The following is a 57,671-nucleotide window of genomic DNA, read 5'->3' on the forward strand; positions in this document are numbered from 1 at the left end:
ATGAACACCGATTCCGGAAAAATCGGCAAAGTGTTCACCATGGGCCGGAATGCGTGTTCACGTTGGATCGGATTGGGTGTTCACGATGCGCCGGAATAGCTGTTCGACTTCGGCCGGAATATGCACCCAATTATATAGGTGCGCGAATATCAATCTTGATTTCACCTGAGGATACAACCTCTACTCTCTCAAACGTTGCCTGAGGAGGAGGCTTGTCACAGTACCGGCCGTATACCAACTTATGGGTGATCTGATACAGAGAGTCCGCCAGTTTTACTACGATGTGTTCGGCATCTTGAAAGGGTTTTCGGTTGCTCAGCATACACTCTTTTGCTTGATCAAAACCCGGATATAAACCCTGCAGTTGTTCGGCTTTCCGCAGTCTCCATTTTGGTAAAGGGTTTGTTAAACCTTCTAAACAGCCCAAAGCATCAATCGCAAACCACAATCCTATTTCCGCAGCAAATGCGGCTTGTGAATCATCGCCTTTTGCCAATGCTCCGGCAGCATCCTGCCATAGATTGCGAGTATTTTTTAAATGAGTTATGGCGCCGCCTTGATTCAAATCTTCAGGTTCTACAAGTGGCCAGTCCACAATAGAAAAGGGTGGGTTGTTTAGCGGTATGGCATTTGCCAGTCGGTGTAAGATATTTAGCACATAAGTATTGCCTTCATGGCCTGTCCAGTCTTCGGGAATTTCTTCATTTATATCCACTGATGTGGATAGATTTTCTATATAATCAACACCGAAATACTGGATATCTATGGACCGCCTCAGGTACTGACTGTATTTATGGACGTCAGTTTTGTGAGAATCCGTAAGAACGTAAATATCTATATTTGAGCCGTTGTTAGCGCAACCCTCTGCAAAAGAACCCGTCAGTAATACCCTGTCGGTAAGGGCGTTAAAAGGTGTGCACTCCATCGCACCAACAATTAACTCAGGTGGAACAGGCACTTCTAATTTATCAACAATCAGCGGTGCCTTTTTTCTCCAGTTCGCCTTCCAATTGGAAGTTGAATTTAAATCAAGTTCTTGGGGTATTTTATTGTTCTCTATTTCCTTTCTTATTAGTCTTGTCACATCTCGCTTGATAGACTTCATATTTACTGCGCTATCTGCGATGCCCTTTAGCAAACTATTGTTATACCCCCCTGGCGCCAGGGATATTACCTCCAGAGCTTCGGCCGGCTTGTTTTCAAGAGCCAAGGCTGCCGCTTTCAACTGAACGGCCGTACTATCGTTCTCTCGATAGGTCAATGCGAGGCTTGAAGCTTTGACGGCCTCCCTATAGTTACCCATAAGGATATGCAACCTGGCGAGCTTACATAACGAAAGCCAGTTAGGGTCCAGGGCAACCAAGGTATTGAGGATCGACAGTGGCTCCTCACTATCCCGCGAACGTTTCAAAAGCTCAGATTTATAATGCAGAGCAGCTAATTCATCCTTACCTTCAAATTTCCTTAGACTTCTTTGTATATCTGCTATATCTGTTTTGAGCTTTCCAGACAAATATTCAGCATAGTTGTTGTCTGCCATAATATCTGTATTCATCGTAATCCGCCTCTTCGGTGGCTGGCTTTAACAGAATTTCTTGGAATAAATATGCGACCCTATTCTACTGGTAATGGGAACAAGCGTTGTATAGTGTTGCCTTAACACAGTCATCAATCTATATTGACGAATAGAGATCAATTTTTACATCACCTGACACTACGACTTCTGTGCGTTCAGAAGTCGTGTGAGAAGCCGAGCTTTGACTGTATCGGCCATAAACCAACTTATGTGTAATCTGATACAAAGACTCTGCGAGTAGTAATAATAAGTCTTCAGTATTTTCAAAAAAACTTCGATTGCTTAATAAACGCTCTTTTGCTTGATTGAATGTTGGATATAGCGAGTCTAGTTGGTTGACTTTTTTCAGCCGCCATTTCAGCGAAGGGTTCGTCAATCCTTCCAAACAAGCTAAAGCATCAATCGCACTCCACAGCCCCATTTCCGCGGAGAAGGCGGCCTGGGATTTCTCGCCTTTAGCAAAGGCCCCGGCAGCATCTTGCCATAAACCTCGCACATTCTTTAGATGAGTAATAGCACCACTTTTGTATAGATCTTTAGGTGTTACTAGTGGCCAATCAACCGCAGGAAACGGTGGGTCATTCAGCGGTATGGAATTCGCCAATCGGTGCAAGTACTCCAGCATAACAGTGTAATCCGTATTACCCGGCCACTTTTCGGGAATCTTTTCGTTTACGCCCACTACTACCAGTAGATTCTTCAAATAACCGGTATTAAAATACTTTACGTTAATCGAGCGTTTTAGATGTTTGTTGTATTCATGAATATCTACTTTAAAAAAATCAGTGAGAATATAAATATCGATATCCGAGCCGTCATTAGCGTTCCCTTCAGCAAAAGAGCCGACAAGTAGTAACCTATCGGTAATAGCATTGAAGGGGATGGACTCAAGAGTGCCGATGATGTCTGATATGGGTAGTTCGACGCCTTTGGCTAAATGCCTCTCAAGCACATCATTCCATTCGTTTGAGATTTTTAATGGCTCTTCAAGATCGTACTCCAAAGTAATACTATTTACGTGCTCTTTTATCAATCTACTACAATCGTAGAGTGGTAAATATTCCAGATGCAAAGCATAGTTCTCCATGCTGCGCAACCAAGATTCGTTGGCTCCTCTGGGAACCGACGATAAAAGCTCGAAAGCGTCGTCTTTTCTTTTCTGTAACAGTAAGATAGCCACCTTCACCTGTATGGCCCTGAAATCATTTTCCCGGTAACGTAATGCCAGATCTATTGCTCTCATGGCTTCTTTGTAGTTGTCTACCTGCAAATGAAACTGGGCTAGTTTACATAGTGACAGAAAGTCCGGTTTAAGGGCTACAATAGTGTTAAGTAATGACAACGTATCTTTATTGTCCCATAGGCCAGCGACCGAATCGTATTTAAAATGCAAGCATGATAAATCATCGATATTGTCGCAAGACCCTAATTCATCTACACGGTTTTCCAGGCTTGTTATATTTTCTCTGATTTCGCATATAGTGCTGTATGTGTATTTGTTATTTTTTGGGGTGCAGGTTGCGTTCACGACTATAATCCTTTGTTAAGAGTATCCAGTTCTACCAGCAGCTTATGAAGCTTTTCTACCGCTAGCATGTATATGGATTCGCCGTCGGATTCGGTTGATTTCACTGCATTGCCTACGGCTCCTTCACTATTTAAGTCTTCAATTTTCCAACCGATAGACGTGGGACCTAAATAACGTAAAACCTGATTGGCTTTATCAAATTTTTCCGCTTTAGAGTGGAAATTTTTTATCTGATTTTTTTCAACTAACTTTCCATGGCTTTTTAACATTAATGATGTCTCAATTTGACCACCATGAACACCGTAGCACCGTTCTTTTCTTTCATAACATTCGCATTCTAACGGTATCAAACTGTCCCAATCGCATAATACTGCTGTAATATTCAGCTCAATAGAAAGATCCCGGACTAAACTGGACAGTATATTGTAGTTGCCGCCATGGCCATTTAGAACCAGTAGTTTGTCGAATCCTGAATTTTTTACTGACCTTGCTATATCTCTAAAAACTGAACACAGGGTGGATGAGCCTAGCGATATAGTCCCAGGGTAATTAGCGTGTTCAATACTTTTTCCATATTTTATGGTAGGTAAAACAAGGACATTAAAGTCAATTAAATCGGTTGTTCTTCTGATTATTTCATCGACAATAAAGTGATCGACACCAGTTGGTAAATGAGGGCCATGCTGCTCAGTAGCACCGACAGGAAGTATGACCACCGGTTTCTTTGAGGACAATTCGCTAATTTTAATTGTCGTTAACTCTTCCCAGAAATAGATCATATTCTCTCCGAAAACAGTACTATCTGCTATCTGCCAGAAGGTTCTTATTGATATTCGTTTCTCAAATCTGAATTTTCAGTACAATACTGGACAAATTCAAAGTAATGGCCGTCGGGATCCAAAAAGTATAAACGTTTCCTAGTTTGAATATCGTCAGCATAGTTAGCTGTGTATCCTAGCGACTCCAGTGCATCTTTAATATGTTTTACATCGTTGACTTCAAATCCAAAATGCATATAGAAATCTTTAACATGCGGGTTTTTATAGTAAGGAACCTTCTTATTTGGTGACTGGAATGCAACATAAAACTCATTGTCTCCAAAATGTACCCATTCAAATTCACCATTTGCACCGACCGATGTCGCGCGATGGCGAACTTTGGATTTTGGCCAAACAACCTTTGCCCATTCCAAAGACTTATCAATATCACTGACAGTGATATTTATATGTTCAAGTCTCATAGTTTACTCTCCTCTCCTGGTTAACCAAATTTATGCAAAATAATGCCAATATAGACATCATTAAGCTAATTAGCATCCAAAAAACCACGCCGCCATCAAACCCATAACTATTGATAATAAGACCACTCACATAAATACCAAGACCCGAGACGCATCCTGTGCCTATCGATAAGGCATTATTAAAACCCCTGCTACGTTTAGTGGAAAATCTGTTTAGTAGTGCTGTTTTGGCCGGTTCTATCAACGCCTCGGCAACTGTGAAGACCAGAATGAAACTGATGAGGTAAATTGCGCTTTTTTGATAAAACAAAAACGGAAAGCACGCAAAAAGCAGCAGTACTCCTATACCTAAAACTGTGGATTGATCGTATACTCGATTTAGCTTAATGTAGAGAAATTGTAAAAAGAAAACGAGCAGGCCGTTAATTGATAGCAGTATTGGATACACAGAAAAGTCAAAAATCTTTGCATCGGGCGTATTGAGCGGGATTGTCACATACAAATTATTGTATATCAGAGAGTAACATAACCCTATTCCTATTATTGTTACTACCCCTTTTGGCAACGCCATATGAATTCTTTCGTTTTGGTCAACAGTTGTTGCAGTGGATTTTCCGGAGGGAAAAGTACTTCGGTCGCTAAAGCCTTTCACTATTAGAAAACAAAGAAGAAGGGTCAAGATAGTCACTATGGAAACAACATAAAATAGGTCGCTACCTATAAACACATGCAGCATAGGGGTAAAAAACATGGCCAAGTTGCTTACCGCGTATATAATACTATTGAAAAAGTTAGATTCATGCTGCTCATAGCTTTTGAAAATAAAGTAGACTATTGAGAGATAAATCGCATTTTTTGCTGAAAAAACCAAAAAAATAGTGAGCAAAATAAAATGATAATTTAGGTCAAGAACAACAGTGACGGGGAAAAAAACAAATACTAGGCTAGAGACTAAAAGTATTTTGTAGATGTCATATTTGTCAATGAGTATTCCCAATACGACGGTGCTAGCAGTCCCCAGAAAGTAAATAAGTCCAAAATGACGAGTAATTTCTACGTCGGATACATTGTATATTTCAGAAAGATACCTTGGTGCAAATGGTACTATCATTACATAAATAAAAGTACATACGAAACATATTAGAGTAAAGCTCCACTCTATTTTCGAAAATTTACTTTTACTATATGTGGCCATAAATATTGCTCACCCTACAAGGATTCAGCCAGCCGAAAACCCATAACGTAAATATCGGAACCGTAGTCGCCATGGCGTCGCCTCGTTCGTGACAGGTCTCTAAAGCGTGTAAAGCTACCCCCTCGAGCTATTTGATAGGTTCCAACCTTTTCGACTAAATCATCATTTATAAATTTACCGTCCGGGTAGGGCTTATACAGGTCACTCACATATTCCTCCACGTTGCCTGCTAAGTCCATATGGCCATACGGGCCAACTCCTTTTGGGAAAATTCCGACGGTAGTAGATTGCATTATTCCCGCTTCAATCGTATTGGCATGATCTTTTTGATAGCCATTCCCCCACGGATACTCATATCGCGCCAATCCCGCGGCTGCATGCTCCCATTCGGCTTCGGTAGGCAACCTGAAGTTCCGCCGCGTCTTTTTATTCAACCAGCTAATGTAATTGTTAATTCCGCTAACTGAAACAGAATGTACAGGATGATTAGATTTTTCATTAGGAAAACGCCCGAAGAGCCAGCTACTCGGAATGAAATTAGCCCCCGTTTCTGACAGGAATGTACGATATTCCTGGTTGGTTACACAATACTTTGCCAACCGATAGGTAGGCAGAGTCACTTGATAAGTCGGGCTTTCTTTCTCAATCCAGTCCCTATTTACACCTATGTGTCGAAATTCTCGATAGACTTTATCGACATCTTTTTCCGGTAAGCCCAAGACACATGTTCCCCCATCCACCGTAAGCATTTTGGGATTAAGCACGCTGATTCTCGGGTCTCCTCTTAAAGCCAAAATCGTCCCTGCTACAAATCGCTCCTTAAATACAACTGAAAGGCTTTCCGCAACACTTATCAGACTTTCCGTATCACACGTGATGTAATGTCTATACTCTTCACTTAGATCATCTAACTCAGAGTCACAATAGTCTTCCGTCAACCCCATCGCTTCGCGATGGGAAAGCGTATTAATTGTGCCCTCTATCTTTTCCGTAGGGACAATACCTGTAAGGGAATATTCAGATTTATTTAACATGTTTGGCCACAATCAGTTTTGGTGGACATGGTACAACTCCCCATTGTAGGACGAAGCAATGAAGGCAGCGCCGCCACTATTTATGATGCTTGAAATGCCGGCCGTAGCTTCCCTATGCCAGTAAACCCATTGATCTTCGTCCACTGAATACAAGCCTACATAACCAAAATAGGTGCCAATAGCAATTAGATTTCCCTCTGGGTTGATAGCGATACACTTAATTGAGTGTTTACTGGGAGTATCAATAATCCTTTCCAGCTTTAATTTGTCCCACCTCCTTATAGTTAAGTCACGACTTACGGAGTAGAATCTTCCGTAAACATCGGCACAGCACCCGTTGATAATTTTATCGTGAGCCTGGCGTTTAAAGCCCAGTATCTTGTCCTGTTCACAATCGTATAGTGCGATGGAGTTGTCCGCACATACACTGAACAGTAACCGGCCATGAGAGGCAATACCTTTGATCGCATTGGAGTGTAGTTGCGCGGACCTTATGAATGTTGCGTGGCTATCGTTACAGTTAAAAAATAGGCACTCGCCTGTATACGTCCCTACAGCAAACAACTTTTCTGACTGGTTATCGATGAAGAGGCCGCAATTAAGCGGGGAGTGATGTTGATAATATACCTCTTCGGATATCGCATTGAACACTTCACCGCTTTGGCCACCGGCTAATAAAAGGTCGCCGCTTCGCCTAATAAAATTACAAAGGCTGCCCAATTCCGATATTTTACCGTGTTCGGACAAGACTTTACCGGAATCGCCAACCGTAAACATTTCACCGTTAAACGTTTCCACACTATTTATTCCCTCTGTATCACCAATATGTTCAATGCTCCAATGCCGGGTTTTTAAGTTAAAAGAGGCATATGTATTGCCAAAGGTGACAAAAACTAGAGTAGAGTCATTTAGAAAGGCACATGATCGAGGCCAGACAATAGACGGTAAGGTGGAGTCTATAATGCAGTCCAATCCGCTATCTAAATCGTATTTCCAGATTTTTACTTGTCTGTCATAGCTCAAGCTGACGAGGTAGCCATTGTATCGATCGTAAACCAGGCGTTTGATACCGGCATTGTGGGCTTTTACTTTCGAAACGTCCTCATCTACCAACAGTAAAATTTCACCGAGATCATTACCAGCGAAAATGGTTCCCTCTTTGCTTATTGCGATTGTATCCGTTTCAACATCATCCAGGTCGAAATTTTTAACTATTTCACCCGTGTTGCAGTCCCATATCTTTATAGTGCCGTCGTCTGAAGAGGATATTAGCCTATGGTTTCCGCTGAGCCAGCCAACGGATATTACATCCTTCTTATGCCCCTTGAGTTGGTGTATCAATTGACCGTTGAAATCAAATAACGCCAAACTAGTATCGCGAGAACATGAGGCGATTAGTGGTTCGGATTCATGAAAACATACACCTTCAACATCATCAGAATGATAATTAAATATCCGAAGCAATTTTAAATCAGGAACAGACCAAAGCCGAATGCTGTAATCACTGCTTGAACTTAACGCGTACCTGCCGCACGGACTAATGGAGCATTGATTAACCAAGTGGTCGTGGACTCCTTGTGCAACAGCTACTTTCTTTTCGTCGTCCCATAAAATCAATTTGTTGTCGTATCCCGCAGTCAAAACGTATTTATCATGGGCCGCAATGCCGCTTTGGGGTGAGCTATGTGTAATCATAATGTCCTCTAAAAACTATAAGCAATTTTATGACCTTGTCTTTCCACTTTTGACCTGAGGTAAGACTCGTTATGGGCATTAATATAAGCGCCGGTAGAAAGCCGTTGTACAACTTTTATGCCGTTTACCTCAATTTGCTCGACTTTGTCCGGGTTGTTAGTTATCAGTTTGATCGCGTCAATATCAATCGCACGCAGCATCTGAATCACTACTTTATACTCTCTCAAGTCGTCTTTAAAACCTAACAAGTTATTAGACTCAAAAGTGTCGTAACCGCACTCTTGCAGTTTATAGGTATCAAGCTTGTTATAGAGTCCTATTCCTCTCCCTTCCTGCCTTAAATAAAGCAGTAGCCCACCTTTTTCTGACAGGATTTTCATAGACTCTTTAAGCTGGGGGCCGCAATCGCACTTTTTTGATTGAAAAACATCGCCGGTTAAGCACTCGGAGTGGACTCGCACCAAAGGTGACTTTTCACGATCACCCTCAAATGAAATTAGCAAATGCTCTTTTTGATCAATCAGGCCGTCAAATGTATAGAAGGTTGCTTCACTGTCAATTTCAGCTAGATAAATACCCACAGAATTTCTTATTGTTGCTTTCGGTATTAAACTCATAATTCACTCCTTTACAATATTGACAGTATTCCCAATATTGGTATGACTAATAACCGCAAGTTTACCTGGTGGATGCTCGCGGAATTTAACCAGTGCAAATAGGGCACTTTCCTGGATGATGTCCACTTGATGCGATCTAACCATAGATAATTCATCCACCAAATGGATTTGATAATAGCCCTTTAGTTTATGAACCAAGGATTTAGGTAGCTCATACATCGGTTCTTTAAAGCCATATTGCAAAGTAACCTCAGCCACTTCACCAACGAAAAATCGACTATTGTCAAGAATCACAATGCCCTGTAGGGCAACCACATCATTGTTTTTTACCGGAAAAATCTTAACTCGATCTGTCTCTATCCGCGTTGTTCTGCCTTGGACTACGGCGGTCAATTCCGAAGGTAGAAAATTAATTTCATCTCTTACAATATCGAATACAATCTGCTTTTCTGTGGTACTTATTACTTCAATGAGTGGATCATCACTCTTAACCTTTGTTCCTACAGACACAAATCTTCTAGAGACGATACCGTCAAACTCCACGGCATATGTACTCAAAGACAACTTCCACCGGTATGCCTGGATTTCATCACTATTTTTTATGACCTCTTGTTTAAGCTGCAAAAGCGAGATTATGGAGCTGTCTAAATCCTCCTGACTTGAGGCATTACTGCTGACCAGCTTTTCCAGCCTTTCGACTTTTTTTTTAAAATCTCCTCCTTTCTAGTCAGCACGTCTTTATTCAGCAATAAGTGAGATAATTTATTCCTGATGTAAGAAACATCTGTTTCGATAAGTCTGTCATGCTTCTTAAAATTTCTTCCTACCTCAAAAACGCGGTTGACAACTGATTCACTGCTGGCTTTTATGACTGTTCGATATCTTGGCTGGATCAGGCCGGAGTATCGAATAGACTTTGAGTCCACTATATATCTATGCAACTGATGATCTTCAACGGGTTCAACATCAGCTGATGATATCTCTATTGAAGCTGCCAAAACCGGCAAGCTGAAATACATAATTAGTTTTCGCATAATTTAAAGTCTTTTTGTAGATAAAAGCCACGACAGATGGCAAAAAGAGAAGTGAGAATATCGAACCGAAAAATATTCCACCGATAAGTACCACTGCCAAGCCTCGGTATAGAATTGCCGTCTCATCAAAGTTAATGACCATAGGAATTAACGCAGCAATAGTTGATATAGTTGTTAGCAATATAGGACGAATGCGTTGTTTAACAGATTCATTCATACATCTTTCCACTGTCCAGCTTGTGTGAGTTTTTAAATTTTCCACAAATCCATATGCCAAAATTACGTAGCCGTTCGATACGATGCCGATCATTAGCACGCCGCCAAGGCATGTGATTATATCTACCGATACAGGTAAAAATAAATTTACGAAATTAATGGCAAGCACGGCGCCGAAGAAAGCCGGTATATACCCGATAACCATGATGATGCCGGCTATCATGGAGCGGCATATAACAGTGACCAACAGGATATTAATCAGCAGTATAGTAATATAGGATGCAGCCCAGTTGGACAGTAGCAAATCTACCTTTTTGCTCTCTTCGGACAGTTCGTAGGATACGCTACCGTCAAGTGTTTTTGACTTTTCACTTATGGTTTCTTTAAGGTAATCAATGACCTCGCTTGATGAGTCGTTGGCACCTAAGTACAAAGTCAAACGGAAAGCTTTGGCGCCATTTTTATACATGATGTTTCTCGGTATGCTGACTTTTTCTACCTTTAAGAAATCTCTGATAAAGTAAGTCCGATCATCTATGCTTTTTACAGGTGCTCGCAATATGTCGTCTATCGATAAACACCTCTGCGGTCTGATATAGACATTCCTATGTTTCTGTTGAACGAAAAACTGGTCAACAAAAACACCCTGGCAATTCCCCTTTAGTAGATCTAGCACCTGGCTTTCAGCTACTTTTCTCTTGTCCAATTCGTAAGAGTGAAAAGATACATTGAATATTTCATACACACTGTCTATGTCCGGATATACCCTAAGGTAGAGATTAGGGTATTTCTCTGATACTTTTTTCTGAAGATAATGAACAAAGGGCTTTAAGGACTTGAAATCCTCTCCAATAAGATTTACAGCAACTGACTTCTCTCCTCCATACCTGGCGAGGATATTGGTTTTTATTGCTTTTGAGCGCAGTTCTCTTATGTCTTGTTTAGCAGTATCAGCAAGGTCATCAATGTACGACTCGACTTGATCTGTTTCAGCGCTGCGAAATATAGCGTAACCACCACCGGTCCAGGTTCTTAGAAATACCTGATTGTCAGATGGTAGCGCTGAGTTTCTTTTAAAACTCGATAGATTTTTACTCACTCCTTTCGCATAGTAACTTTCGACTTCCTCGGGTGGAACATTTTGCGGAAATTTTAAATAGACTGTGGCCGTGTTGTTTCCCAGGTAGGGCAAATACTCTATGGCGGGAAACAACAGGGCCACTCCCACGATAATCAGCGGTAAGCTGATTAACCCAAAAAGCGGGCGGCTCATAAAGTAGGACTTGACGAAAACAGCGACTTCAGTTGCTTTTTTCGCAAAACTTCCATGTACAAGGGAATGACGAGTATCTTTCTTAATCAGGGGAAGTAAGAGAATAGGTAGTAGTGAACTGGAGATGATTGCTATGATAAAGGACATTCCTAAATCAGTAAAAACTTTTGACTCCGTTTTACTGGATATCAGAAAGGGGAGAAGTACCAACACCGAAGTGGCTGCAGCCAGGATAATACATAAAATTAGCCCTCGGTTAACCTTGTGTTTTCTCTTTGATAACAAGTGTTCGTTAACGATTATAGCTGGATCGAGTATCACGCCTGTAGCTATAGCCATACCTGTAACGGAGATTATATTGAGCGGAATACCTAAAACTGAATACACTATGAGTATAAGAAAGAACGTAAATGGGATGAAGATGATAGTGTTCAGAGCGTGTATTTTACTTTTATAAAAAAGCAACATAAAGATGACGGTGATTACAAAGCCAATTATCATGCTCTTTATGAGTTGAAATCTTGTTTGATCAATGATTTCGATAGGGCTTAAAAAGTTTCCCAGCTCATAGTCTGTGTTAATCAGAATTCCTTCATTAAATTCCTTTTCCAGTGAATTGAGATGCTGGTAGACGCCATAGATATCCGCATTATCTTCGATAAAAAAGACAATAGGAACAATGTCGCGGCCGTTATAGTAAGCCATGCTGGTCTTATCTGGCAAAACGCTTGCAACTTTGGCAAAGTCGGACATGTTGATAAGTCCTCCACTACCAAAAAACTGTAATGCCATTAAATTTCTTATAGTTCCATCATTTTGCAATCGAAGTGAATAGCGTTTTTCATTGACGACGGTTTCACCCAGAGCTCTGGGACCATAGGCCCTGAGTCTATGTAGGACGGAATCCAGCTCTATACCATAAGCCAGCATTTTGTCGAAATCGATTTGTATCGTTATTATCTTATTTAGACTCTCGCGATTGAGTACATATGCATTTTTGATCCCATTGATTTGCCTTACTTTTGGCACAATATGTTTTTCCACATAATCGTAGGCCTCTGATGCAGAGGTGAGATCTCTTTTTCCCCGGAAGAATACCCAGCCTGTGGATTCTGCTTCATTACCTTCGCTGATGTAAGGAGATTTCACACCATCGGGAAAGTCTGAGATACCACTTAACAGTGCATTCACTTCCTGGCGAGCTTGATTAGCTGTCTCCTGACTAGCGAATTTTAGTTCTGTATATCCGTATCCTGGACTGGCAAATGAAGTGATTTCCTGTATTCCTTTTAGCAGGGTAAGTTTCTCAGATATACGAAACAGTACTTCATCTGCCATTTCTTGACTTGATGAGTTTGGCCAGTAACTTTCTACGGTAATCGTTGCAGTTTTGATATTTGGAATAAGCTGTATGGGTAACGAAAACAGCATGTAAAAGCTCGCCATTAAAGCGCCAAAGGCAAGTAGATAGGTAATAGCTCTTATAGTATATCGTGACTTCATTGGCGATTTAGAGACTACACTTGACCATAAGGGTATAAATCAAAGTCTGTAAGGCCGCATAGCCTTACGTGCGACAGAGATTCCGCGTAAATGAGTAAATGATCCAATGCATACTGAATCGATTCTCTTAATTTCATTTCTTCATCACTATCTGGTTTTTCTCCATTTAGCATGGTATCTGCGTTACGAATAATTACACTGTACGGAATTACACACATGAAATTATTTTTGAAGCCATTTAATTTCAGTTCTAATATGGGTGAAATTCCTCCGAGCCCTGCAGATATCCCTATTAGCAAAACGGGTTTGTTTCCAGTTTCAACACCGTTACACTTTAGCAGGAAGTTTTTTATACTAGGGGTCGCCATGCCGCAGTATTCAGGAGTCATCACCACATATGCGTCTGATGCTTTCAAAATTTCAGAATTAGTATGCCAGGAATTTTTTTCACTCGAGTCATTAGACCAGAAGTCTTCTGACCAAATAGGAACCGGTTGCGCAAACAGGTCAATCAGCTGACAGGTGTGCCCCCGACTTTCTAAACGACTGAGAACATAATTGGCACATTTCAGCGTATTCGACGACTGGCGGTGGCTTCCCGATATGACACAGACATTCATCATCAGCCCACGCTTTGTAGTTTTTCAACTTGAGTGGTAAGTTGATAATTAGAGGATTTCAGTTGTTGGAAACCAACTCCTTCGGAGAAATCCCGGTAAAGTGTCTCATTTAGGTACCAACAACTAATTAGTTCTGGTTCAACTTGGCTAATCGTAAAGGCCATAATGGCATTCCTACAGGAAGCTATTAGAAATGGCTCTCCCTTGTCATTGCGGTAGCAGTCAAGTCCCATTGGATATCCTTCAAGAATATACTGGACGTCAATAACTTCATCAGTTTCAATATCGTAGGTTATCAGTTGGTAGCCATATGTAACGACGTAAAGGTATCGACCATAAATAATCGAATTTTCTGGTGTGTTGATCTGCCATTCTTTGAGAGATTTCTTTACACTAAAATCAAACAAATCAACGATAAATACGGCTAAAAGCGTATTGCTGGAAATAAGTAGTTGGTTATTATCCAGCTCCCGAATACGCTTAAAATTGCCGTAAGTTTCGATCGCGGAAATTTCTTTTAAGTTCTCATCAAGTAAACATAGTTTGGATTTTGTCCTGCCACCCAAGTGGTCTCTAAGCTCTCTCTCACCGTAAACAATGGAACCATCTGGGCAATAGTGGATACACCAGACAGGTTTATTGTTTTTCAACATCTTGATTACAGAGCAAGTGTCTAAATCTACAACGATTATTTCCCCCAACTCCGAACAAAAAGCACAAAATTTTTGACATTTGGATATAGAGATATCCCGCAAAATTCCCTGTGCCGAGTATTCCCACTGTACGTTCCCTTTCCTGTCATAGCGAAGGGCTTTCCCATCACCACAAATACTGACAAATCCGTTTGCTATTGATTTCGTGATTCTCATTCGATGATTTATGCCTTTCGGAACAATCGTGTCTATTTTTGTCAATGTGAGTTCGCGAAATTGGCTGTTGATTTGGAAGATATCTAAATTACCACTCTCCGAAGTTGCTATCGCCTGTTTTCCAGATACGTACAAATCCCAGTAGGCTGCCGTGCCCCCTGTCTTTGATAAAATCTGATAAGTTGAAGTGCTGACAACATATACTTCGCCCGACTCAAGCATAGCGAGCAACTTATCATTACTCATCTTTTTCAAATGATTTACTTGAAATTTGAATTTTCCAATTTTTCCCAAGACGACAGGTGATTCATGATTTTTCAACACATATATATGGTGATCAAAACATGCGACATAAATCATATCTTGATCGTCAGAAAGGACAATTTCTTCAACATCGTCGTTAGTGAATGGGACCCATCCAATAATGCCTTGAGCCTCATTAACTATATGAACACCACCACCTACGTCGCTGGATATCATAAAGCGCTTGTGCTTTGAGTCATAAACCATCGAATGACTCACTCCGCTGTGTAAAGAAGCGATTTTTTTTATCGAAAATTTTTCTAGGTCTAGAATAAATATATTTCCAATTATATCGTTAACATAAAGATATTTTTTGCAGCTGCTTAGCGATAAATGCTCGAGGAAAGCATTTTCAGAAATTTCGATGGACCTATTGAAAGAAAACGTTTTTTTATTTAGGAAGGAAAGGCTTCCGCGGGCGTTGCAAAATATCAGGTATCTGTCTGTCGCAACAATGGCATGGGAGGGAGACGGCACTGGGTGGCTGCCCTCGTTTTCCGGAGAAACATAATGCTGGCTGACAAAAAAGTGCTTTTGAAGCAACTTCTCTTTACATAAGCAGATAACATTGCCAGCCACGTCTCTAACATAGACATGCGCTTCATCAGTGCAAATTCCATGCAGTGTTACACCATTTGAAGGTGGTGTTGATTGCTTTAGCAGCAGCAATTTCTCGTCAAAGCAGTAGACAATACCTTTGTCATCACACATATATAAGTTACTTGAATCATGATCAAAGGCGGCGTTAGTAAATCTGGTTTTCACATTCATATCGCTTTCACCATCCAAGATAATCTGCAGCTACACGAAAAAATAGGCCTGTTTTTTTGGTATCCACAACACGCTGGTTTCCATCGTCTCGACAAAGGGAAGCGAATCAGCGCACTATGTAAAATGCTGAGCTGGATATTTCAATGATGTACGCCCCGCTTAAAAAGCGGGGCGACCATTTACAAATTAATTGAAAATGGGTGGTGCATATACAGCTTTATTGGTAAATGACTTTTTACTCAGATTTACTTTTTTTACTAACATGATGATTCTCCTTTCTGATAATTGATTAGCAGATTGAGGTACAACACTCTGCGTGAAAAACGATAAGTAAAAAGAAAATATATTGCAAGAAAAATATGTTAAGCAAAATCGGGAAAAATATAACTTACTAATAAGTTTGAAAATTTACAGAAAAATAATTTGTAATTATGATTTTTTTGGGGTGATGAAATTTAGATTTTCATGGGTGTTTTTGTTTTTGCAATGTAGAAATTTTAGTTGGGCACATGGTTGATCAGATCGGCTCTTGATCAACAATGGTGCAGAATTAATCTGAGGTGCGATTTTTTATTAGAGAATTGCTACTAGTATTAGAAATCGCTTTGCATGTGGCTGTCACTCATGCTCTTGTCTTTTATTCGAAAATAACCTGTTCCTCATGCCTATTTTGAGTCGAAAAAAGTATATTAATAAGAATCCTGACTTCTAATTATTAGCTTGTCATTATTTCCTTTGGCCCCGAATTGTGTAACAAACTTTGCGAAAACAGCGCAAATTACTGTTGCGATCCGGACATTCAAATACACTGTGGCGCGAGCGAGTTTTCGGCTTTTCCAAACGGCAGGCAGTACTACATCTTGCTCAATGAAAATTCACCAGCAAAATTACTCACAACGTATTGTTTATTTTTTGGCTTCGATTAAAACGAAGTTTTTCGCCCTTTTTTAAAATATTTCCAATTCAGTGTGTTTCCTTAGCCGTCGTTGAGGCCTGCGATTTTAATTGAGTAGTACTTTTGCATATCATATAAAAGCGTAATTTTTCTAATTTTTTAATACAGGATACTGCAAAGCTGCCGGGCACCTATAGCCATCCGCCCCCAGGTGGCGGCAGCGCTGAGAAATTCTGAAAATTTGTGTTTCCGGTTTTCGCATCCTGCCTTTAATCTGGTGACGCCAACACTAGACTTCAATAGGAGCATCCACCTTTCGGATGAGGACCGATTAACAGTAACACCACAGGCTTAAAGCTTTTCTCTCTTCCCTGACAAGATACCATCGCTATTCGCGGTGAAATCACTCAAAGGCCTGCAGGTACTGATTACCCGGAGTACAGCAGGAACCCACGGCCCGGTATAGCGGGTTTAAAGTACCGGGGCTTGTTTTTTAAAAAAACATCTAATGTCAGTTCTATTCTTGCGCAATACCGTGCTTTGTATTGGTGCCTTTCAACAGCGCCGGCGGTGAGTGCCATTAGAGTTTTTTTCATTTTTATTTTGGTGTAAAAGACAACTTTATAATAGCAGCGGATTTATTCTATGAGGGGAAATAGCGGCCTATATTTTTAATATATTATTTCCCCCGGCCGGTCACAAACAGCTTAGATAAGCTAACTGATTGAAAGTTCGGGGGTTCTAGCAATGCAAGTATCAAATTGTGAAAAATTGTTTTCTCAAATAATCACGGGCAAATAGATACACGAATAAGTGGTAGGTTATTTTTTAGCCTGAGGTTGGTATCGATGACAGGATCAGCCAGGGGAATCCGAGTTTGATCAGTGAGTTGACGGTGAGCTGTGTGCCGATCAAAGCCGTGGGTGAGGGTAGGTCATCGACTGATGAGGGCTCGTCTAAAACGCCTACTATAGTTTCAGGCGCCCAGCTTAGCTTCAAGGACCTACTAATTAGTGGTGGTCGCGAAAGCCTCCCTGCTTTCGCGAGTTTCTGAAAGCCCGTCTGGATTTTCAGATTAAGGGAGGGTATCCAGATAGTCGCGATGGCTACTGGAGAACTCGAAGTTATTAAATCTGTCCCAGTTGATGGACCAGGTCATCAGGCCGCGCAGATTAGGATAGCTCTGGCCGGGGTTGTACGATGCACAGTTGACCGCCTTGACAAGACAGTCCAGCGCCCGCTGCACTTCGTTCACCGGTGTAAACCCGCCGCCGGCCAGTCCCGTCGCAGGCAGGCCGATTAATACCTGGTCTTGCCGTAGCGGCGGGAAAAACTTACCGCTGTCGCCGGCAATGGGAAAACCTTTCAGCAGCATATCTACCATTGCCACGTGAAAGTTGGCGACGCCCGGCAGGTAAAACTGGTCGTCCAGACCGGAGATGGGGCCGGAATTATAGTGCTGCACCTGCAAAAACGTCAGCTTGTCGCGCAGTGCGTGAATCAACGGCAGATAGGCGCCGGCGCGGCGGTCGGCACCGGGAGAGATACCGCCGTAAAAACGGTAGCCGAGCTGCACAAAAAAGGTCTCGGGAGCCATAGTTAACAGGAAGTCGGGACCGAAGTGATCACAAATCTGGCGCACCGCGCTGATGGTGTTGACGATCAGCGGTGTGGTCGGGTTACGGAAATCTTCGTCACCGAAGTCGAACGACAGCGAGTGCCCCTCGAAATCGATGTCCATACCGTCAAACCCATAGGTCTCGATAATGTCGATCATGGTGGTGACAAAGTTGTTCCTGGCACTGGCCGTAGTCAATTGCACCTGGCCGTTGGCACCGCCGATGGAAATCAGCACTTTCTGCCCCCGCGCTTTCAGGGCCTGCATACCCGCTCTGAAATCCGCCTCCGTGGTGCTGCCGTCAGGTGTGAACTGCATGACGCCGCTGGTGGGGGAGGTGGGTTCGGCAAAAGAAACATTCACCACGTCGAAGCGCGGTGACACATCCCGCAACGGCATAAAACCGGCATCGTTGGTGAAGTTGTGCCAGTAGCCGTTGATAATACGGCGCGGCAGCGGTCCGGGGCCGGGGCCACCGCCGCCGATGGTGGCAATGGTGGAATCGGTGGTGGACGCCCCGTCGTTATCGGTAACCGTCAAGGTGACGGTGTAGGTGCCGCTGTTGGCGTAGGTGTGGCCGGGGTTGGCGGTGCTGCTGGTGCCGCCGTCGCCAAAGCTCCAACTATAGCCGGCAATGGTGCCGTCGGGGTCGGTGGAGCCGGCACTGCTAAACGCAATGGCGGTGCCGGCCTCTCCCGTGTAGGGACCGTTGGCATTGGCCAGCGGCGCCTTGTTGCTGCCGCCACCGCCGTCGCAGCGACCCACTTCGCGCCAGGCATCTTCCCAGTGCTGGCCGTTGCCGGGCTCGTAGGCCCAGGCGGCACTGGAGGAACACCAGCCGGCGATATTGCAGATAAATTCAACGGTGTCACCGCTGGCGTCGACAAAGTTGGCGACCCGTTGGCCGGCGGTGTAGGCGGTGCCGGCGACATAAGCGGGCAGGCCGGCGCAATTGCCGCTACCGCCGCCGGCGCCGCTAATGGTGGCGGCAGTCGAGGCGGTGGCTGAGGCGCCGTCGTTATCGGTGACGGTCAGGGTCACGGTATAGGTGCCGGCATTATTGTAACTGTGCGAGGGACTGCTGGTGCTGCTGGTATTGCCGTCGCCAAAGTTCCAGCTATAGCCGCTCAAGGTGCCGTCGGGGTCGGTGGAACCGGCACTGCTAAACGTTACAGCGGTGCCGACCTGGCCGGTGTAGGGGCCGTTGGCATTGGCGCTGGGCGGCTGGTTGCCGCCGCCGCCGTCACAGGCACCGAGCAGGGACCACTCCTGATGCGGATTGGAGTGGGTGGCGGGATCGTGATTGCGGGTCCACCAGTTGGCCCGGTAGGCATTGTTGTTGTGTTGAACTTCATGACCGCCCAGGTAAGCGGTGCCGCTGTTCCAGATATCGAGACCGTTGCAGTCTATCGCCAGGCTGTGGCTCGACAGACCGGCACCGATGCTGAATAAAAACAGGCGCAGTTTGTTGTTCATCTTTTTCTCCCTGCTATGTCGGTAAATTGCAGCAAAAGGGTGGTGTTTACCGGTAGCGCAGCTACCGGGTCGGGAAGTTGTCGGGCGGGTTTTGAATCTTATCCCTGACCCACTGGCCCGCGCTTTTCAGGTTGCCGCCGCTCCAGGGGCCGTTGCTGGCGCAGGTGCCGGGCCGAAACACAGCGCCGGAGCGAAAGTCGTCGGAGTAGTTCCAACTGGTCCAACTGATTTTTTTCTGCGCCATCAAATCGATGTAGGCCTGGGCGCTGGCAAAGTCGTTGGCGCCGTCGCCGGTGTAGGTTTGCGAGCCCCACTCGCTGACAAAGATCGGCAGGCGGTCGGCGGCCCAGGCGAGTTCATTGCGATGCACGGCGCCGTGAGAGGCGGCGTAAAAATGAAACGTGTACATCAGGTTGTCGGCGTTGATGGGGTTGTCGACGATATCCCGGGCACTGCGACCTTCGGAGACGCCGAGTGATGCCCAGGCGTGGGTGCCCACCAGCACGACCGCGTCCGGATCGTAGCGGCGGATTACCGGGATGATCTGTTCGGCGTAGCGCTTGATATCGGCCCAGGAGACATTGTTGGGTTCATTGGCAATGTCGTAGATAACGTTGTTGTTACCGTTGTGGGCCTGGGTGATATCGGTAAAGAAGCGCCTGGCGTTGTCCAGGTTGGCATTGGGATCGCCCGGGGTCAGTTGATGCCAGTCCACCAGCGCGTACATGCCGCGGGCGGTGGCCGCATCGATAATGGTGCTGACCTGCGCGGTAAAGCCCTGCGGATCGGTTTCGTAACCGCCTTCCTGTACGTAGAGGGAAATCCGCAGGATATCGGCGCCCCAGTCGTAGGCCAACGCATCCAGGGAACTCTCGGTCACACAGTTGCCCCAGCCGTACCACTGCAGGCCGTGGGTGCTCATCCCGCGCAGTTGAATAGGTTGACCGAACTGGTTGCAGAGTTTATTGCCGCAGACGCGAAGTTGGCCGTTGATAGCAACGGGTGTGGAGCCACCGCCAGCGTCGGAAATCGTGGCGATCGTAGAGTCAGTGGTGGCGGCACCGTCGTTATCGGTGACCGTCAGGGTGACGGTATAGGTGCCGTCGTTGGTGTAGCTGTGACTCGGGTTGGCAGCGCTGCTGGTGCTGCCGTCGCCAAAGCTCCAGCGGTAACCGGTAATGGTGCCGTCGGGATCGGTGGAACCGGCACTGCTAAACGTTACAGCGGTGCCGGCGGTGCCGGAGTAGGGACCATTGGCATTGGCCAGCGGCGCTTTGTTGCTGCCGCCGCCGCCGTCGCAACGGCCCACTTCACGCCAGGCATCTTCCCAGTGGCGGCCATTGCCGGGCTCGTAGGCCCAGGCGGCGCTGGAAGAACACCAGCCGGCGATATTGCAGATAAACTCCACCGTATCGCCGCTGGCGTCGACAAAATTGGCGACCCGCTGGCCGCTGGTGTAGCTGGTGCCGGCGACATAAGTGGGCAGGCCGGCGCAATTGCCGCCGCTGCTGCCGCCATCACCGGTAGTGGTGGCGGCGGTGGAAGCCGTGGCCGAGGCGCCGTCGTTATCGGTGACCGTCAGCGTCACGGTATAGGTACCGGCGTTGCCGTAGCTGTGAGAGGGGTTAGCGGCGCTGCTGGTGGCACCGTCACCGAAGTTCCAACTGTATCCGGCGATAGTGCCGTCGGCATCGTTGGAGCTGGCACTGCTAAACGCGATAGCGGCGCCGACCTGGCCGGTGTAGGGGCCATTGGCATTGGCACTGGGTGCCTGGTTGCTACTGCCGCCGCCGTCGCAAGCGCCGAGCAGGGACCACTCCTGATGGGGATTGGAGTGGGTTTCGGGATTGTGGTTGCGGGTCCACCAGTTGGCCCGGTAAGCGTTGTTGTTGTGCTGAACCTGGTGGCCGCCCAGGTAGACGGTGCTGTTGTTCCAGGTATCCAGGCCGTTGCAGACCACGGCGGCGGCGGGGATGGCTTGCAGCGCGATGCTCGCGGCAAAGCCGGTTGCCAGTAATTTATTCATTTTGGAGCTGCCCTCAGTCGGTAAAAGAAAAAACTGGGTGCCCGAAGACACCCTAAGACTCAGCAGAGAGAAATTGTGAACCCCCTTAAAACTAAGGGTTGCGATCTAAGTAGTCGCGATGCGGTGTGGAAAAGGCGCCACCGCTGAAGACATCCCAGTTAATCGACCAGGTCATCAGCCCGCGGAAGTTCGGGTGCGCCTGGGCCGGCCGGTAGCTGCCGCAATTGGCGAGCCTGATCAGGCAGTCGAGGGCCCGGTGTACATCGGCCGCGCTGGTCTGCCCGGAACCGGCGGCGCCGGCGCTGGCGGGCAGGCCGATGGCCACCTGATCGGCCCGCAACCCCGGAAAGAAATTATTGGGGTCGCGGCCGGCGGCAAAACCGGTAATCAGCATATCCGACAACGCGACATGGAAATTAACGGTCGAGCGTTGATGCTCGTTATCGTCCGTACCCGTTATGGAGCCGGTGTTGTAGTGCTGTACGTGCAGCACGGTGAGGTCGTTGCGCAACGCGTGAATCAGCGGCAGGTAAGCGCCCCAGATGCCGGCGAAGTTGGCGTAACCGCCCTGCACATAGGCGGTTTCCGGCGCCATGGTCAAAACAAACCCGGCACCGAAACGGGCTTTGATGGCTCGCGTTGCGTCAATCAGGTTGATAATGGCGGGTGTGCGCGGGTTGGTCACCGTATCTCCCGCGGTCATATTCAACGAGCCGCCCTCGAGATCGATATCCAGACCGTCAAAGCCGTAGTCGGCAATGATATCGCCCAGGCTGCGGATAAAGTTGTCCCGTTCCGCGATGCTGTTGAGCTGTATGTGGGCGTTGGCGCCGCCGATGGAAATCAGGACTTTTTGCCCGCGTGCCTGCAGGGCCTGGACACCGGCGCGGAAACTCGCGACGGACTCTTCAGCGGGCGCAAAAGCCAGGGCGCCGGGCTGACCGAAGCGATCGTTTTCGGCAAACGCCACGCTGACGATATCCCAATCCCGGCTAACCTCTGCCATCGGAATGTAGACGCCGGACTCGTTGATGAAGTTGTGCCAGTAGCCCACCAGCAGGCGGCGCGGCAGTGGGCCGGGTCCGGGGCCGCCACCGCCGATGGTGGCGATGGTAGAGTCGGTGGTGGATGCACCGTCGTCATCGGTAACCGTCAGGGTGACCGTGTAGGTGCCGTCATTGGCATAGCTGTGGCTTGGATCGGCGGCGGCGCTGGTGTTGCCGTCACCAAAACTCCAGCGGTAACCGGCAATAGTGCCGTCGGGATCACTGGAGCCGGCGCTGCTGAAGGCGATGGCGCTGCCGGCGGTGCCGGAGTAAGGCCCGTTGGCATTGGCCAGCGGCGCTTTGTTGCTGCCGCCACCGCCGTCGCAGCGGCCCACTTCGCTCCAGGCATCCTGCCAGTGGCGGCCGTTGCCGGGCTCATAAGCCCAGGCGGCCGGCGAGGAACACCAGCCGGCAATATTGCAGATAAACTCCACCGTATCGCCACTGGCGTCGACAACATTAGCCACCCGTTGGCCGGTAGTGTAGGCGGTGCCGGCGACATAGGTGGGCAGGCCGCCGCAATTGCCGCCGCTGCCGCCGCCGTCGCCGGTAATCGTCGCAGCGGTGGAAGCCGTGGCCGAGGCGCCGTCGTTATCGGTGACGGTCAGCGTCACGGTATAGGTGCCGGCGTTGCTGTAAGTGTGGGAGGGGCTGCCGGCGCTGCTGGTATTGCCGTCGCCGAAGTTCCAACTGTAACCGGTGATAGTGCCGTCGGGATCGCTGGAGCCGGCGCTGCTAAAGGTGATGGCGGTGCCGACCTGGCCTGAATAGGGGCCGTTGGCATTGGCGCCGGGCGCCTGGTTGTTACCGCCGCCGCTACCATCGCAGGCGCCGAGCAGGGACCACTCCTGGTGGGGATTGGAGTGGGTTTCGGGATTGTGATTGCGGGTCCACCAGTTGGCCCGATAGGCGTTGTTGTTGTGCTGGACCTCGTGGCCACCCAGGTAAGTGGCGCTGCTGCTCCAGGTGTCCAGGCCGTCGCAGACCACAGCGGCGCCCGGCATCGCCTGCAGGCCGAGAGTGGCAAGCGCGGCGACTTTGATTAATTGTTTCATTGTCTTGTGTCCTCTGGTTCTCGAACTTTACGTAACCTCGGTTCAGTTTTTATTCGCCCGTTCTCTCAGGTTTAACCACCCCCGCTGTTAATCGACGACGGTCACATCGAAATAGTGCTCGACACATTTCTCGTAGTCGCCGGGTAACAGCGCGTTATAGGATGTTTGGTAGGTCACCAGCTTGCAGGCAAAACTCCTGCCTTGCGGCCGATCCGGATAGTAAGCCCAGTCTTGTTCCCAACTGGTGAGCAGCGCGCCCGCACCGGCGCTGTCAAAACGGCCCATACCTGCGCAGCCGAGTTGCTCGCTGTTGGGAACGGTGATAGTGAGATTGTTGGCGTGGGCCAGGTAATAGGCGATACGGTTGAGAGACTGGGCTGTCTCACCGGGCTTGCCGCACTCGATACCGCCGTTGATGATATGGGTGGTGACGCCAAAGCCGGGCGTCAGTCCGAGCGATAAGTCGTGGGCGTTGGGTTGCCAGGTGCCGTCGATAACATGCAGCATACTCGGCTTCGGCGGTTGCGGGTAAACATAGAAAAAAACCGCCGAGGCGAGATTGAGCCAGGTACGCGCGACCCGGTCGGGATCGTCGAGCAGCACGCGGATATCGCCGAACATCGCCTGGGAAAAGGGGCCGTAGTTGTAGTTATAACTTAACTGCTTGGCGCCGCGGCCGTAGTACTTTTTGAAATTATTTGCGCCGTCCCTGCCGCAGGGCCAGGTCTGCCCCTGCCAGGTGGTGGGCGCGCACTCGGCGTTGTAGCCGCAGCCGGGTGCGCCGTCGCTGCAGCCGAGTTCGCGCAGGTAAAACAGGCCCTGGCGCCATTGCTCGTAAGCGGCACTCGGATTGTGGGCGCCGGTTTCCTGGGCAAAATGGGCGAACATTGTGGCCAGTGACTTGCGACAGATGGCATCGGCATCGCGGCCGTCGTCATAGGCACCGCAGAACGCCGGAAACTTGGCTACCGCCTGCAGAAAGCGACGGTAGTTATAGGATGCGTTGCGTATCGGAAAGGTAAAATCCCACGTCGTGGCATTGACAATACCCTCCACGCGCCGAACATTGTCCGGATTGGTGGCGCGCCCCGGGGCTACTTGTTCCACTGTCTCGTTGCCGCGGGTCACGATAGAATTTTTCACCTGGCGAAACAGCGGGCTGTCGGTCAGATGTGCTTCAACCGCGGCGATATTGGCGCGGCTCATTTGATAGCCGCCGCCGGGATACGGCTGCGGGTTCGGCACCGGATCGGGGTCCGTGCCGGGTTGTGAAATCGTTGCGGTCGTCGAGGCCGATGTGGATGCGCCCCGATCGTCGGTAACCGTCAGGCTGACGGTATAAGTGCCGGCAGTGGTGTAGCGATAGCTGGGGTTGGCATCGTTGCCAGTGGCGCCGTCGCCGAAGTCCCAGCGGTAAGCGGTGATACTGCCGTCGGCATCGCCGGAGCCGGCGCTGCTGAAGTTGATAAGCGCGCCGGTATCGGCGCGGTAGGGGCCATTGGCATTGGCGACGGGGCTCTGGTTACTGCCGCCGCCACCGCTGCAGGTATCGATCCGGCTCCAGGCCAGTTCCCAGTGGGCGCCGTTGCCGGGCTCGTAGGCCCAGGCGCCGCTGGAAGAACACCAACCGGCGATATTACAGATGAATACCTCTGTCTGACCCGATGTCTGCACGATATTTTTCACGCGTTCACCGGCCGCATAGGCGCTGCCGGCGCTGTAAAGCGGTAGGCCGCTGCAATCTGCAGCGCTACCGGTGTTCGACACCAGTGCGGCGGCCGAGCCGAGCACCGCCGCTGCGATAAGGTGATGCATTGCGATAGTTCTCCGCTAAGGTCCTGTGGTCTGGTTGTTTACTGTCTTACAGTGTTACCACTGATGGTCCGATGTGAGTTGTGTGCCGGTGACGCGGGTGCAGCGATACTTTATAGGTAGGCGCCCGCATCTGCTGGTTTTTTACATCACACTCCAGGTTTCTGCTCCAGTTTCGACTACAGGTTTCCAGATAGGCGCGCCGGCAACAAACGCCTGCAGGCAGAGTGGGAACTGGGCCCACTCTGCCTGGGTTTATCGTGAAGTGTGATTAACGGAAACCATCGCTTTTTTATTTGAGACCGTCGCTGATGGCGTTAATCAATTCACCGTTGGTGGTATCGCCGTTGAACTCCCAGAAAAATGCACCACCGAGGTTCTGGCTCTTCACGTAGTTCATTTTTCCACGGATGGTCTCAGGTGTGTCATAGCCCCACCAGGTATTGCCGCAGTGGGCGTAGGCGGTACCGGCAACAGTGCCGGTGGGAGGGCAGCTTCCTTTCAACAGTTTGTAGTCTTGTATGCCTGGTTCCCAGGCTCCCATTGGCACACCCGTGGCCGTGCCACCCGGAGCGCTTTGCGTGACACCACTCCAGCCGCGCCCGTAAAAGCCGATGCCGAGCAGGAGCTTATTCGCCGGTACGCCTTTGCTTTTCAGTACCTGAATCGCGTTGTCGCTATAGAAACCTTCAATGGGAATGCCGGGGAAATTAGTCAGGGGTGAATGTGGCGCTGTCGGCCCCTGGCGGTCCCAGCCACCGAAGAAGTCATAGGTCATGACCATGTAAAAATCGACATATTGGGCGGCAGCGGCATAGTTGGCGGCGTCGAGCTTGGTTTCGCTGGCGGTAATGGCGGCGGTCACCAGTTCATCGTTGCCGAAGCGTGCCCGCAGTGCGCCCATCAGCCTGCCGAAGGCTTCAAAACCACTGCTGTCGCAGGAGAGTCCGCACTCATTGGGGTATTCCCAGTCCATATCAATGCCGTCGAAGACACCATCCCAGCGCGGATCGTGAACCAGGTTGTAGCAGGATTCGGCAAACGCAGTGGGGTTAGCCGCTGCCTGCCCAAAACCACCCGACCAGGTCCAGCCGCCAAACGACCATACCACTTTGATGTTGGGGTACATCTGTTTCAGCTTGCGCAGCTGATTGAAGTTACCGCGCAAAGACCCGTCCCAGGTATCGGCGACACCGTCGACACTTTCCTCGGCGGTGAACGCCTTTTCATAATCGGCGAAAGTGTCGTCGTCGTTTACGCAGCGGCCATTTTTGACATTGCCAAAAGCGTACATGATGTGTGTCAGCTTTTCCGCCGAGCCACTGGTGACGATGTTTTTGACCTTGTAGTTGCGCCCGTAGATGCCCCACTGGGTGAAGTAGCCGATAACTTTTTTATCGCCGCCAGGGCCGGGGGCCGAGACATTGGCAGTGGTTGTGTCTGTTGCCGTCGCTCCTTGATTATCCGTTACCCTCAGCGTCACCGTGTAGTTGCCGGTGCTGGCATAGCTGTGGCTCGGGTTGGCGCTGCTGCTGGTCGAGCCGTCGCCGAAATCCCAGGCGTAGCCGGTAATGCTGCCGTCGGTATCAGCCGAACCCGCGCTGCTGAAGCTGATCGGTACGCCCACAGTGCTGCTGTAGGGGCCGTTGGCCTCGGCGGTGGGTGCCTCATTACCGCCTTCGCCGGTAATCGTCGCCGTGGTCGATGCGGAAGCCGAAGCGTTTTTGTCGTCGGTGACCGTCAGGCTCACGTTGTAGGTGCCGGCGGTGGCGTAGCTGTGGGTCGGGTTTGCGGCGTTGCTGTTGCTGCCGTCGCCGAAACTCCAGCTGTAGCTGACAATGTTACCGTCGGGGTCGTCGGAGCCGGAACTGCTGAAGCTGACGGACTCACCCACCTGGCCGAAATAGGGGCCATTGGCATCTGCCACCGGAGGCTGATTGTTGTTGCCGCCACCGCAGGGGCCCTCCTCACTCCAGGCCTGTTCCCAATGCGCGCCGTTGCCGGGTTCATAGGCCCAGGCGCCGGGCGAGGAGCACCAGCCGGCAATGTTGCAGACAAACACGACGTTTTGTCCCGATGACTGCACAAAATTCACCACCCGATCACCCGCGGCGTAGGCGTTGCCCGCGCTGTAAGTGGGTAAACCGTCGCAGCTGCCGCCGCTGCCGTCCTCGCTGATCGTAACGGTGCTGGATGCCGTACCTGCGGCACCGTCGTTATCGGTGACTGTCAGGGTGACGGCGTAAGAGCCGATGGTGTTGTAAGCGTGAGAGGGGTTGGCGCTGTTGCTGGTGCTGCCGTCGCCGAAATTCCAGCTGTAGCTGGCAATACTGCCGTCGGGGTCGCTGGAGCCGGCGCTGCTGAAGGCAATAGCGGCGCCGACCTGGCCCGAGTAGGGACCGTTGGCATTGGCCGTGGGGGCCTGGTTGCCGCTGCCGCCGCCGTCACAGGCACCGAGCAGTGTCCACTCCTGGTGGGGGTTGGAGCGGGTTTCAGGGTTGTTGTTTTGGGTCCACCAATTGGCCCGGTAGGCGTTGTTGTTATAGGTGACCTGAGCACCGCCACTATAGGCAGTTGTGCTGTCCCAGGTTTCCAGAGTGCTGCAGTCGACGGCGTGGCTGGCGCCTGACACCAGGCTGCCGCCGCACAGAACCGCTGCAATGATTCTTTTTACCATGATTATAAAACCCCGCAAGCTATTGTTTTTAATAGTGTTTGGGCGATCCGGCCAAGTGATCGGGACCGGGTTCAGCTGAGTAGCTTTCCAAACAATGACGCCTTGCCGGCACGCGTTGCCGGCGCGCCGAAAGACCAACTACTGGTTTAATGACTGGCAGCGGGTTGTGCAGGTTTGACCGCATTTGCGGTGAGAAACTGATATGCCCCGAGCGCACTAGCCAGCGCGGACATTCCCCGGATTTCAACCCTAAGTTGCTGATTCAGCCAGCTTGTAAACGTGTCTTATACAAGATAGGACAACGTTGTCAGGCGAATTTAGGTAGATGGGACAACGTTGTCAAGCGCTTTGTCTGCATCAGTCGCCAAAATGGGACGATTTTGGCGTGGTAAGTGGCTGTAGGTCGTGCATTGCCTTTTTTGCGGCAGCTCGGACGCTGACATAACCGTTGGCCGCAGCATGGGTCACGGCTATACTGACGCCCGCCTTGTGGACGGGGCGTACCCCCGAGCGATGCAAAAACTCTCAAGCGTGGTAACTACCTGTATGTCCGATACCTTGAAACAGATTCGCAAACTCTGCCGGCTTATGGTCGATGCCAACCAGGGCGATCATTTTCACGCCCTGGGCATGGTCTTTACCGCCGTCGAGAGAGGCTTCGCCACCATGGAACTGCCCTACAGCGAAGCCATTGTCGGCAACCCGGACACCGGTGTTGTGCACGGCGGTGCGATCACCGCGCTGCTCGATACCTGCTGCGGTTTCGCCGCCAATGCGGCGCTGGATGAACTAGGGCTGTGTCCGACACTGGATTTGCGTATCGACTATATGGGCGTGGCGATCCCGGGGCGCAAGATTTACGCCGAAGCCAGGGTCTACCGCAGCACCCGCCATGTGATCTTTTGCCGGGGCAAGGCCTACCAGGACGACCCCGACAAGCCGGTGGCGTTCTGTGTCGCCAACTTTGCCCGCCTGGACCCCGAGGTGGTGAAAAAGCTCAGTGCCCAGATTGTGCCCTTCCTCGATGCTGTGGAGGACCCGTCATGAAGTCGATAGCGGCGGCGGCCGAACGGGCGCGGGCGGCCGGCGATCTGGCGCCGGTCATCGACGCCATACCCTATGCCGGGCTGCTTGGGATTCAGGCCAGGTATGGGGATGAATTGCTGTTTTGCCTGCCACCCAAGCAAGGCAACGTGGGCAACCCCACACTGCCGGCGCTGCACGGCGGGGCCATCGGTGGTTTTATGGAGCTTGCCGGCTCCCTGCATCTGATTATGACCATGGAAGTGCTGAAGGTGCCAAAGGTGGTGGACTTCTCCATCGACTATGTGCGCGCCGGCCGGGTGCAGGACACCTATGCCGCCTGTCACGTGGTGCGCCAGGGGCGCAAGCTGGTCAATGTGGCGATCCAGGCCTGGCAGGACAACCGGGCCGAACCCATTGCCACGGCGCGAGCGCATTTTTTGTTGGAGTAGTCCTGTTTTTGGGCAGTCCTGTTTTTGGGCCCTCCTGTTTTTGGGCCCTCCTGGGGCGCCGCATGCCGCCGCTCCCGGCCCCTGAGGGGGCGGAAACCGGGTCGAGAGCCGAGTGGCGGGCACAGCGCCAGCCTATATGGTTGAAATCGCCCCGCCAGCCCCCATCTACTCCTGCAACCGGCCGATTACAGCCTTATTGTTCACATGGAGAAATTGTAGGAGTAAGACCCGATGACCGTAGAAGCGCAAAAAGAGACTCGCGGTTTCCAGACCGAAGCCAAGCAACTGCTTCACCTGATGACCCACTCGCTGTATTCCAATAAAGAGATCTTCCTGCGGGAACTGATATCGAACGCCTCCGATGCGGCGGATAAGCTGCGCTTCGAGGCGCTGTCGAACGCCGAACTCTACGAGGATGACCCGGAGCTTAAAATCCGTATCGATTTTGACAAGGACGCCAAAACCGTCACCATCAGTGACAATGGTATCGGCATGTCCCGCGATGAAGTCGTGGAGCATCTGGGCACCATCGCCAAGTCCGGCACCGCGCAGTTTTTGCAGGGCCTCAGTGGTGACCAGAAGAAAGATTCGCATTTGATCGGCCAGTTTGGTGTCGGTTTTTATTCCTCCTTTATTGTTGCCGACCGGGTCGAGGTGTTTTCCCGCCGCGCCGGTGACGCCGCCGAGGAGGGGGTGCACTGGGAATGTAGCGGCGAAGCCGAGTTCAGTGTCGAGACCGTCGAGCAGGCAGCCCGGGGCACCACAGTGGTCCTGCACCTGAAGAGCGACGAGTCGGAATTTGCCGACGGCTGGCGCCTGCGCTCCATTATCAAGAAGTACTCCGATCATATTTCGCTGCCGGTAGTGATGAAGAAAGAGTCCCACGATACGGGTGTCGAAGGTGAAGAGGGAGAGAAAGAAGAGGCGGAGAAAAAGGCACCGGAAGACGAAACCATCAACACCGCCACAGCGCTGTGGACGCGGCCCCGCAATGAGATCAAAGATGAGGAGTACAAAGAGTTTTACAAACATGTCTCCCACGATTTCAGCGACCCCACGCTCTGGAGCCACAACCGGGTAGAGGGCAAGCTCGACTACACCAGCCTGCTGTATATTCCCGCCAAGGCGCCGTTTGATCTCTATAACCGGGATGCCTCCCGCGGCCTCAAGCTCTACGTCCAGCGCACCTTTATCATGGACGATGCCGAGCAGTTTTTGCCGCTGTATCTGCGCTTTGTGAAAGGCGTGGTGGATTCCAATGACCTGTCGCTGAATGTCTCCCGTGAGATTTTGCAAAAAGACCCGAATATCGATTCCATGCGCTCGGCCCTCACCAAGCGGGTGCTGGATATGTTGGAGAAAGTGGCGAAAAACAAGCCGGAGGAATACGCCGAACTCTGGAAAGAGTTTGGACAGGTATTGAAAGAGGGGCCGGCCGAGGACTTTACCAACCGCGAGAAAATCGCCAAATTGCTGCGCTTCTCTTCCACCCATACTGACCAGCCGCAACAGGACCAGACTCTGGTCGGTTATGTGGAGCGGATGAAAGAGGGGCAGGACAAAGTCTATTATGTGGTGGCCGAAAATTTCAATACTGCCAAAAACAGCCCCCACCTCGAGGTGTTCCGCAAGAAGGGCATTGAGGTGCTGCTGTTGAGCGACCGGGTGGACGACTGGCTGGTGGGCCACCTCAACGAGTTTGACGGCAAGCAGTTTCAGGATGTCGGCAAAGGGGCCCTCGACCTGGGCGATATGGATACCGAGGAAGAGAAAAAAGCCCAGGAAGAACTGGCCAAGGAGAACGAGGACCTGGTGGAGCGGGTCAAGAAAGTGCTCGAGGACAAGGTGGAGGAGGTGCGCGTGACCACTCGCCTTACCGACTCCCCGGCCTGTCTGGTAGTGGGGGCAGGGGACATGGGGGCACAGATGCGCCGCATCCTCGAGTCGGCCGGCCAGAGCGTGCCCACCAGCAAGCCCACCCTGGAGCTGAACCCCGAGCATCCGCTGGTGCAGAAGCTGGACCGGGAGCCGGATGAAGACCGGTTTGCCGATATCACCACGGTGTTGTTCGATCAGGCCAACCTGGCCGAGGGCGGGCAGCTGGACGACCCCGGTGCCTATGTGCGGCGGCTCAATAAGCTGTTGCTTGAAATCAGCCAGTAAACCGGCACCCGGGCCCTGAGCCCGGGTTTTTTATGGGTAACTTATGGTCTCTGACTTAACCATCGCAGTACTGGGCGGCGGCAGCTTTGGCACGGCTATCGCCAACATTATCGCCACCAACGGCAACCGGACCTTTCTGTGGATGCGCGATGAGGCCCGCGCGGCGACCTGCCAGCGCAATCGCGAAAATCCGGAATACCTGCCCGGGTACGCGCTACACGACAATTTGCAGGTTACGGCAGACCTGCCGGCGGCACTGCAAGACAGCGATCTGGTCTTTATCTCGGTGCCGAGCAAGTCTTTTCGCCAGGTCACGCGCCAGGCTGCGCCGCTGCTCAAGGCGAACGCCATGGTGGTCAGCACTACCAAGGGTATCGAGCCGGAAACGTTTACGCTGATGAGCGAAATCCTGCGCCAGGAACTGGGCCATCGCCTCACCGGCGTATTGAGCGGTCCGAACTTTGCCAAGGAGATCGTCCAGCAGCAGCAGACGGGCACCGTGGTGGCGAGCAGCCACGCGGCGGTGATCGAGCGGGTCCAGGGCGTACTCAGTTCCAGCGCCTTCCGTGTCTACAGCAATCACGACAGTTTTGGTGTTGAACTCAGTGGGGCACTGAAAAATATCTATGCTATTGTAGCGGGGATGGCGGCGGCGCTCGGTTCTGGCCATAATACCCAGGCCATGCTGATTACCCGGAGCCTGGCCGAGATGGGGCGCTTCGCCGCGCGACTCGGCGCCAACCCCATGACCTTTTTGGGGCTGGCCGGCGTGGGGGACCTGGTGCTGACCTGCACGTCCGACTTGAGCCGCAATTACCGGGTCGGGTTTGCCATCGGCAAAGGCAAAACCCTGGAGCAGGCGGTCGCCGAGGTGGGGCAGGTGGCCGAAGGGGTGAACACGCTGCGGCTGGTAAAGCAAAAAGCGGATCAACTGGATGTCTATATGCCGTTGGTGGACGGTTTGTACAAGGTATTGTTTGAACAGCGAGCCATCTCGGAAGTCGCCCACAGCCTGATGGTGGGCGAGCAAAACACCGATGTTGAATACATCAGTCAATAAGCCATACGGGGTATACGGCAATGGATGACAAGCTCAAGTCCAATATCACTTCCAGCAAACACTGGCTGCGATTTTTATTCATGTTGTTGTTTGCGCTGCTGCTGCAGGTCGCCACGGCGATCATGTGGGTGTTGGTGATACTGCAGTTTCTGTTTGCACTGATCACCGGCAAGGACAACGCTAAACTTCGGGCTTTCGGCAGCTCCCTGTGCATCTATATTTACGAATCGCTGCAGTTTCTGACCTATAACCGCGAAGACAAGCCTTTCCCCTTTGCCGATTGGCCGGAGCCCGAAATCGTTGCCGAGGATGACGAACCCGTTATGCAGAACGACCAACCCGTGCAGCAGGCCGATAAACCCTTACAACAGGCCGACGAACCGGTGTCACAGGCGGGCGGTGAACAACGGGACACAGAGGCGACAGAGGCCAAGGCGCCAAACCCGGCGCCGGCTCGCGATCCGGGCGCACAGTGATTCGCTGGCAGAGTGATCTGGCGGCAATAGAAAGCTGGGGTGATTATACCGCAGCCGGCAACACACAGCGTCGACGCGAATAGTCGATGCGAGTATAAAAGGCGTCTGCAAGTGCTTTGGGGGGTGGTATGGACATCTTTGTGCTGCGACACGGCGAGGCGGAACCCCATGCCGAGCGCGACCACCAGCGGCGCCTGACCCAGCGCGGGGAGGCGGATGTGTTGAACACCCTTCAGCGCGGGTTACCCGAGCTCGAGGGCGTGCAAAAAATTCTGGTGAGCCCCTATACCCGGGCCCAGCAGACCGCCGACATCGCCGCCGACCTGCTGCCGGGTAGAATGCTGATGACCACCGAGACGCTGGTGCCGGGCGGTGATCCGGCCAAGCTGGCCGCGTTGATCGAACAACTGCAACTGGACCGGGTTCTGCTGGTCGGCCACCAGCCGCTGGCGGGGACCTTTACCGACTGGCTGTGTGATCTGGAACCCGGACGCTATCGTATGGGTACTAGCGCATTGGTTTTTATCGAGACACAGTGGGTCGCAGCGGGCTGCGGAACCCTGCGCTGGCTCAAGCAACCAGGCGCCTAAACTGAGGAGTTAGCCGTGCCGAGAGAAATCCATTTCGAGGTGGGCGAGGTGCAGTTTGCCGCCCAGGAGTGGGGTCAACCCGGGCAGATTCCGGTGCTGGCGCTGCACGGTTGGCTCGACAACAGCGCCAGCTTTACGCCGCTGGCGCCGCTACTGGACAATGTTCACCTGCTGGCCCTGGACATGGCCGGCCACGGACAGAGCGGTCACCGGGCCCGCTTCAGTCCCTACAATGTCTGGCAGGATGTGGGCGAGATATTCGCCATTGCCGACCAGATGGGATGGGAAAAATTTGCCCTGATCGGCCACTCCCGCGGCGCTATTGTCAGTATGCTGTCCGCCGGCACCTTTCCCGAACGGATAACCCACCTGGGGTTGATCGACGGACTCTGGCCGCAACCGGTGCTGGCGGCGGATGCGCCTGCGCAACTGGCCCGTTCGATTACCGGGTTGTTGGCCCAACAGACGAAAACACCCGCGGTTTATGCGGATATCGAAGCGGCGGTCAACGCCCGCGCCAACGGCCACTTCGAGCTTAGCCATCAGGCCGCTGCGCTGCTGACCGAGCGCGGCCTGCGGCTGGTGCCCGACGGTTATACCTGGAGCACCGATCCCCAGTTGTTTGTCGCCTCGGCGATGAAACTGACCCAGGCGCATATCGAAGCATTTATTCAACGCATTACGGCGCCGGTCAAGTTGGTGCTGGCCAAGGAGGGCCTGTTGAACAGATTTGAGCAGTACCAGCAGAACCTGGCGGCTTTCCCACATATCGAGGTCGAGGTGCTGCCGGGCGGACACCATTTGCATATGGAAGCTGAATCATTAAAAATTGCCGCATTGTTTAATGATTTGTTGTCACACTGACAGTAATCTACCATTTTAGGAATCAACTGTAGTTATCAACAGTAGTCATCAACAGTAGTTATCAACACTAGCAGTCAACCATAGGAATCAACTTGACCTCAAAAAATCTTTTTCGACTCTGTGTAGCAGTCATGCTTGCCGGTTGCCTGAGCGCAGGCGTGCAGGCAGCTACTACCCTGTCCCTTACCGGTTTTCCCAACGCGCGCACCGTTTTCGACACTGATACCGGCACCGACGATTATCGCCTGGCACTGGGTGCGATGGAAAAGGTCAATAATATCTGGCGGCCAGAGCAGGAACAGAGAGTCGGCGGTCAGTTGCACCGTGAAACGGTGGAAGCGCCGTCCGGTTTTTCGGCTGATGAGGTGTATCAGCACTTCCTAACCCAGTTAGAGGCCATGGATGCCCGTGAATTGTTCAGTTGCCAGGGGCGCCGCTGCGGCAGCAGTAACAGTTGGGCCAATAATCACTTTGGAATAAAACAACTTTACGGCCTGGACCAACACCAGTATTACGGGGCCTTTGAAATCGTCGGTGCCGATCGGCAATTGTATTTCGTCGCTTTGTACACGGTAAGGCGGGGTAACAAGCGGATTTATGGGCATGTGGAGGTGTTGCACAGCCGCACCGGTATCGAGGGCCTGATAGCGGCCAGGCCCGAGGTTATCGGACAGCAACTGTTGCAGCGGGGTTTCTATGTGTTGCCGGGCTTCAGGGTCGGGCAGGGCGGGCTGCAACAGGAAGAACAGCATTTACAGGCCCTGACCGCAGCGCTGCGAAAGCAGCGCCTACTGAGGGTCGCAGTGGTCGGACACGACTACGGTGACGGGGGTGAACAAAGCCGGCAGGAAACGGCATTGGGTTACGCGCGGTATGTCAGGGAACTGTTGATACAGGGCGGCATAGACGAGGCCCGGCTCGAAATCTACGGACTTGGCAGCCTGGCGCCCGACCGTCGGGCTGCGCGCAATCTGCGGGTCGAAATCGTGAGGCTGGATGGTTGAGGGCTCGGGTGCTCGGGTCCGGCGCCGGGTTGCCGCTGGCTCGGTGATAACTAAAGAACCCCGGCGTGTTGCCGGGGCTTTAGAGTTGTCTCAGAGCTGCGGAGATCTGTAGCGCCATAATACAAGCACCTGCGCAAAGACGCTGCGGCCACCCGATCACCGCAACAGCGATAGAAACTCACTGCGAGTGCTGGGATTGTTGCGGAAAGAACCCAGCATGGCAGAGGTTTTCATCATCGAGTCCTGTTTCTCGACGCCGCGCATCATCATACACATATGTTTTGCCTCGATAATGACGCCCACACCGGTCGCTTCTGTCACCTGCTGCAGGGTCTCGGCAATCTGCAGCGTCAGTTGTTCCTGTATCTGCAGGCGCCGGGCGAACATATCAACGATACGCGCGATTTTTGACAGCCCCAGAACCTTGCCGGTGGGAATGTAGGCAACATGCGCTTTGCCGATAAAAGGGAGCAGGTGGTGCTCACACAGGGAATAGAGTTCGATATTTTCGACCAGGATCATCTCACTGGAATCAGAGGGGAACAGGGCGCCGTTGATAACCTCATCAATATTCTGCTGGTAGCCCCGGGTCAGGTATTGCATCGCCTTGGCGGCGCGCTCCGGTGTGTCTGCCAGACCGGGGCGCTCCAGGTCCTCGCCGATAGACGCTATGATGCGCGCAAAGTGCTCTTTCATTACACTGACTCCTCAAACATCCGGCCCCGCTGGGCGGGCAAGGGGTGCTACCCTAAGTGATGATTGCCGGTGGGTAAAGTTTTTTTTACGCAATTGTGACAGATACAGATGACTGCCCGGCACCGGCGGCCTGTTGGGCGGGTTGGCCGGCGCCTGGCCTGCGGTCGGTACAATGCGGCTGTCAGTATATAAGGTAGTCGACAATAGTGGATAACGGTAAGAAGCGGAGAGCGGGAGCGGTGATAGAAAAGCGTGACAGTGTCGTACAGGAATTGCACAGCGTGCGCGATTACATTCGGTGGGGAACCAGCCGTTTTATCGGTGCAGGCCTGCACTTCGGCCATGGCTTCGACAACGCCTGGGATGAAGCCTCTTACCTCGTGCTCCACTGCCTGCATTTGCCCTGGGATATTACCCCCGATGTGTTGGATGCGCGCCTGACGCTGGAGGAGCGCCGGGCGGTGGCGGCGGCGATCGAGCGGCGTGTCGTTGAGCGTATCCCCGCCGCTTATGTCACCGGCGAAGCCTGGTTTGCAGGACTGCGGTTTTATGTCGACCGGCGTGTGTTGGTGCCTCGATCGCCGCTGGCGGAGTTGATCGAACAGGGGTTTCGCCCCTGGTTGAGCGACGGGCCGGCGCGCATTCTCGATCTCTGCACCGGCAGCGGCTGTATCGGCATCGCCTGCGCGGTGGCGTTTCCCGACGCCGATGTCCAGTTGAGCGATATCTCCGCCGAGGCGCTGGCGGTGGCCGCTAAAAATATCGAACTGCATCAGTTGGGCGACCGGGTCAGCTGTCGCCAGTCGGATCTGTTTACGGGGCTGGATAGCACTCGCTATGATCTGATTGTCGCCAACCCGCCTTATGTCGACGCCGCAGACCTGGCCGCCATGCCCGCCGAATACCGGGCCGAGCCGGCGCTGGGGCTTGGTTCCGGCCCCGACGGACTGGATTTTACCCGCCGTCTGCTGCGCGAAGCGCCGGCTCACCTCAACACCGGCGGCCTGCTGGTGGTGGAGGTGGGCAACTCCTGGGCGGCGCTGGAGCAGGCGTATCCGGGGGTGCCCTTTACCTGGGTGGAGTTGCAGCGGGGCGGGCATGGGATTTTTGTACTGAGCGCGGCGCAACTTCGCGACCACGCAGCAGATTTTTCCTAGCTGGCGTATAATGCCCGCCCCCAATAGCAGAGTGATCAGTGGTTAGGACAGTGTATGGCGGGTAACACCTTTGGCAAATTGTTTACTGTGACCAGCTTCGGCGAAAGTCACGGTGCGGCGCTCGGTTGTATCGTCGATGGCTGCCCGCCGGGGTTGCCCCTGGATGCCGCGGACCTGCAGGCGGACCTGGATCGGCGCAAGCCCGGCCAGTCCCGCTATACCACCCAACGCCGCGAGGCCGACCAGGTAAAGATCCTCTCCGGCGTCTTCGAGGGCAAGACCACCGGTACGCCAATCGGCCTGTTGATCGAAAACACCGACCAGCGCTCCAAAGATTACTCGGCCATCAAAGACCAGTTTCGCCCGGCCCATGCCGACTACACCTATATGCAGAAATACGGGGTGCGCGACTACCGCGGCGGTGGTCGGTCTTCCGCCCGCGAGACGGCGATGCGGGTCGCCGCCGGCGCCATTGCCAAGAAGTACCTGCACCGCCAGCTCGGTATTCAGGTGCGCGGTTATTTATCCCAGTTGGGTCCTATCGCCGTGGAGACGGTCGATTGGGACGAAGTGTCCAACAACCCTTTTTTCTGCCCCGATGCCGGCAAGGTCGCCGCCATGGAGGCGTTTATGAAAGACCTGAACAAACAGGGCGATTCCGTGGGCGCAAAAATTACCGTGGTTGCCAGCGGCATGCCCCCCGGTCTTGGCGAGCCGGTCTTCGATCGCCTCGATGCCGATATCGCCCATGCGCTGATGAGTATCAACGCGGTTAAAGGGGTGGAGATTGGCGCCGGCTTTGAGAGCGTGGCGCAATTGGGAACTCAGCACCGCGACGAGATAACGCCGCAGGGCTTCCTGTCCAATCACGCCGGCGGCGTGCTCGGGGGAATTTCCACCGGCCAGGATCTGGTGGCCAACCTCGCCTTGAAACCCACCTCGAGTTTGCGCATTCCCGGGCGCAGTGTCGATGTTCGCGGCCAGCCGGTGGAGGTGGTGACCACCGGGCGCCACGATCCCTGCGTCGGTATCAGGGCCACACCGATTGCCGAGGCCATGCTGGCGCTGGTGTTGATGGATCATGTGTTGCGCCAGCGCGGGCAAAACGCCGAGGTGCAGCACCAGGTGCCCGTGATTCCGCCCGAGGCCGGCACCTAGGCAGACGCAGCGCGCCCATTCCATGTCTGCCCTTCCGTACTGGCGGCTGTCGAGTTTTTACTTTTGCTACTTTGCCGTGGTCGGGACACTGGTTCCCTTTTGGGGCCTGTATCTGCAGGCGCAGGGGTTCAGTCCCCAGGCCATCGGCGGCATCGGCGCTGTGCTGATGGTGACCAAAGTCATCGCGCCCAATATCTGGGGCTGGTTGGCCGATCGCAGTGGCCGGCGCCTGGGTATTATTCGCTGGGGCGGTTTTTGCGCGTGCGTATGTTTTTTGGGCGTGTTTTTGCAGCCCGGTCTTGCCGGTATGCTGATGATCGTCACCGCCTACAGCTTTTTCTGGAATGCCGTGCTGGCGCAGTTCGAAGTGATCACGCTGGGTTATCTCGGTAAGCAGGCCCACCGCTACGGCCAGATTCGCCTGTGGGGGTCGGTCGGTTTTGTCGTGGTGGTGGCTGGGCTCGGCTGGCTATTCGATCACCTGTCAGTTAGTTACCTGCCGTTTTTTGTCCTCACTTTCCTGTTGCTGATTTGGATCTGCAGCCTCACCCTGGCGGAGCCGGCGCGCCCGGCAAGCACAGTGTCCGAGCGCGGCTTTTTACAGATTGTGAAACAGCCGCCGGTGTTGTGTTTTCTTCTGGCGGGTTTTTTTCTCCAGATCAGCCACGGCAGTTACTACACATTTTTCAGCCTCTACCTGGAAGAGTTTGGTTATCGCAGGGTCTCGATCGGTGGCCTGTGGGCGCTGGGGGTGATGGCCGAGATGGCGATATTTTTTGTTATGTACCGATTGATACCGCGCTTTGGTTTGCGCCGCCTGTTTCTGTTCAGTCTGGTGTTGGCGGCACTGCGCTGGTGGTTGGTGACGTATTTTGTAAACTCAGTTGCGCTATTGTTGTTCGCGCAAGTGTTGCACGCGTTTACCTTTGGTGTTGCCCATGCCGTTGCCATAGAATTGGTGAGAATTTTTTTTGGCGCGAAAAACCAAGGGCAGGGCCAGGCGTTATACAGTGCCACCAGTTTTGGCGCCGGTGGCGCGGTGGGTGCGGCGCTGAGCGGAACCCTTTGGGCCGTCAATCCACAACTGCCTTTTGTAATGAGTATTTTTGCAGCGCTGGTGGCCCTGCTTTTCGCATGGTTTGTGGTAATAACTGATAGTTAGCTGTTTTTCACTTTTTTACAAACGCGGCTATATACCGGAATTATTTCATAAACTCGCCTATCTACGAGACAAATTGCTTGATTACGCTGCCAACCCCTTTTATGCTCTTACTTAGGACTTTTAAGTCACTTCTGTGCGCAGGAGACCCGCTGCACTGATCACCTCTGCAAATTCTGCGAATTAAATTAACGTGTGGTTAAGTAAAAGATGAAGCTCATCTCGCTCATAGTTATCATGATGGCGGCTCTGCCCGCTTATGCCGCCAATCGCCAATGTCCACAGGTGGATTGTGATTGTGATGGTGTCGTTGGTGCGGAATGGCAAAAGGAATGTCGTAATCACGAGAAAGCCCTGATTAAGGCCTGTGTGGCCAACAAGGGTAAACCCACCAGCTACTGTCGCGTCCAGGGTTTGGATGCATTTCCCGTTGCGCTCAGCGTCAAACCGAAACGCCACCCCACAGTGGACGAGGCCGGTATCGAGGCATTGCAGGAGCAAATCAAATCCTTCGTCTGGTCTGTGGGACAAGACAGTCATGCCGCCGAGGTACTCGAGAAGCGCGGGGACTACGCCCAGGCATTGAGCCAGTACAAGTCCGAGGAGAAAACCCTCGGCAAAATCCATCAACTGCATCACCAGATTGCGCAGAGCTGGATCGCCCTGCAAAATCCGGAGGAAGCACTTGACTACTGGGAAGACGTCGCGAATTCCGGGCGTAAAAACGAGAAGGGCGGCCTCGCCGATATCAAGGCACTGTGGTCAATCTGGCAGTCCAATCGGGTCGCCAAAGACCAAAAACGCACGGTGCAGTTGCTGGCTATGCGCAGAATGCGCAATCTCGGTAACCAGATGGAGCGATTGGCAGATGCACACAGCCGATCCCAACAGATGGAGAAAGCGGCGGAATATTGGCAGCTTGCCGCTGATATGGCCGAACAACTGGCCGTGTGGAAGCAGCAGGTAAAAGATAAACCTGCCTTCGTGCGTTATTATCGCAATCAGGCTGCCGCTCGTTGGAACAAGGCTGCGCTTTTTTGGCGACAGACAGAGGCGGCCGAGGAACAGGCTGACTTTGCCCGTAACGAAGCTGAGCGAATTTTAAACGGAACGGAACAAAAGTCTATCGCCGATCTTTAGGGCGAGGGACTTTAGGGCGAGGGACTTTAGGGCGAGGGACTTTAGGGAAAGTAGCTTCAGGACGAGCAGGCAAGCAGTGAAAATCTGAAAAGAAAAACAAAGAAAGCCGGCATAGTGCCGGCTTTTTTCTGCCTTGCTTTGCGGTAATGACCGCTAGCAGCTGTTATGCATTAGAAATGCAGTGTTATAGCGGCATAGGGGCCGTCCAGTGTGATGTCCGCTTCCAGATCATCGAGATCGTCCAGCGACAAAGCCATGCGGCGGTAACCCAGCTCAAAACCTACATCGACAACCAGCGACTCATAAGCGTAGGCGACTTTGGCAGAGGCGTCCGACAGGGTGTTGCCGTCGTAGGTGATGATATTGGCGTCGGCACCTACCGAAAACCCGGTGAACGGTAAATCGAATTGCGCTTTGGCGTAAGCCATCGGCAGCACTGCATCGAGGTCCACGGTTTCGCTGCGGTCAGTGTTTTCACTGCGCACCGAGGCCTCGCCGTCGAAGGCGCGCAGGGTCATGCCGAGATCGAGAGTCACCCAGTTGTCGAGAATTTCATAATAAAGCACGACATCGGTATGACTCAGGTCCAGATCGGTAACCACGCTGTCGGTGGCGGTGAAAGTGACATCGTCGAGGGTGAAGTCGCGGGTCAGCGTGGCCGATGCCTCCGACTCGACGTTGGTGTTTTGCAGCTTGATATTCGGCAGCAGCGGCACCGGGTGCTCCAGGGCGACGTAGAAGAAGTTGTTGTCCTCGTCGTCCAGCCCCAATTCGTCCAGATCGATGCTGTCGACCCCGGTGTCACCCCCGTAATCGGCCTGCCAGATACCGACGCCTGCGTAGACACCTAGGATGGTGTCCGCCTGGGCGAGGGGAGCCAGTGCAGCCAGGCAAGTGGCGCTAACTATTTTCTTCATGCGGAGGTTCTCCAATCAGAGTAATAGGCGAGGTCTTAAGCGAGGCCGCTTGGCAGCTCCACCAAACCTGGAATTTTAAGCGACAATCTAAAGTAAATTCTCTAAAACAACTGTTAACCTTATCAACTCTAGACTATTTCCTGTGTCTGTTTTTCGAATTTAACGCCATTATGGGCGGGTGTTGCAACAGGATGCGGGTATTAAGTCTCTTTCAGCAGCCGCAAAAATGCGGTGGCCGCGTTGCTCAGGCTGCGCTCGCGATGGTAGATGCAGCCCAGTTGCCGGGTCAGCCCCGCCAGGTCCAGGGTGGTCAGTTGCCCGTCGATAATGGTGGTGGGCAGCACACTCCAGCCGAGTCCGATCGACACCATCATTTTGATGGTTTCCAGATAGTTGGTGGCCATACTCAGGCGCAGTGGCAACTGTTGCGCATCGAACAGACTTTTGACCAGTGCTGTTGTGTAGGTGGCCGCCTCGGGCAGGATGGCGGGGTAGCGACTGAGATCGGCCAGGGTGACGGCCTCGCACAAGCGCAGCGGGTGATCGGTGGCGCAAACGAAAGCCAGCGGATCAGACCAGATGGTATGGGACAACAGCGCCGATTCGGCGTCGGGCCCGAGGGTGACCACCGCCAGTTCGACCTGTCCCTGCAGCACGGCATCATAGGCTTTTTCCGAATCCAGGAAATCCAGGTCCAGTGTGACCGCCGGGTAGCGCCGGGCAAACCGGCGCAGTACGGCGGGCAGCCGGTGCAGGCCGATATGGTGGCTGGTGGCGAGATGCAGGCGACCGCTGACACTGCCGGCCAGATCGGCGATCAGGCGCCGGGTATCGGCCACCTCCCGCAGAATGTGCTGGGCCCGCGGCAGCAGTGCCCGCCCGGCTTCGGTCAGCGCTGTGCGGCGCCCGATCCGGTCGAACAGGCGGCAGCCCAACTGTTGTTCCAGAGCCGCAATACGCTTGCTGACCGCCGGTTGAGTCAGGTGCAGCTGCTGTGCTGCAGCGGAGAAGGAGGCCTGCTCCGCCACGGCTCGAAACGCCTTGAGGTTTTGAGTGTCCACGGTGCTCACTATAAGTATTCTCAAAAGGAATTAAAACTATAAAAAAGATGAATTTGTTTTATTCATTACCTCGGCATAGACTGGCGCTATTCACAAGACAGGGTGGTGAGCCATGACAGCAAAAACGCTTTACGACAAGCTTTGGGACGCCCATTTCGTCAAGGGTCGGGACGATGGCACGGCGTTACTCTATATCGACCGGCACATCATCCACGAAGTCACGTCGCCGCAAGCCTTTGAGGGTTTGCGACTGGCCGGGCGCCGGCCCTGGCGGGTGGACAGTGTGGTGGCCACGCCCGATCACAACGTGCCCACCACCAGCGCCGAGCGCGCCTCGGGTGTGGCCGGCATCGCCGATGCGGTATCGAAAATCCAGGTGCAGACCCTCGACGACAACTGCGAGGCGTTCGGCATCACTGAGTTTAAGATCAACGACAGCCGCCAGGGCATAGTCCATGTGGTGGGGCCGGAGACCGGCGCCTGCCTGCCGGGCATGACCATTGTCTGCGGCGATTCCCACACTTCCACCAACGGCGCCCTCGGTGCCTTGTCCCACGGTATCGGCACCAGTGAGGTGGAGCATGTGCTGGCGACCCAGTGCCTGGTAACCAAGAAGATGAAGAACATGCAGGTGCGGGTGGAGGGGCAATTGGGGCCCGGGGTAACCCCCAAAGATGTGATTCTGGCGGTTATCGGCGCCATTGGCACCGCCGGAGGCACCGGGCACGCTATTGAATTTGCCGGCCGGGTGTTTAGCGATATGTCGATGGAAGGGCGTATGACCGTGTGTAATATGGCGATTGAGGCCGGTGCCCGGGTCGGTATGGTCGCCTTCGATGACACTACGCTCGCTTATGTCAAAGGCCGACCTTACGCCCCCGCAGGCGACCTGTGGGAGCGGGCGGTGGCATCCTGGCGCGATCTTCACAGTGATCCCGGCGCGGTGTTCGACAAGGCGATCACGCTACAGGGCGAGGACATCAAGCCCCAGGTCAGTTGGGGTACCTCGCCGGAAATGGTGTTGCCGGTGGATGCGCAGATACCGGACCCGGAAAAACAATCCGATCCGGTCAAGCGAGAGGGCTATGCCCGGGCGCTCGAGTATATGGGGCTCAGCGCCGGGCAGGCCATTACCGATATCGGGGTCGACCGGGTGTTTATCGGCTCCTGTACCAATTCCCGTATTGAGGATTTGCGTGCCGCCGCCGAGGTGGTAAGAGGACGGCGCAAAGCCGCGACGGTGAAACAGGTGCTGGTGGTCCCGGGCTCGGGGCAGGTAAAAGCGCAGGCGGAGGCGGAAGGACTGGACCGGGTGTTCCTCGATGCCGATATGGAGTGGCGCGAACCCGGCTGCTCCATGTGCCTGGCCATGAATGCCGACAAACTGGGTGCCGGTGAGCACTGTGCTTCCACCTCGAACCGCAATTTTGAGGGGCGTCAGGGCTATGGCGGCCGCACTCACCTGGTGAGTCCGGCGATGGCGGCGGCAGCGGCCGTAGCGGGACATTTTGTCGATGTCCGCGATTTTGATTGATCTTTGATCCCCGGAGAGTCTCAACCCATGAAAGCATTTACCAAGATTACAGGGCTGGTCGCACCTATGGACCGGGCCAATGTCGATACCGATCTTATTATCCCGAAGCAGTTCCTGAAATCCATCAAACGCTCCGGTTTTGGTCCCAACCTGTTCGACGAGCTGCGCTACCTGGATGAGGGTTACCCCGGGCAGGACGCCAGCCAGCGGCCGGTGAACCCGGAGTTTCCTTTGAATTTCCCCCGCTATAAAGGCGCCTCTGTGCTGCTGACGCGCAAGAACTTCGGTTGCGGGTCGAGCCGCGAGCACGCCCCCTGGGCGCTGGACGATTACGGCTTCCGCTGTGTGATCGCGCCGAGTTTCGCCGATATCTTCCACAACAACTGCTTTAAAAACGGCCTCCTGCCCATTGCCTTGACGGCAGCTGAAGTGGATGAGCTGTTTCAGGCGCTCTACGCCGAGGAGGGCTACCAACTGTCGGTCGATCTGGCGGCGCAGACAGTCACCACACCGCAGGGCAAGCAGTACGCGTTTGAGGTGGACGCCTTTCGCAAGCATTGTCTGTTAAACGGTCTGGACGATATCGGTCTGACCCTGCAGGAGAGCGACGCGATTAAATCCTATGAAGAAAAACGCCGCCGGCAGGCCCCGTGGCTGTTTAATGCGGTATAATCGCCCGCTGATTGGCAAGCGGTAGAAAATCCGGCGGCGGTAACTTCTACCAAAAAGATAACCAGTTTATAAAAAGCGGTCGAGGCCATGGCGTCCTGTCCGTTTTTGTCGTTGTATTTTGTAGAGAATAAGCGTGGTTTGTAGAAAATATCTGTATTAGAAAATAACGATGAATAGAGAAAGCTGATTTAATTATTGGATGAATTTTAAATATTTTTTGCCAACCGATCCGGTCCTTGCCCGGCAACCAGGGGCGAGACACGCCGTCAACCCTTCCCTGGGGGCTCTGCTCGGCATCCATGCCTCACAAGGTCTCGACCCTGGTTACCGGGCAAGAACCTACCAAAGCGACGTTTAACACCCGGGGGCTGAGTATTTACTGATTGTTGCGTTGACCCTTATGGATTAAAGACAGTAGCGAAGCAGCCCTGTTCAGAGTAAACCTCCCCCAAACTGGAGCAACACATTGACCAAAAATATCCTTATCCTCCCGGGCGACGGCATAGGTCCGGAAATCGTGGCTGAAGCCCGCAAAGTCCTGGCGCGTGCCAATGAACTCTACGATCTGCAACTGGCCTTCAGCGAGGACCTGCTCGGCGGCAGCGCCATCGACGCGCACGGCGTGCCGCTGGCCGACGCCACCCTCGAACAGGCGCGCCGGTCCGACGCCATTTTGATGGGTGCCGTCGGTGGCCCGAAATGGGACAATCTCGAGCGCGCGATCCGCCCGGAGCGGGGCCTGCTGAAACTGCGTTCCGAACTGGATTTATTTGCCAATCTGCGCCCCGCGATTCTCTACCCGCAACTGGCCGCCGCCTCGACACTGAAACCGGAGGTGGTCGCCGGTCTGGATATATTGATCGTGCGGGAACTGACCGGTGGTATTTATTTTGGCGAGCCGCGCGGTATCCGTACCCTGGAGAACGGCGAGCGGGAAGGCTTTAACACCTATAGATACGCCGAGCACGAGATCGAGCGTATCGGCCGCAACGCTTTCGAAATGGCCCGCCAGCGCCAGGGCCGCCTGTGTTCGGTAGACAAGGCCAATGTGCTGGAAGCCACCATCCTCTGGCGCGAGGTGATGGACCGGCTGGCGCCGGAGTACCCCGATGTGACTCTCTCCCATATGTATGTCGACAACGCTGCCATGCAACTGGTGCGGGCGCCGAAACAGTTCGATGTGGTGGTCACCGGCAATATGTTTGGCGATATTTTATCCGATGCGGCCGCCATGTTGACCGGCTCCATCGGTATGCTGCCGTCGGCCTCGCTGGATAAAAACCGCCGCGGACTCTACGAGCCCTGCCACGGCTCCGCGCCGGATATTGCCGGCCAGGGTATTGCCAACCCACTGGCGACGATTCTTTCGGGGTCGATGATGCTGCGTTACTCCCTGGATATGGCCGCGGCGGCGGATCGTATCGAGCAGGCAGTCAGCGCGGTGCTGGACCGGGGGCTGCGCACAGGCGATATTTTCACCGATGGCTGTCGCCGGGTGTCCACGGCCGAGATGGGCGATGCGGTGGCGGCGGCGCTGGATAGTGTAGCGTGACAGGAATAGCACTTTCTTAAGCGTATTTGTATCAGTTTATCGATTGCCACCTTAGTTGCATCTATCCCGATTAAGTGTACTGAAGCTCGATTAAGCGTGCTGAAGGTAGGTTTGGCTCTGGCTGAAGCCTTCAGAAACTCTCGACAGCAGGGATGCTGTCGTGACCAAAAGTAGGCGCTTTAGGCGAGTTCCCAGGGACGGGTTCACAACGTGTTTCTGAAGGCTTCAGCCAGAGCCAGGCCGGTCAATTAGCACATATTTGCTTGAGGAAATGCCTCTTGGACGTGACAGCAGTTTAATTGCCGGTAAAATTGCTTGGCTTGGCTTGGCTTGGCTTGGCTTGGCTTGGCTTGGCTTGGCTTGGCGGCCGCGATCGTTCACAAACAGTAGTTATTGAAAGAAATAGGCAATAGTTAAAAAGAGGGCAGGGTCATGCGGGTAGGGTTTGTCGGCTGGCGCGGTATGGTGGGCTCGGTATTGATGGAGCGTATGCTGGCGGAAAATGATTTTGCGGATATTGAGCCGTGCTTCTTCAGCACCTCCAATGTCGGCGGCGAGGGTCCGGCGATCGGGAAACCGATCGAGGCGCTGCAAGATGCCCGCGACATCGAGTCGCTGTTGCCGCTGCAGGCCATTGTCTCCTGCCAGGGCGGCGACTACACCAAAGCGGTATTTCCGGCGCTGCGCAAGGCCGGTTGGCAGGGGTATTGGATCGATGCCGCCTCGACCCTGCGCATGGATGACAGCGCCCTGATCGTGCTCGATCCGGTGAATCTGCCGGTTATCCGGGACGGTATCGCCAGGGGCATCAAGAATTTTATCGGCGGCAATTGCACGGTCAGTTTGATGTTGATGGGCATCGGCGGCCTGTTGCGCGAGCAGTTGGTCGAGTGGGTGTCGGCCATGACCTACCAGGCCGCCAGTGGTGCCGGCGCCCAGAATATGCGTGAGCTGCTGCAGCAGATGGGGGCGATACACGGGGCGGTAACCGATCGCTTGAGTGATCCCGCCGCGGCCATTCTCGATATCGACCGCGATGTTGCCGCGGCGTTGCGTAGTGACGCCTTGCCGCAGGCCCGCTTTGGCGCGCCTCTGGCCGGCAGCTTGTTACCTTACATTGATAGCCAATTGGACAACGGCCAGAGTCGGGAAGAGTGGAAGGGGCAGGTAGAGACCAACAAGATACTCGGTGCCGGCCAGCCGCTGCCGGTCGACGGTATCTGTGTGCGGGTCGGTGCCATGCGCTGCCACAGTCAGGCGTTGACGATTAAACTGAACCGCGATGTGCCGCTGGACGATATCCACTCGCTGCTGGCGGAAGCCAACCCCTGGGCCAAAGTCATCCCCAACACCCGCGCCGACAGCCTTGCCGAACTGACCCCGGCGGCGGTGACCGGCACACTCGAGGTACCGGTGGGGCGCCTGCGTAAAATGGCTATGGGCGGCGAGTACCTGTCGGCTTTCACCGTGGGTGATCAACTGCTGTGGGGCGCGGCCGAACCCCTGCGGCGTATGCTGCGGATATTGATTGAAGAAGCCTGAGCGGCGGGAGCAGATTATGGATAAGCGCTACGATATCGCTTTAGTGGGGGCTACCGGCGTGGTGGGAGAAACCCTGCTGGAAATCCTGCACCAGCGGCAGTTTCCGGTGGGCACGCTGTATCCGCTGGCCAGCGAACGTTCAGCCGGCGGCAGTGTCATGTTTGGCGGCAAGGCCCACCGGGTACAAAACCTGGCGGATTTTGATTTTTCCCAGGCGCAGATCGGCCTGTTCTCCGCCGGCGCCGGTGTCTCTGCCGAGTATGCGCCGCGAGCGGCGGCGGCCGGCTGTGTCGTGGTGGATAATACCTCCCAGTTTCGCTATGACGACGATATTCCCCTGGTGGTACCGGAAGTCAACGCCGCCGCCCTGTCCGCCTACCGCGAGCGCGGCATTATCGCCAACCCGAATTGTTCTACTATTCAGATGGTGGTGGCGCTAAAGCCGATTTACGATGCCGTCGGTATCGAGCGGATTAACGTCAGCACCTACCAGGCTGTCTCCGGTGCCGGCAAAACCGCTATCGAAGAGCTGGCGGGACAGACGGCTAAGTTGCTCAATGGCCAAGAAGTCGAGCGCAAGGTCTTTTCCAAACAGATTGCGTTTAACTGCATACCTCATATCGATGCGTTTCAGGACAACGGTTACACCCGCGAAGAAATGAAAATGGTGTGGGAAACGCAGAAGATACTCGGCGATTCGCAAGTGAGGGTCAATCCGACTTGCGTGCGCATCCCCGTGTTCTTCGGCCACGCGGAAGCGGTGCATATCGAGACCGGCGATCCGCTCAGCGCCGCCGCTGCCCGTGAACTGCTGCGTGCCGCCCCCGGCGTGGTGGTGATGGATGAGGCCAAAGACGGCGGTTATCCCGCGCCGGTAGAAGATGCGGTCGGACAGGACGGGGTGTTTGTCGGCCGGATTCGGGAGGATATTTCCCACGGTCGTGGCATGAATTTGTGGATTGTGTCAGACAATGTGAGAAAAGGCGCCGCATTGAATAGTGTACAAGTGGCTGAAGAGTTGATAAAAACCTATTTATAATGAATACTTACGGCCATAAGTGAATATATATTCGAGGTTTGGGGCCTAATTCTTGATGTATCAGCCTCCAAGTTGGTTTTCCGGCGGCGACTCTGGTCAGTCGGGCGGCGGGAAACGGGTAGGGATAGTAATCAATTTTGGTAGCCGAAAATTAGTTCCTCAGTAGACATCCCGGGTCCAGGTGCCAGCCACAACCTGCTGATAAAAACAGCAGCCTGTGTGGGTGGCGCGAAGGGGGGCGAGGAGATAATAAAAGGATCATCCTATGTGTGTTCGTAAGCTGGCTTTGGCAGTGGGGTTGGTAGGTGCGCTCGGGGCCCAGATGGCCGCGGCGCTCGGTTTGGGCGAAATCAAGCTCAATTCGACGCTGAACCAGCCTCTCAATGCCGAAATCAAGTTACTGCAAGTCAGAAACCTGACCGAGGAAGAAATCCTGGTGAGCCTGGCCGAGCGGGAGGATTTCGACCGCGCCGGTGTCGAGAGGACATTTTTTCTATCCGACCTGCGTTTCAAAGTCGTGCTCAACCATCCCTCGGGCCCCATCGTTCGGGTGACGACCCGCAAGCCGGTGCGCGAACCCTATCTGAACTTCTTGCTGGAAACCCAGTGGCCCACCGGCCGCTTGCTGCGCGAATATACCGTATTGATGGACCTGCCGGTATTTGCCGATGAGCCGGCCGCGCCGGTGCGGGGTGCGGCCCCACGTCAGCCCGAGCGACCCGCCGCGGCGCCTTCCCAGCCACAACCCGAAGCGCAAACGCCGCCGGTGCGGCGCACTGTGCAGCCTGCACCGGCCCCCCGATCCCAGCCCGGACGCGTAACGCCCAGTCGCAGTGTCGATGTCTACGGACCGGTGGCCCGCAATGATACGCTGTGGGAAATTGCCCTGCGGGTGCGCCCGGATCGCAGTGTCTCGGTGCAGCAGACTATGCTGGCGCTGCAGCGTATGAATCCGGGGGCGTTTATCAATAACAATATCAACCTGCTGCGCAGCGGACAGGTGCTGCGGGTGCCGAGTCTGGAAGAGATTTACTCCATGTCCACCCGGCAGGCGGTAGCGGAGGTGGCCCAACAGAATGCACAGTGGTCCGAAGGCGCCACCGGCGGCGGCGAAGTCACAGGTGCGCCGTTACAGGCCGGCCGTACCAGCTCATCTGCGGCTCCCGCGCAAACTACCGGCCGCGGGCGGGTCAGCCTGGGAGCGCCGGGCGATGCCGAAGGTGCTGACAGCGGCAGGGGTTCCGGCGCCGTGGACGGCGATACAGAGGCGTTGCAAAACGAGCTCGCCATCACCCTCGAAGAACTGGACAAAACCCAGCGCGACAACACTGAACTCACCTCTCGCATCACTGAACTGGAAGCGCAGATCGAGACCATGGAGCGCCTGGTGGACGTCAGCCAGCAGGAGCTGCGTGCCCTGCAGTTGGCCAGTCAGCAGCGGGCCGAAGCCGAAGCGACAGATGCCGCTGAGCCGGGCGAAACGGTACTGACCCCCGCTGAAGGCATCCTTGAAGAGCCCGCTGAGACCGGTGCGCAGGCACCGGCTGCTACACAGACGACAACACCCGAGCCGGCCGCCCAGGCGACTCCGGTAGAACCCAAGCCGGCGGTGGACCCGAAGAAAGTCGTGCGATCGCCGCAGCCGCCGCCGAAGACCTTCGTCGATATCCTGATGGACAATATCATCTGGGTGGGTGCGGGTCTGGCAGCCATTATCATCGGTGCTTTCCTGGCACTGCGCCGGCGTGCCGACGCAAATGCCGAAGACGGGGATATTGACGAGTTCGACCAATTCGACGATCAGGTTTTTGCCGGCGCTGATGAGCCGCTGCCCGAACCGGTGCAGGAACCCGAGGAGCTGGCCGTCGAGGATGTGGCGGAAGCTTATGACGAGCCCGAGCCCACCGAGATTGTCGCACCGGATGACGAGCCGGTAGAGGCCGAGACCAGCGATGTGGTGGGCGAGGCCGATATTTATATTGCCTATGGCAAATTCGATCAGGCCGAGGATATGTTGCGCAAGGTGCTGGTGGACAACCCCGCCCGCACTGATGTCAGGACCAAACTGCTGGAAGTGTTCTCCGAATCCAACCAGCTGCAGAAGTTTGACCAGGAGTACGCCCAGCTACTCACCTATGATGATGCCGCAGCCAATGCACGCGCCGTCGAGCTGCGTAACCAGATTCCGGACGCCGGCGAGTTCAATCCCAATGCGGCGGCCGAGGCACTGGTGGAAGGGGACGATGGCGAGCTGAGCCTGGAGCTGGATCTCGACGACCAGAGCACCGGTGGCGAGACCGCCGACTTTGACGATATCGATCTGGACCTGGACCTGGATACCGATCTCGAGTCCGATAGCCAACTCGATGCCGGCCTGAGCCTCGAGGATGAAACTGCCGACCTGGCCGCCGCGGACGACGGCTTCGACCTGGAGCTGGACCTCAGCGAGGGCACCGACGGCGACGACGCGCTTGCCGGCAGCCTCGAAGACGACAGCACCACCCTGGAACTGGACGATGACCTCGGCGATGCCGATCTGGATCTGGAGCTGGACACCGGCGAATTGAATACCGATCTGGCCGCTGATCTCGATAACCTCGACAACGCCGACCTGGACCTGACCCTGGATGACCTGGCAGAGGACAGTGCCACCGCTGCCGATGACGTAAGCGAAGACCTTGAGCTGGCACTGCCGGAAGCGCAGGACGTTGCAGCGACCGCCGGCGATGACAACCTGGATGATTTCGCCGACGAGTTTGGCGATTCTCTCGATGACGCCCTCGACAGCGACGACTTCGACCTTGACGGTCTGGACGATGTCGATATGGCGGCCCTCGATCAGGAGGTCGACGCCCTGGCAGCCGGCCTCGAGGACGATGATGATATCAAGCCCGGTATCCCCGAGCCGGTCACCGAGTTTGAAGAGCCGGCCGCCGCGGCGCCGGAGCCGGCTTCGCCGGCCGCCAACGACGCCGAGGAGGAAGTCTTTGGCGCAGCGCTGTCCGCCGTGGCCGACAACGGCGGCGACAGTGTCGACCTGGCCGATGAGAATGCCGAACTGGATTTTCTCGCCGATACCGACGAGGCCGCCACCAAGCTGGACCTGGCGCGAGCGTATATCGATATGGGCGATAAGGACGGCGCCAAGGATATCCTCGACGAGGTCGCGGAGGAGGGCAACGATCAACAGCGCCAGGAAGCGCAGGAATTGTTGTCGCGGATGTAAGGCATCGCCGGTTGTGCTGAACGCTGCGGCGACAAATACAGGGCCGGTAGAGCTCAGCGTCGAGTAGCGCGCCCTGAAGCAGGCACTGTGCGGGGCGCCAGGTCCCTTTACCATCAGTACCGTCCACCGAGTATTTGGGGTCCGAGTAAAAACCAAAAGTCCGGTTTTTACTCGGACCCCAAATAGGTTCAAACCGACTGTATTAATCGACCACCTGCTATGATCCAGGGCGACAGACCTTATACCCGCAACGGCGAATTCCTGCCGGGACAGCAGTGGCCGCCGGGCATGACCCGGGTGGCGCTCAGTGTCGAGTACAACGGCGTCCCTTATCACGGCTTTCAGGCCCAGCGTACCGGCGTGGCGACAGTGCAGCGCACGCTCGAGGCGGCCCTGTCAAAGATCGCCGCCGAGGCGATTACCCTGGTCTGTGCCGGGCGCACCGATGCCGCGGTTCATGCCACCAACCAGGTGGTGCACTTCGATACGCTCGCCGAGCGCAGAGACCGCGCCTGGGTATTGGGCACCAATACCCACCTGCCGGATACCATCAGCGTGCGCTGGTCCCGGGTCGTCGAACCGCAGTTCCACGCCCGTTTCAGTGCCCGCTGTCGCACTTACCGCTACCTGATCTACAACGGCGCCGTGCGCACCGCGCTGCAACACGACCAGTTTACCTACTTCCACCGCGCGCTCGATCTCGAGGCCATGCGTGCCGGCGCGGCGACACTGCTCGGCGAGCATGACTTCAGCGCGTTTCGCGCCTCCCAGTGCCAGGCGAAAAATCCGGTGCGCCGTATCGATCGACTCGATATCGCCAGGTTTGGGGACCTGGTGATATTGGAGGTGCGGGCCAATGCTTTTCTGCACCATATGGTGCGCAATATCGCCGGCGTATTGCTGGCGGTGGGGTGCGGCGACTGCCCGCCGGGCTGGGTGGCCGAGGTGCTGGCCAGCCGCGACCGCAACGCCGCCGGCGTGACGGCGCCGGCAGCCGGACTCTACCTGGTGGCCATCGACTATCCGGCCCGCTTCGGGCTGCCGCCGCAGGTGCCCGGGCCCCACTGCCTACCCTTTGCCCTGGGCCGCCTGCCCGGCCTCGAAGGCGGTGGCGACGGTGATTTCCGGGGTGGTGGATAGCAGCAATCGGCGCGCGAATCTGGTAGTATCCGCGCTTTGCCTCAGAGGCTGATTTATGGCTGGCGCCGTCAGGGTCAAGATTTGCGGGATCACCTCTGCGGTGGATGCCGCCGCCGCTGTGGCGGCGGGTGCCGACGCCCTCGGGCTGGTGTTTTGGGAGCCGAGTCCGCGCAGCATAACGCCGGCCCAGGCGCGCGATATTGCCGCCAGTGTCGGACCGTTTACCGCACTGGTTGGCTTGTTTGTCGACCCCGAAAAGGCGTTGGTGGAGCGGGTCCTGGCGGCGGTGCCTCTGCACTTGCTGCAGTTTCACGGCGACGAGCCGCGCGCGTATTGCGAACAATTCCAACGCCCGTATCTAAAGGCGCTGCGCATGCGAGCCGACCTCGAGGTGGAAGCGGCCATGGCCGGCTACGACTCGGCCACCGGTATTTTGCTGGATGCCTATCGCCCGGGTGTTCCCGGCGGCACCGGCGCCACTTTCGACTGGGCCCGAGTACCCCGGGGCAACAGTGAGCGACTGATTCTGGCCGGTGGCCTGACCGCCGCCAACGTGGGTGAGGCCGTCGAGCGGACCCGGCCCTATGCGGTGGACGTCAGCGGCGGCGTGGAGCTGGCGCCCGGGCGTAAAGACCCGCAGAAAGTCGCCGCTTTTATTACTGCCGCGAAGGGAGCCGGCACTGCGGAATAAACCCTAACGGGCTGACACGTTAGTACACTGAGAAGCTTGATCTTCTGAAAACTTTAGTATCCCGACAACATCGAGTGACGGACAAGTGAACAATCCAAAACCAGTACCCGCAATCGACTATCAAAGTGTGCCCGACAACCGCGGCCACTTTGGCCCCTATGGTGGAAAATTCGTTTCCGAGACGCTGATGCCGGCGTTGGAAGAACTGGAAACCATCTATAACCGCCTCAAAGATGATCCGGACTTTATCGCCGAGTTCGATCGCGATCTGGCCCACTATGTCGGCCGTCCGTCGCCGTTGTATTTTGCCGAGCACTGGAGCCGTGAAGTCGGCGGTGCACAGATTTTTCTCAAGCGCGAGGACCTGAATCACACCGGTGCCCACAAGGTCAACAACACCATCGGCCAGGCGCTGTTGGCCAAGCACACCGGCAAGCGCCGGGTCATCGCCGAGACCGGTGCCGGACAGCACGGTGTCGCCAGCGCCACGGTGGCGGCGCGCCTGGGGCTCGAATGCCAGGTCTACATGGGGGCGGAAGACGTCAAACGCCAGGCGTTGAACGTCTACCGCATGAAACTGCTGGGGGCTGAGGTGGTGCCGGTGCAGTCCGGCTCGCGCACCCTGAAAGACGCCATGAACGAGGCCATGCGCGATTGGGTGACCAATGTCGACGACACCTTTTATATTATCGGCACCGTGGCCGGGCCCCATCCCTACCCGCAACTGGTCAGGGATTTTCAGTGCGTTATCGGCCGCGAGGCGCGAGCCCAGTGTCTCGACCTCACCGGGCGCCTGCCCGACGCACTGGTGGCCTGTGTCGGCGGCGGCTCCAATGCTATCGGCCTGTTTCATCCATTCCTGCCTGATCAGACTGTGGCCATGTACGGTGTCGAGGCCGGCGGCCTGGGACTCGACACCGGCAAGCACGCCGCCCCTCTCAGCGATGGTATCCCCGGTGTCCTGCACGGCAACCGCACCTACCTGATGGAAGACGAAGACGGCCAGATTATCGAAACCCATTCGGTGTCGGCGGGACTCGATTACCCCGGCGTGGGTCCCGAGCACGCCTGGTTGAAGGATATGAAACGGGTCGAGTACGTGGCCGTCGACGACGACGAAGCCCTGGCGGCGTTTCGCAAGCTGACGCTGGTGGAGGGCATACTGCCGGCGCTGGAATCGAGTCACGCCCTGGCCTATGCGGAAAAACTGGCCGCGCAAATGCACCGCGACGAGATTATTGTCGTCAACCTGTCCGGACGTGGCGACAAGGATATTCTCACCGTCGCAGCCCTCGACGGCATCGAGGTGTAGTGGCGCCGTCACCCGGCTTCTCAGAAGATAGCGATAAACGGAAACCCATGAACAGAATTACCGAGAGCTTGAGTCGCTTGCGCGCTCAGGGGCGCAAGGCGCTCGTCACCTATATCGTCAGCGGCGATCCCTACCCGGAGGCGAGTCTGCCGGCCATGCACGCACTGGTGGCGGCGGGCGCAGATATTATCGAACTGGGCGTGCCCTTTTCCGATCCCATGGCCGAGGGGCCGGTGATTCAGCGCGGGCACGAGCGCGCGCTGGCGGCCGGTACCAGCCTCAGGTCGACCCTGGCGCTGGTCAGCGCCTTTCGCGAAAGCAACCGCGACACGCCGGTGGTATTGATGGGGTATGCCAATCCCATCGAGCGGATGGGCTATCGGGCCTTTGCCGAGGCGGCGGCAGGGGCAGGGGTGGACGGGGTGCTGACCGTGGACCTGCCCGCCGAAGAGGCGCAAGGCCTCAACTCTGAACTTAAAGCGGCGGGCATCGAAACCATTTTTCTGCTGGCGCCCACCACCGCCCCGGCCCGGGCCGAACGTATTGCTGCGATGGCCAGTGGTTTCCTCTACTATGTGTCCCTGAAGGGGGTGACCGGTGCCGGTCACCTGGATGTGGATGCGGTCAAAGCGAAACTGGCGATGTTGCGCGAACTGACCGATTTGCCGCTGTGCGTGGGCTTTGGCATTAAGGATGCGGCCTCGGCCAAGGCCATCGCGGCCAGCGCCGACGGCGCCGTGGTGGGCAGTTTGCTGGTGGACCATATGGGTGCTGCCGCCGCGGCCGACAGCGAGGCCATCGCCGCCGGTCTGGTGCAACGGGTGGCGCCGATCCGCGCGGCCATCAATGAGATGAATTAGTGTTTGTGCGAGGATAGGATCAATGAGCTGGTTAGATAAAATCGTACCTTCCGTGGTTCGCTCCGATGGCAAGCGCGGCGGCAGCAGCAAGGTCCCGGAAGGACTGTGGAAAAAGTGCGTCAAATGCGCGGCGGTACTGTATCGCCCGGAGCTGGAACGCAATCTCGATGTCTGCCCCAAGTGCGATCACCATATGCGCATCGGCGCCCGCACACGGCTGGATATTTTTCTCGACAGCGACAACCGCGAAGAGCTGGGGCTCGATGTCGAACCTATCGACCGCCTCAAATTCAAAGACGTCAAGCGCTACCGCGACCGCCTCTCCAGCGCGCAGAAGAGCACCGGTGAAAAAGACGCGCTGGTGGCCATGAAAGGCGAGCTGAACGGCCAGCCCATTGTGGCGGTGGCCTTTGAATTTGCGTTTCACGGCGGCTCCATGGGCTACGCCGTCGGGGAAAAATTCACCCGCGCCGCCCAGGTGGCCCTGGAGGAGAGAATACCGCTGGTGTGCTTTGCCGCCACCGGCGGCGCGCGCATGCAGGAAGCGCTGATTTCACTGATGCAGATGGCCAAGACCAGCGCCGTGGTCGAGCGGCTAAAAGCGCAGGGCATTCCTTATATTTCCGTGATGACCGACCCGGTTTACGGCGGCGTCTCCGCCAGCCTGGCGCTGCTCGGCGACATCAATGCTGCCGAGCCCGGTGCCCGCGCCGGTTTTGCCGGGCCCAATATCATTGAGCAGACTATTCGGCAAAAATTGCCGAAAGGGTTTCAGCGCAGTGAGTTTCTTTTGGAGCACGGCGCTATCGATATGATTCTGCATCGCAGAGACATGCGCGAGCGCATCGGTTCGATCCTCGCCAAACTCACCCACCGGCCCGCGGCCTAGCCCACCGACTTTGCGTCCATGAGATTTACGTCGCTGCGGGCGTGGCTCGACTGGCTGGAGCAGTTGCATCCCGCCGCCATCGAGTTGGGCCTCGACCGTATCGGCAAGGTCGCGCAGGCGCTGGGGGTGTTGCAGGTGGCGCCCACCGTCATTACCGTCGCCGGCACCAACGGCAAGGGCTCTTGTGTCGCCGCCATGGAGCAGTTGTTGCTCGA

General features: G+C 54.3%; 44 protein-coding genes (1 of these 44 running past the window's edge). 24 read left to right on the forward strand and 20 right to left on the reverse strand.

All coding sequences use genetic code 11. The features are described 5' to 3' along the window. Positions 1 to 130: 130 nt before the first annotated feature. From FKG94_RS25120 to FKG94_RS25210, 17 genes are all read right to left on the reverse strand, one after another. A complete protein-coding gene (locus tag FKG94_RS25120) occupies positions 131 to 1,555 on the reverse strand; it encodes a tetratricopeptide repeat protein (RefSeq protein WP_142929713.1) in 1,425 nt (474 codons plus the stop codon). A gap of 118 nt (positions 1,556 to 1,673) precedes the next feature. Continuing rightward, complete coding sequence (locus tag FKG94_RS25125; protein WP_142929714.1) at positions 1,674 to 3,104, reverse strand: nucleotidyltransferase domain-containing protein; 1,431 nt, start codon at positions 3,102 to 3,104, stop codon at positions 1,674 to 1,676. Between the two features lie 2 nt (positions 3,105 to 3,106). Then, positions 3,107 to 3,883 carry a creatininase family protein gene (locus tag FKG94_RS25130; protein WP_142929715.1) on the reverse strand — a complete coding sequence of 259 codons (777 nt, stop codon included), beginning with the start codon at positions 3,881 to 3,883 and terminating at the stop codon, positions 3,107 to 3,109. A gap of 44 nt (positions 3,884 to 3,927) precedes the next feature. Next, on the reverse strand, positions 3,928 to 4,344 hold the full coding sequence (locus FKG94_RS25135) for a VOC family protein (RefSeq protein ID WP_142929716.1): 417 nt from the start codon (positions 4,342 to 4,344) through the stop codon (positions 3,928 to 3,930). Beyond that, positions 4,334 to 5,539: an MFS transporter gene (locus FKG94_RS25140; protein WP_142929717.1), complete on the reverse strand. Its 1,206-nt coding sequence runs from the start codon at positions 5,537 to 5,539 to the stop codon at positions 4,334 to 4,336. The genes FKG94_RS25135 and FKG94_RS25140 overlap by 11 nt, the downstream gene beginning before the upstream one ends. 14 nt (positions 5,540 to 5,553) lie before the next feature. Continuing rightward, on the reverse strand, positions 5,554 to 6,573 hold the full coding sequence (locus FKG94_RS25145) for a formylglycine-generating enzyme family protein (RefSeq protein WP_142929718.1): 1,020 nt from the start codon (positions 6,571 to 6,573) through the stop codon (positions 5,554 to 5,556). Positions 6,574 to 6,585: 12 nt separating this feature from the next. Continuing rightward, positions 6,586 to 8,268, reverse strand: coding sequence for a WD40 repeat domain-containing protein (locus tag FKG94_RS25150; RefSeq protein ID WP_142929719.1), 1,683 nt, complete (start codon positions 8,266 to 8,268; stop codon positions 6,586 to 6,588). Between the two features lie 8 nt (positions 8,269 to 8,276). Next, the gene (gene ribA, locus FKG94_RS25155) at positions 8,277 to 8,885 is read right to left on the reverse strand and encodes a GTP cyclohydrolase II RibA (protein WP_179957813.1); all 609 of its coding nucleotides are present in this window, start codon (positions 8,883 to 8,885) and stop codon (positions 8,277 to 8,279) included. A 3-nt stretch (positions 8,886 to 8,888) separates the two neighbouring features. Continuing rightward, positions 8,889 to 9,443, reverse strand: coding sequence for an efflux RND transporter periplasmic adaptor subunit (locus FKG94_RS25160; protein ID WP_142929720.1), 555 nt, complete (start codon positions 9,441 to 9,443; stop codon positions 8,889 to 8,891). Positions 9,444 to 9,851: 408 nt separating this feature from the next. Next, on the reverse strand, positions 9,852 to 12,911 hold the full coding sequence (locus FKG94_RS25170; protein ID WP_142929722.1) for an efflux RND transporter permease subunit: 3,060 nt from the start codon (positions 12,909 to 12,911) through the stop codon (positions 9,852 to 9,854). A 14-nt stretch (positions 12,912 to 12,925) separates the two neighbouring features. Beyond that, on the reverse strand, positions 12,926 to 13,534 hold the full coding sequence (locus tag FKG94_RS25175) for an NADPH-dependent FMN reductase (protein WP_142929723.1): 609 nt from the start codon (positions 13,532 to 13,534) through the stop codon (positions 12,926 to 12,928). Further along, entirely contained in the window at positions 13,534 to 15,474 is a 1,941-nt protein-coding gene (locus tag FKG94_RS25180; protein WP_142929724.1) for a YncE family protein, read from the reverse strand. The genes FKG94_RS25175 and FKG94_RS25180 overlap by 1 nt, the downstream gene beginning before the upstream one ends. Before the next feature lie 1,970 nt (positions 15,475 to 17,444). Continuing rightward, complete coding sequence (locus FKG94_RS29075) at positions 17,445 to 19,463, reverse strand: PKD domain-containing protein (protein ID WP_218943642.1); 2,019 nt, start codon at positions 19,461 to 19,463, stop codon at positions 17,445 to 17,447. A 61-nt stretch (positions 19,464 to 19,524) separates the two neighbouring features. Beyond that, positions 19,525 to 21,489, reverse strand: coding sequence for a cellulase family glycosylhydrolase (locus FKG94_RS25195; protein WP_142929725.1), 1,965 nt, complete (start codon positions 21,487 to 21,489; stop codon positions 19,525 to 19,527). A gap of 91 nt (positions 21,490 to 21,580) precedes the next feature. Beyond that, positions 21,581 to 23,590, reverse strand: a complete 2,010-nt coding sequence (locus tag FKG94_RS25200) for a PKD domain-containing protein (protein WP_142929726.1) — start codon at positions 23,588 to 23,590, stop codon at positions 21,581 to 21,583. Between the two features lie 87 nt (positions 23,591 to 23,677). Beyond that, positions 23,678 to 25,405 (reverse strand): glycoside hydrolase family 19 protein, encoded by a 1,728-nt coding sequence (locus FKG94_RS25205; RefSeq protein ID WP_142929727.1) that lies wholly within the window; start codon positions 25,403 to 25,405, stop codon positions 23,678 to 23,680. Between the two features lie 289 nt (positions 25,406 to 25,694). Then, complete coding sequence (locus tag FKG94_RS25210; RefSeq protein ID WP_142929728.1) at positions 25,695 to 28,079, reverse strand: PKD domain-containing protein; 2,385 nt, start codon at positions 28,077 to 28,079, stop codon at positions 25,695 to 25,697. Between the two features lie 546 nt (positions 28,080 to 28,625). Between FKG94_RS25210 and FKG94_RS25215 the strand changes: the two genes are divergently transcribed. From FKG94_RS25215 to FKG94_RS25250, 8 genes are all read left to right on the forward strand, one after another. Then, positions 28,626 to 29,126 carry a PaaI family thioesterase gene (locus tag FKG94_RS25215; RefSeq protein ID WP_218943643.1) on the forward strand — a complete coding sequence of 167 codons (501 nt, stop codon included), beginning with the start codon at positions 28,626 to 28,628 and terminating at the stop codon, positions 29,124 to 29,126. Beyond that, positions 29,123 to 29,554, forward strand: a complete 432-nt coding sequence (locus tag FKG94_RS25220) for a PaaI family thioesterase (RefSeq protein ID WP_142929729.1) — start codon at positions 29,123 to 29,125, stop codon at positions 29,552 to 29,554. The genes FKG94_RS25215 and FKG94_RS25220 overlap by 4 nt, the downstream gene beginning before the upstream one ends. A 231-nt stretch (positions 29,555 to 29,785) precedes the next feature. Continuing rightward, a complete protein-coding gene (gene htpG, locus FKG94_RS25225) occupies positions 29,786 to 31,717 on the forward strand; it encodes a molecular chaperone HtpG (RefSeq protein ID WP_142929730.1) in 1,932 nt (643 codons plus the stop codon). Between the two features lie 43 nt (positions 31,718 to 31,760). Continuing rightward, positions 31,761 to 32,777: an NAD(P)H-dependent glycerol-3-phosphate dehydrogenase gene (locus tag FKG94_RS25230; protein ID WP_142929731.1), complete on the forward strand. Its 1,017-nt coding sequence runs from the start codon at positions 31,761 to 31,763 to the stop codon at positions 32,775 to 32,777. 20 nt (positions 32,778 to 32,797) lie between these two features. Continuing rightward, positions 32,798 to 33,253, forward strand: coding sequence for a DUF4389 domain-containing protein (locus FKG94_RS25235; protein ID WP_142929732.1), 456 nt, complete (start codon positions 32,798 to 32,800; stop codon positions 33,251 to 33,253). A 128-nt stretch (positions 33,254 to 33,381) separates the two neighbouring features. Then, complete coding sequence (gene sixA, locus FKG94_RS25240; RefSeq protein WP_142929733.1) at positions 33,382 to 33,843, forward strand: phosphohistidine phosphatase SixA; 462 nt, start codon at positions 33,382 to 33,384, stop codon at positions 33,841 to 33,843. Positions 33,844 to 33,858: 15 nt separating this feature from the next. Further along, positions 33,859 to 34,707, forward strand: coding sequence for an alpha/beta fold hydrolase (locus FKG94_RS25245; protein ID WP_246125398.1), 849 nt, complete (start codon positions 33,859 to 33,861; stop codon positions 34,705 to 34,707). Between the two features lie 92 nt (positions 34,708 to 34,799). Further along, complete coding sequence (locus FKG94_RS25250) at positions 34,800 to 35,711, forward strand: DUF4892 domain-containing protein (protein WP_142929734.1); 912 nt, start codon at positions 34,800 to 34,802, stop codon at positions 35,709 to 35,711. A 156-nt stretch (positions 35,712 to 35,867) separates the two neighbouring features. Here FKG94_RS25250 and folE read toward each other — a convergent pair whose 3' ends face one another. After that, positions 35,868 to 36,407 (reverse strand): GTP cyclohydrolase I FolE, encoded by a 540-nt coding sequence (gene folE, locus FKG94_RS25255; protein ID WP_142929735.1) that lies wholly within the window; start codon positions 36,405 to 36,407, stop codon positions 35,868 to 35,870. A gap of 239 nt (positions 36,408 to 36,646) precedes the next feature. On the opposite strand from folE, the gene prmB reads away from it, so the two are divergent. The 4 genes from prmB (at position 36,647) to FKG94_RS25275 (ending at position 41,021) form a co-directional block, all read left to right on the forward strand. Further along, positions 36,647 to 37,564, forward strand: a complete 918-nt coding sequence (gene prmB, locus FKG94_RS25260; RefSeq protein WP_142929736.1) for a 50S ribosomal protein L3 N(5)-glutamine methyltransferase — start codon at positions 36,647 to 36,649, stop codon at positions 37,562 to 37,564. A 54-nt stretch (positions 37,565 to 37,618) separates the two neighbouring features. Further along, entirely contained in the window at positions 37,619 to 38,722 is a 1,104-nt protein-coding gene (aroC, locus tag FKG94_RS25265; RefSeq protein WP_142929737.1) for a chorismate synthase, read from the forward strand. Positions 38,723 to 38,744: 22 nt separating this feature from the next. Beyond that, positions 38,745 to 39,884: an MFS transporter gene (locus tag FKG94_RS25270; RefSeq protein WP_142929738.1), complete on the forward strand. Its 1,140-nt coding sequence runs from the start codon at positions 38,745 to 38,747 to the stop codon at positions 39,882 to 39,884. A gap of 207 nt (positions 39,885 to 40,091) precedes the next feature. Then, the gene (locus tag FKG94_RS25275; RefSeq protein ID WP_142929739.1) at positions 40,092 to 41,021 is read left to right on the forward strand and encodes a hypothetical protein; all 930 of its coding nucleotides are present in this window, start codon (positions 40,092 to 40,094) and stop codon (positions 41,019 to 41,021) included. 170 nt (positions 41,022 to 41,191) lie between these two features. Here the strand turns inward: FKG94_RS25275 and FKG94_RS25280 are convergent, their stop codons facing one another. Next, positions 41,192 to 41,938: a TIGR04219 family outer membrane beta-barrel protein gene (locus FKG94_RS25280; protein WP_142929740.1), complete on the reverse strand. Its 747-nt coding sequence runs from the start codon at positions 41,936 to 41,938 to the stop codon at positions 41,192 to 41,194. A 200-nt stretch (positions 41,939 to 42,138) separates the two neighbouring features. Further along, the gene (locus FKG94_RS25285) at positions 42,139 to 42,999 is read right to left on the reverse strand and encodes a LysR family transcriptional regulator (protein WP_142929741.1); all 861 of its coding nucleotides are present in this window, start codon (positions 42,997 to 42,999) and stop codon (positions 42,139 to 42,141) included. Between the two features lie 112 nt (positions 43,000 to 43,111). Here FKG94_RS25285 and leuC point away from each other — a divergent pair, with 112 nt between their 5' ends. From leuC to FKG94_RS29080, 12 genes are all read left to right on the forward strand, one after another. Then, positions 43,112 to 44,533 carry a 3-isopropylmalate dehydratase large subunit gene (gene leuC, locus FKG94_RS25290; protein WP_142929742.1) on the forward strand — a complete coding sequence of 474 codons (1,422 nt, stop codon included), beginning with the start codon at positions 43,112 to 43,114 and terminating at the stop codon, positions 44,531 to 44,533. A 27-nt stretch (positions 44,534 to 44,560) separates the two neighbouring features. Further along, positions 44,561 to 45,205 carry a 3-isopropylmalate dehydratase small subunit gene (gene leuD / locus FKG94_RS25295; RefSeq protein WP_142929743.1) on the forward strand — a complete coding sequence of 215 codons (645 nt, stop codon included), beginning with the start codon at positions 44,561 to 44,563 and terminating at the stop codon, positions 45,203 to 45,205. A gap of 466 nt (positions 45,206 to 45,671) precedes the next feature. Then, positions 45,672 to 46,757 (forward strand): 3-isopropylmalate dehydrogenase, encoded by a 1,086-nt coding sequence (gene leuB / locus FKG94_RS25300; RefSeq protein WP_142929744.1) that lies wholly within the window; start codon positions 45,672 to 45,674, stop codon positions 46,755 to 46,757. A 432-nt stretch (positions 46,758 to 47,189) separates the two neighbouring features. Continuing rightward, the gene (asd, locus tag FKG94_RS25305) at positions 47,190 to 48,299 is read left to right on the forward strand and encodes an aspartate-semialdehyde dehydrogenase (protein WP_142929745.1); all 1,110 of its coding nucleotides are present in this window, start codon (positions 47,190 to 47,192) and stop codon (positions 48,297 to 48,299) included. Further along, complete coding sequence (locus FKG94_RS25310; protein ID WP_425460069.1) at positions 48,286 to 49,338, forward strand: aspartate-semialdehyde dehydrogenase; 1,053 nt, start codon at positions 48,286 to 48,288, stop codon at positions 49,336 to 49,338. Before asd ends, FKG94_RS25310 begins: the two co-directional genes overlap by 14 nt. A gap of 265 nt (positions 49,339 to 49,603) precedes the next feature. Next, positions 49,604 to 52,564: a motility hub landmark protein FimV gene (locus FKG94_RS25315; protein WP_142929747.1), complete on the forward strand. Its 2,961-nt coding sequence runs from the start codon at positions 49,604 to 49,606 to the stop codon at positions 52,562 to 52,564. A 219-nt stretch (positions 52,565 to 52,783) separates the two neighbouring features. Continuing rightward, the gene (gene truA / locus FKG94_RS25320) at positions 52,784 to 53,704 is read left to right on the forward strand and encodes a tRNA pseudouridine(38-40) synthase TruA (RefSeq protein ID WP_142929748.1); all 921 of its coding nucleotides are present in this window, start codon (positions 52,784 to 52,786) and stop codon (positions 53,702 to 53,704) included. A gap of 55 nt (positions 53,705 to 53,759) precedes the next feature. Then, complete coding sequence (locus tag FKG94_RS25325; RefSeq protein WP_142929749.1) at positions 53,760 to 54,395, forward strand: phosphoribosylanthranilate isomerase; 636 nt, start codon at positions 53,760 to 53,762, stop codon at positions 54,393 to 54,395. An 85-nt stretch (positions 54,396 to 54,480) separates the two neighbouring features. Further along, positions 54,481 to 55,707, forward strand: a complete 1,227-nt coding sequence (trpB, locus tag FKG94_RS25330) for a tryptophan synthase subunit beta (RefSeq protein ID WP_142929750.1) — start codon at positions 54,481 to 54,483, stop codon at positions 55,705 to 55,707. 47 nt (positions 55,708 to 55,754) lie between these two features. After that, a complete protein-coding gene (gene trpA, locus FKG94_RS25335) occupies positions 55,755 to 56,567 on the forward strand; it encodes a tryptophan synthase subunit alpha (protein WP_142929751.1) in 813 nt (270 codons plus the stop codon). A gap of 22 nt (positions 56,568 to 56,589) precedes the next feature. Beyond that, positions 56,590 to 57,456 carry an acetyl-CoA carboxylase, carboxyltransferase subunit beta gene (gene accD / locus FKG94_RS25340; protein ID WP_142929752.1) on the forward strand — a complete coding sequence of 289 codons (867 nt, stop codon included), beginning with the start codon at positions 56,590 to 56,592 and terminating at the stop codon, positions 57,454 to 57,456. An 18-nt stretch (positions 57,457 to 57,474) separates the two neighbouring features. Next, on the forward strand, positions 57,475 to 57,671 hold the 5' portion of the coding sequence (locus FKG94_RS29080) for a glutamate ligase domain-containing protein (RefSeq protein WP_218943644.1). Its footprint extends 1,300 nt past the window's final position; the window shows 197 of its 1,497 coding nt (coding positions 1-197); the start codon lies at positions 57,475 to 57,477; its stop codon lies beyond the right edge, outside the window.

Source organism: Exilibacterium tricleocarpae (assembly GCF_007004655.1).
Lineage (GTDB): Bacteria > Pseudomonadota > Gammaproteobacteria > Pseudomonadales > Cellvibrionaceae > Exilibacterium > Exilibacterium tricleocarpae.

What these genes read in the sequence shown, in the direction of transcription:
- FKG94_RS25280 (WP_142929740.1), bottom strand. Translation starts at nt 41,938, where the DNA reads ATGAAGAAAATAGTTAGCGCCACTTGCCTGGCTGCACTGGCTCCCCTC.
- FKG94_RS25170 (WP_142929722.1), bottom strand. Translation starts at nt 12,911, where the DNA reads ATGAAGTCACGATATACTATAAGAGCTATTACCTATCTACTTGCCTTT.
- FKG94_RS25235 (WP_142929732.1), top strand. Translation starts at nt 32,798, where the DNA reads ATGGATGACAAGCTCAAGTCCAATATCACTTCCAGCAAACACTGGCTG.
- accD (WP_142929752.1), top strand. Translation starts at nt 56,590, where the DNA reads ATGAGCTGGTTAGATAAAATCGTACCTTCCGTGGTTCGCTCCGATGGC.
- ribA (WP_179957813.1), bottom strand. Translation starts at nt 8,885, where the DNA reads ATGAGTTTAATACCGAAAGCAACAATAAGAAATTCTGTGGGTATTTAT.
- sixA (WP_142929733.1), top strand. Translation starts at nt 33,382, where the DNA reads ATGGACATCTTTGTGCTGCGACACGGCGAGGCGGAACCCCATGCCGAG.
- leuD (WP_142929743.1), top strand. Translation starts at nt 44,561, where the DNA reads ATGAAAGCATTTACCAAGATTACAGGGCTGGTCGCACCTATGGACCGG.
- FKG94_RS25130 (WP_142929715.1), bottom strand. Translation starts at nt 3,883, where the DNA reads ATGATCTATTTCTGGGAAGAGTTAACGACAATTAAAATTAGCGAATTG.
- FKG94_RS25135 (WP_142929716.1), bottom strand. Translation starts at nt 4,344, where the DNA reads ATGAGACTTGAACATATAAATATCACTGTCAGTGATATTGATAAGTCT.
- aroC (WP_142929737.1), top strand. Translation starts at nt 37,619, where the DNA reads ATGGCGGGTAACACCTTTGGCAAATTGTTTACTGTGACCAGCTTCGGC.
- leuC (WP_142929742.1), top strand. Translation starts at nt 43,112, where the DNA reads ATGACAGCAAAAACGCTTTACGACAAGCTTTGGGACGCCCATTTCGTC.
- FKG94_RS25175 (WP_142929723.1), bottom strand. Translation starts at nt 13,534, where the DNA reads ATGATGAATGTCTGTGTCATATCGGGAAGCCACCGCCAGTCGTCGAAT.
- trpA (WP_142929751.1), top strand. Translation starts at nt 55,755, where the DNA reads ATGAACAGAATTACCGAGAGCTTGAGTCGCTTGCGCGCTCAGGGGCGC.
- FKG94_RS25210 (WP_142929728.1), bottom strand. Translation starts at nt 28,079, where the DNA reads ATGGTAAAAAGAATCATTGCAGCGGTTCTGTGCGGCGGCAGCCTGGTG.
- FKG94_RS29075 (WP_218943642.1), bottom strand. Translation starts at nt 19,463, where the DNA reads ATGAACAACAAACTGCGCCTGTTTTTATTCAGCATCGGTGCCGGTCTG.
- FKG94_RS25220 (WP_142929729.1), top strand. Translation starts at nt 29,123, where the DNA reads ATGAAGTCGATAGCGGCGGCGGCCGAACGGGCGCGGGCGGCCGGCGAT.
- FKG94_RS25195 (WP_142929725.1), bottom strand. Translation starts at nt 21,489, where the DNA reads ATGAATAAATTACTGGCAACCGGCTTTGCCGCGAGCATCGCGCTGCAA.
- FKG94_RS25145 (WP_142929718.1), bottom strand. Translation starts at nt 6,573, where the DNA reads ATGTTAAATAAATCTGAATATTCCCTTACAGGTATTGTCCCTACGGAA.
- FKG94_RS25275 (WP_142929739.1), top strand. Translation starts at nt 40,092, where the DNA reads ATGAAGCTCATCTCGCTCATAGTTATCATGATGGCGGCTCTGCCCGCT.
- FKG94_RS25325 (WP_142929749.1), top strand. Translation starts at nt 53,760, where the DNA reads ATGGCTGGCGCCGTCAGGGTCAAGATTTGCGGGATCACCTCTGCGGTG.
- FKG94_RS25315 (WP_142929747.1), top strand. Translation starts at nt 49,604, where the DNA reads ATGTGTGTTCGTAAGCTGGCTTTGGCAGTGGGGTTGGTAGGTGCGCTC.
- truA (WP_142929748.1), top strand. Translation starts at nt 52,784, where the DNA reads ATGATCCAGGGCGACAGACCTTATACCCGCAACGGCGAATTCCTGCCG.
- FKG94_RS25205 (WP_142929727.1), bottom strand. Translation starts at nt 25,405, where the DNA reads ATGCATCACCTTATCGCAGCGGCGGTGCTCGGCTCGGCCGCCGCACTG.
- FKG94_RS25150 (WP_142929719.1), bottom strand. Translation starts at nt 8,268, where the DNA reads ATGATTACACATAGCTCACCCCAAAGCGGCATTGCGGCCCATGATAAA.
- htpG (WP_142929730.1), top strand. Translation starts at nt 29,786, where the DNA reads ATGACCGTAGAAGCGCAAAAAGAGACTCGCGGTTTCCAGACCGAAGCC.
- FKG94_RS25180 (WP_142929724.1), bottom strand. Translation starts at nt 15,474, where the DNA reads ATGAATGTGAAAACCAGATTTACTAACGCCGCCTTTGATCATGATTCA.
- FKG94_RS25200 (WP_142929726.1), bottom strand. Translation starts at nt 23,590, where the DNA reads ATGAAACAATTAATCAAAGTCGCCGCGCTTGCCACTCTCGGCCTGCAG.
- FKG94_RS25270 (WP_142929738.1), top strand. Translation starts at nt 38,745, where the DNA reads ATGTCTGCCCTTCCGTACTGGCGGCTGTCGAGTTTTTACTTTTGCTAC.
- FKG94_RS25120 (WP_142929713.1), bottom strand. Translation starts at nt 1,555, where the DNA reads ATGAATACAGATATTATGGCAGACAACAACTATGCTGAATATTTGTCT.
- FKG94_RS25215 (WP_218943643.1), top strand. Translation starts at nt 28,626, where the DNA reads ATGTCCGATACCTTGAAACAGATTCGCAAACTCTGCCGGCTTATGGTC.
- folE (WP_142929735.1), bottom strand. Translation starts at nt 36,407, where the DNA reads ATGAAAGAGCACTTTGCGCGCATCATAGCGTCTATCGGCGAGGACCTG.
- FKG94_RS25230 (WP_142929731.1), top strand. Translation starts at nt 31,761, where the DNA reads ATGGTCTCTGACTTAACCATCGCAGTACTGGGCGGCGGCAGCTTTGGC.
- FKG94_RS25140 (WP_142929717.1), bottom strand. Translation starts at nt 5,539, where the DNA reads ATGGCCACATATAGTAAAAGTAAATTTTCGAAAATAGAGTGGAGCTTT.
- asd (WP_142929745.1), top strand. Translation starts at nt 47,190, where the DNA reads ATGCGGGTAGGGTTTGTCGGCTGGCGCGGTATGGTGGGCTCGGTATTG.